The organism is Natribacillus halophilus (genome assembly GCF_900100185.1).
GTDB lineage: Bacteria > Bacillota > Bacilli > Bacillales > Marinococcaceae > Natribacillus > Natribacillus halophilus.
The window spans coordinates 1-44649 of record NZ_FNEN01000020.1 but is presented as its reverse complement, the minus strand read 5'-3'; the positions used below and the strand labels follow the sequence as shown (position 1 = coordinate 44649).

General features: G+C 43.9%; 72 protein-coding genes. 60 read left to right on the top strand and 12 right to left on the bottom strand.

Annotated features, from left to right (window positions below; genetic code table 11):
- Positions 1-143 precede the first annotated feature (143 nt).
- The 4 genes from BLS58_RS15260 to BLS58_RS15245 all read right to left on the bottom strand — a co-directional run bounded on the left by BLS58_RS15260 (position 144) and on the right by BLS58_RS15245 (position 3569).
- Positions 144-1325: a tyrosine-type recombinase/integrase gene (locus BLS58_RS15260; protein ID WP_090399739.1), complete on the bottom strand. Its 1182-nt coding sequence runs from the start codon at positions 1323-1325 to the stop codon at positions 144-146.
- Complete coding sequence (locus BLS58_RS15255) at positions 1318-1785, bottom strand: ImmA/IrrE family metallo-endopeptidase (protein ID WP_090399736.1); 468 nt, start codon at positions 1783-1785, stop codon at positions 1318-1320. Before BLS58_RS15255 ends, BLS58_RS15260 begins: the two co-directional genes overlap by 8 nt.
- A 77-nt stretch (positions 1786-1862) precedes the next feature.
- Complete coding sequence (locus BLS58_RS15250) at positions 1863-3113, bottom strand: hypothetical protein (RefSeq protein ID WP_090399735.1); 1251 nt, start codon at positions 3111-3113, stop codon at positions 1863-1865.
- Between the two features lie 54 nt (positions 3114-3167).
- Positions 3168-3569 carry a helix-turn-helix domain-containing protein gene (locus BLS58_RS15245; protein ID WP_245723204.1) on the bottom strand — a complete coding sequence of 134 codons (402 nt, stop codon included), beginning with the start codon at positions 3567-3569 and terminating at the stop codon, positions 3168-3170.
- A gap of 121 nt (positions 3570-3690) precedes the next feature.
- On the opposite strand from BLS58_RS15245, the gene BLS58_RS15240 reads away from it, so the two are divergent.
- Genes BLS58_RS15240 through BLS58_RS15225 form a run of 5 tightly spaced genes read left to right on the top strand, consistent with a single transcriptional unit; the run spans position 3691 to position 5137 of the window.
- The gene (locus BLS58_RS15240; RefSeq protein ID WP_090399733.1) at positions 3691-3921 is read left to right on the top strand and encodes a helix-turn-helix transcriptional regulator; all 231 of its coding nucleotides are present in this window, start codon (positions 3691-3693) and stop codon (positions 3919-3921) included.
- Positions 3922-3934: 13 nt separating this feature from the next.
- A complete protein-coding gene (locus tag BLS58_RS17690) occupies positions 3935-4102 on the top strand; it encodes a hypothetical protein (RefSeq protein ID WP_176764795.1) in 168 nt (55 codons plus the stop codon).
- Positions 4092-4328: a DUF7667 family protein gene (locus BLS58_RS15235; RefSeq protein WP_090399731.1), complete on the top strand. Its 237-nt coding sequence runs from the start codon at positions 4092-4094 to the stop codon at positions 4326-4328. Before BLS58_RS17690 ends, BLS58_RS15235 begins: the two co-directional genes overlap by 11 nt.
- Positions 4325-4504 (top strand): helix-turn-helix domain-containing protein, encoded by a 180-nt coding sequence (locus tag BLS58_RS15230; protein ID WP_090399729.1) that lies wholly within the window; start codon positions 4325-4327, stop codon positions 4502-4504. Before BLS58_RS15235 ends, BLS58_RS15230 begins: the two co-directional genes overlap by 4 nt.
- 45 nt (positions 4505-4549) lie before the next feature.
- Positions 4550-5137: a helix-turn-helix domain-containing protein gene (locus tag BLS58_RS15225; RefSeq protein WP_143018935.1), complete on the top strand. Its 588-nt coding sequence runs from the start codon at positions 4550-4552 to the stop codon at positions 5135-5137.
- Positions 5138-5270: 133 nt separating this feature from the next.
- On the opposite strand, the gene BLS58_RS15220 is transcribed toward BLS58_RS15225, so the two are convergent.
- Positions 5271-5741 carry a hypothetical protein gene (locus BLS58_RS15220; RefSeq protein ID WP_090399725.1) on the bottom strand — a complete coding sequence of 157 codons (471 nt, stop codon included), beginning with the start codon at positions 5739-5741 and terminating at the stop codon, positions 5271-5273.
- Positions 5742-5836: 95 nt separating this feature from the next.
- On the opposite strand from BLS58_RS15220, the gene BLS58_RS17685 reads away from it, so the two are divergent.
- From BLS58_RS17685 to BLS58_RS14960, 55 genes are all read left to right on the top strand, one after another.
- The gene (locus tag BLS58_RS17685; protein ID WP_176764794.1) at positions 5837-6013 is read left to right on the top strand and encodes a hypothetical protein; all 177 of its coding nucleotides are present in this window, start codon (positions 5837-5839) and stop codon (positions 6011-6013) included.
- Positions 6006-6167: a hypothetical protein gene (locus BLS58_RS17680; RefSeq protein WP_176764793.1), complete on the top strand. Its 162-nt coding sequence runs from the start codon at positions 6006-6008 to the stop codon at positions 6165-6167. The genes BLS58_RS17685 and BLS58_RS17680 overlap by 8 nt, the downstream gene beginning before the upstream one ends.
- Positions 6168-6273: 106 nt before the next feature.
- On the top strand, positions 6274-6498 hold the full coding sequence (locus BLS58_RS15215) for a hypothetical protein (protein ID WP_090399724.1): 225 nt from the start codon (positions 6274-6276) through the stop codon (positions 6496-6498).
- On the top strand, positions 6495-6980 hold the full coding sequence (locus tag BLS58_RS15210) for a siphovirus Gp157 family protein (RefSeq protein WP_090399722.1): 486 nt from the start codon (positions 6495-6497) through the stop codon (positions 6978-6980). The genes BLS58_RS15215 and BLS58_RS15210 overlap by 4 nt, the downstream gene beginning before the upstream one ends.
- An 11-nt stretch (positions 6981-6991) precedes the next feature.
- Positions 6992-7909 carry an AAA family ATPase gene (locus BLS58_RS15205; protein ID WP_090399720.1) on the top strand — a complete coding sequence of 306 codons (918 nt, stop codon included), beginning with the start codon at positions 6992-6994 and terminating at the stop codon, positions 7907-7909.
- Between the two features lie 11 nt (positions 7910-7920).
- Positions 7921-8388: a DUF669 domain-containing protein gene (locus BLS58_RS15200; RefSeq protein ID WP_090399719.1), complete on the top strand. Its 468-nt coding sequence runs from the start codon at positions 7921-7923 to the stop codon at positions 8386-8388.
- Positions 8389-8439: 51 nt separating this feature from the next.
- Positions 8440-9210 carry a hypothetical protein gene (locus BLS58_RS15195; protein ID WP_090399717.1) on the top strand — a complete coding sequence of 257 codons (771 nt, stop codon included), beginning with the start codon at positions 8440-8442 and terminating at the stop codon, positions 9208-9210.
- The gene (locus BLS58_RS15190; RefSeq protein WP_090399715.1) at positions 9203-10537 is read left to right on the top strand and encodes a DnaB-like helicase C-terminal domain-containing protein; all 1335 of its coding nucleotides are present in this window, start codon (positions 9203-9205) and stop codon (positions 10535-10537) included. Before BLS58_RS15195 ends, BLS58_RS15190 begins: the two co-directional genes overlap by 8 nt.
- A 10-nt stretch (positions 10538-10547) precedes the next feature.
- Positions 10548-11531 carry a primase C-terminal domain-containing protein gene (locus BLS58_RS15185; RefSeq protein ID WP_090399713.1) on the top strand — a complete coding sequence of 328 codons (984 nt, stop codon included), beginning with the start codon at positions 10548-10550 and terminating at the stop codon, positions 11529-11531.
- Positions 11531-11830: a hypothetical protein gene (locus BLS58_RS15180; protein WP_090399711.1), complete on the top strand. Its 300-nt coding sequence runs from the start codon at positions 11531-11533 to the stop codon at positions 11828-11830. The genes BLS58_RS15185 and BLS58_RS15180 overlap by 1 nt, the downstream gene beginning before the upstream one ends.
- A gap of 21 nt (positions 11831-11851) precedes the next feature.
- Positions 11852-12349 carry a nucleoside permease gene (locus BLS58_RS15175; RefSeq protein WP_143018934.1) on the top strand — a complete coding sequence of 166 codons (498 nt, stop codon included), beginning with the start codon at positions 11852-11854 and terminating at the stop codon, positions 12347-12349.
- Positions 12349-12537 (top strand): hypothetical protein, encoded by a 189-nt coding sequence (locus BLS58_RS15170; protein WP_090399708.1) that lies wholly within the window; start codon positions 12349-12351, stop codon positions 12535-12537. The genes BLS58_RS15175 and BLS58_RS15170 overlap by 1 nt, the downstream gene beginning before the upstream one ends.
- Positions 12534-12749, top strand: coding sequence for a hypothetical protein (locus BLS58_RS15165; RefSeq protein ID WP_090399706.1), 216 nt, complete (start codon positions 12534-12536; stop codon positions 12747-12749). The genes BLS58_RS15170 and BLS58_RS15165 overlap by 4 nt, the downstream gene beginning before the upstream one ends.
- Positions 12746-12982: a hypothetical protein gene (locus BLS58_RS15160; protein WP_090399704.1), complete on the top strand. Its 237-nt coding sequence runs from the start codon at positions 12746-12748 to the stop codon at positions 12980-12982. The genes BLS58_RS15165 and BLS58_RS15160 overlap by 4 nt, the downstream gene beginning before the upstream one ends.
- 1 nt (position 12983) lies before the next feature.
- The gene (locus BLS58_RS15155; RefSeq protein ID WP_090399702.1) at positions 12984-13571 is read left to right on the top strand and encodes an HNH endonuclease signature motif containing protein; all 588 of its coding nucleotides are present in this window, start codon (positions 12984-12986) and stop codon (positions 13569-13571) included.
- Between the two features lie 4 nt (positions 13572-13575).
- On the top strand, positions 13576-13947 hold the full coding sequence (locus tag BLS58_RS15150; protein WP_090399700.1) for a deoxycytidylate deaminase: 372 nt from the start codon (positions 13576-13578) through the stop codon (positions 13945-13947).
- Positions 13928-14173, top strand: coding sequence for a hypothetical protein (locus BLS58_RS15145; RefSeq protein ID WP_090399698.1), 246 nt, complete (start codon positions 13928-13930; stop codon positions 14171-14173). The genes BLS58_RS15150 and BLS58_RS15145 overlap by 20 nt, the downstream gene beginning before the upstream one ends.
- Positions 14170-14592, top strand: coding sequence for an HNH endonuclease (locus BLS58_RS18445; protein ID WP_090399696.1), 423 nt, complete (start codon positions 14170-14172; stop codon positions 14590-14592). The genes BLS58_RS15145 and BLS58_RS18445 overlap by 4 nt, the downstream gene beginning before the upstream one ends.
- Positions 14522-14917 (top strand): DUF1064 domain-containing protein, encoded by a 396-nt coding sequence (locus BLS58_RS15135; RefSeq protein WP_090399694.1) that lies wholly within the window; start codon positions 14522-14524, stop codon positions 14915-14917. Before BLS58_RS18445 ends, BLS58_RS15135 begins: the two co-directional genes overlap by 71 nt.
- On the top strand, positions 14917-15132 hold the full coding sequence (locus BLS58_RS15130) for a hypothetical protein (RefSeq protein WP_090399692.1): 216 nt from the start codon (positions 14917-14919) through the stop codon (positions 15130-15132). Before BLS58_RS15135 ends, BLS58_RS15130 begins: the two co-directional genes overlap by 1 nt.
- 3 nt (positions 15133-15135) lie before the next feature.
- Positions 15136-15393 carry a hypothetical protein gene (locus tag BLS58_RS15125; protein WP_090399690.1) on the top strand — a complete coding sequence of 86 codons (258 nt, stop codon included), beginning with the start codon at positions 15136-15138 and terminating at the stop codon, positions 15391-15393.
- The gene (locus tag BLS58_RS15120) at positions 15390-15686 is read left to right on the top strand and encodes a hypothetical protein (RefSeq protein WP_090399689.1); all 297 of its coding nucleotides are present in this window, start codon (positions 15390-15392) and stop codon (positions 15684-15686) included. Before BLS58_RS15125 ends, BLS58_RS15120 begins: the two co-directional genes overlap by 4 nt.
- A 6-nt stretch (positions 15687-15692) precedes the next feature.
- Positions 15693-16055 (top strand): YopX family protein, encoded by a 363-nt coding sequence (locus tag BLS58_RS15115; RefSeq protein ID WP_090399687.1) that lies wholly within the window; start codon positions 15693-15695, stop codon positions 16053-16055.
- A complete protein-coding gene (locus BLS58_RS18230; RefSeq protein WP_281241021.1) occupies positions 16052-16180 on the top strand; it encodes a hypothetical protein in 129 nt (42 codons plus the stop codon). The genes BLS58_RS15115 and BLS58_RS18230 overlap by 4 nt, the downstream gene beginning before the upstream one ends.
- A 3-nt stretch (positions 16181-16183) precedes the next feature.
- Complete coding sequence (locus tag BLS58_RS15110; protein ID WP_090399684.1) at positions 16184-16375, top strand: hypothetical protein; 192 nt, start codon at positions 16184-16186, stop codon at positions 16373-16375.
- Between the two features lie 4 nt (positions 16376-16379).
- Entirely contained in the window at positions 16380-16565 is a 186-nt protein-coding gene (locus BLS58_RS15105; RefSeq protein ID WP_090399682.1) for a hypothetical protein, read from the top strand.
- A 13-nt stretch (positions 16566-16578) separates the two neighbouring features.
- The gene (locus BLS58_RS15100; protein ID WP_090399680.1) at positions 16579-16755 is read left to right on the top strand and encodes a DUF3954 domain-containing protein; all 177 of its coding nucleotides are present in this window, start codon (positions 16579-16581) and stop codon (positions 16753-16755) included.
- 15 nt (positions 16756-16770) lie between these two features.
- The gene (locus BLS58_RS15095; protein ID WP_090399678.1) at positions 16771-17031 is read left to right on the top strand and encodes a hypothetical protein; all 261 of its coding nucleotides are present in this window, start codon (positions 16771-16773) and stop codon (positions 17029-17031) included.
- An 85-nt stretch (positions 17032-17116) separates the two neighbouring features.
- Positions 17117-17272, top strand: coding sequence for a hypothetical protein (locus BLS58_RS17675; protein ID WP_176764790.1), 156 nt, complete (start codon positions 17117-17119; stop codon positions 17270-17272).
- Positions 17269-17601, top strand: a complete 333-nt coding sequence (locus BLS58_RS15090) for a hypothetical protein (protein WP_245723202.1) — start codon at positions 17269-17271, stop codon at positions 17599-17601. The genes BLS58_RS17675 and BLS58_RS15090 overlap by 4 nt, the downstream gene beginning before the upstream one ends.
- Positions 17602-17612: 11 nt before the next feature.
- Positions 17613-18332, top strand: a complete 720-nt coding sequence (locus tag BLS58_RS15085) for an HNH endonuclease (protein ID WP_090399677.1) — start codon at positions 17613-17615, stop codon at positions 18330-18332.
- Between the two features lie 17 nt (positions 18333-18349).
- Positions 18350-18778 (top strand): transcriptional regulator, encoded by a 429-nt coding sequence (locus tag BLS58_RS15080; RefSeq protein ID WP_090399674.1) that lies wholly within the window; start codon positions 18350-18352, stop codon positions 18776-18778.
- Between the two features lie 228 nt (positions 18779-19006).
- On the top strand, positions 19007-19447 hold the full coding sequence (locus tag BLS58_RS15075; protein ID WP_090399673.1) for a terminase small subunit: 441 nt from the start codon (positions 19007-19009) through the stop codon (positions 19445-19447).
- On the top strand, positions 19434-20729 hold the full coding sequence (locus tag BLS58_RS15070) for a PBSX family phage terminase large subunit (protein ID WP_425433699.1): 1296 nt from the start codon (positions 19434-19436) through the stop codon (positions 20727-20729). The genes BLS58_RS15075 and BLS58_RS15070 overlap by 14 nt, the downstream gene beginning before the upstream one ends.
- An 11-nt stretch (positions 20730-20740) precedes the next feature.
- A complete protein-coding gene (locus BLS58_RS15065) occupies positions 20741-22195 on the top strand; it encodes a phage portal protein (protein ID WP_090399671.1) in 1455 nt (484 codons plus the stop codon).
- The gene (locus BLS58_RS15060) at positions 22179-23069 is read left to right on the top strand and encodes a minor capsid protein (RefSeq protein WP_090399669.1); all 891 of its coding nucleotides are present in this window, start codon (positions 22179-22181) and stop codon (positions 23067-23069) included. Before BLS58_RS15065 ends, BLS58_RS15060 begins: the two co-directional genes overlap by 17 nt.
- A gap of 289 nt (positions 23070-23358) precedes the next feature.
- Positions 23359-23547 (top strand): hypothetical protein, encoded by a 189-nt coding sequence (locus BLS58_RS15050; RefSeq protein ID WP_090399665.1) that lies wholly within the window; start codon positions 23359-23361, stop codon positions 23545-23547.
- Between the two features lie 144 nt (positions 23548-23691).
- Positions 23692-24381, top strand: a complete 690-nt coding sequence (locus tag BLS58_RS15045) for a DUF4355 domain-containing protein (RefSeq protein ID WP_143018933.1) — start codon at positions 23692-23694, stop codon at positions 24379-24381.
- Between the two features lie 17 nt (positions 24382-24398).
- On the top strand, positions 24399-25418 hold the full coding sequence (locus tag BLS58_RS15040) for a major capsid protein (protein ID WP_090399662.1): 1020 nt from the start codon (positions 24399-24401) through the stop codon (positions 25416-25418).
- A 24-nt stretch (positions 25419-25442) separates the two neighbouring features.
- Positions 25443-25775, top strand: a complete 333-nt coding sequence (locus tag BLS58_RS15035) for a phage head-tail connector protein (protein WP_342705803.1) — start codon at positions 25443-25445, stop codon at positions 25773-25775.
- A complete protein-coding gene (locus BLS58_RS15030) occupies positions 25772-26071 on the top strand; it encodes a hypothetical protein (protein WP_090399658.1) in 300 nt (99 codons plus the stop codon). The genes BLS58_RS15035 and BLS58_RS15030 overlap by 4 nt, the downstream gene beginning before the upstream one ends.
- 2 nt (positions 26072-26073) lie before the next feature.
- A complete protein-coding gene (locus BLS58_RS18440; protein ID WP_090399657.1) occupies positions 26074-26415 on the top strand; it encodes an HK97-gp10 family putative phage morphogenesis protein in 342 nt (113 codons plus the stop codon).
- 4 nt (positions 26416-26419) lie between these two features.
- The gene (locus BLS58_RS15020) at positions 26420-26836 is read left to right on the top strand and encodes a hypothetical protein (RefSeq protein ID WP_090399655.1); all 417 of its coding nucleotides are present in this window, start codon (positions 26420-26422) and stop codon (positions 26834-26836) included.
- 90 nt (positions 26837-26926) lie between these two features.
- The gene (locus BLS58_RS15015) at positions 26927-27451 is read left to right on the top strand and encodes a phage major tail protein, TP901-1 family (protein WP_090399653.1); all 525 of its coding nucleotides are present in this window, start codon (positions 26927-26929) and stop codon (positions 27449-27451) included.
- Positions 27363-27731, top strand: coding sequence for an Ig-like domain-containing protein (locus BLS58_RS15010; protein ID WP_090399652.1), 369 nt, complete (start codon positions 27363-27365; stop codon positions 27729-27731). The genes BLS58_RS15015 and BLS58_RS15010 overlap by 89 nt, the downstream gene beginning before the upstream one ends.
- Before the next feature lie 71 nt (positions 27732-27802).
- Complete coding sequence (locus BLS58_RS15005) at positions 27803-28180, top strand: tail assembly chaperone (protein ID WP_218126253.1); 378 nt, start codon at positions 27803-27805, stop codon at positions 28178-28180.
- Positions 28181-28206: 26 nt separating this feature from the next.
- The gene (locus BLS58_RS15000; protein WP_090399648.1) at positions 28207-28527 is read left to right on the top strand and encodes a hypothetical protein; all 321 of its coding nucleotides are present in this window, start codon (positions 28207-28209) and stop codon (positions 28525-28527) included.
- A gap of 30 nt (positions 28528-28557) precedes the next feature.
- The gene (locus BLS58_RS14995) at positions 28558-33333 is read left to right on the top strand and encodes a phage tail tape measure protein (RefSeq protein WP_090399647.1); all 4776 of its coding nucleotides are present in this window, start codon (positions 28558-28560) and stop codon (positions 33331-33333) included.
- 13 nt (positions 33334-33346) lie between these two features.
- On the top strand, positions 33347-34273 hold the full coding sequence (locus BLS58_RS14990) for a phage tail domain-containing protein (protein WP_176764787.1): 927 nt from the start codon (positions 33347-33349) through the stop codon (positions 34271-34273).
- A gap of 16 nt (positions 34274-34289) precedes the next feature.
- Positions 34290-36548, top strand: a complete 2259-nt coding sequence (locus BLS58_RS14985) for a phage tail spike protein (protein WP_090399643.1) — start codon at positions 34290-34292, stop codon at positions 36546-36548.
- 2 nt (positions 36549-36550) lie between these two features.
- Complete coding sequence (locus BLS58_RS14980) at positions 36551-38656, top strand: glycosyl hydrolase family 28-related protein (RefSeq protein WP_090399641.1); 2106 nt, start codon at positions 36551-36553, stop codon at positions 38654-38656.
- 64 nt (positions 38657-38720) lie between these two features.
- Positions 38721-39899: an O-antigen ligase family protein gene (locus BLS58_RS14975; protein ID WP_090399639.1), complete on the top strand. Its 1179-nt coding sequence runs from the start codon at positions 38721-38723 to the stop codon at positions 39897-39899.
- Between the two features lie 95 nt (positions 39900-39994).
- Positions 39995-40321 (top strand): hypothetical protein, encoded by a 327-nt coding sequence (locus tag BLS58_RS14970; protein WP_090399637.1) that lies wholly within the window; start codon positions 39995-39997, stop codon positions 40319-40321.
- A 13-nt stretch (positions 40322-40334) separates the two neighbouring features.
- Positions 40335-40574, top strand: a complete 240-nt coding sequence (locus BLS58_RS14965) for a phage holin (protein ID WP_090399635.1) — start codon at positions 40335-40337, stop codon at positions 40572-40574.
- Between the two features lie 54 nt (positions 40575-40628).
- Positions 40629-41618, top strand: coding sequence for a peptidoglycan recognition protein family protein (locus BLS58_RS14960; RefSeq protein WP_090399633.1), 990 nt, complete (start codon positions 40629-40631; stop codon positions 41616-41618).
- A 224-nt stretch (positions 41619-41842) separates the two neighbouring features.
- On the opposite strand, the gene BLS58_RS17670 is transcribed toward BLS58_RS14960, so the two are convergent.
- The 7 genes from BLS58_RS17670 to BLS58_RS14930 all read right to left on the bottom strand — a co-directional run bounded on the left by BLS58_RS17670 (position 41843) and on the right by BLS58_RS14930 (position 44384).
- A complete protein-coding gene (locus BLS58_RS17670) occupies positions 41843-41989 on the bottom strand; it encodes a hypothetical protein (RefSeq protein ID WP_176764785.1) in 147 nt (48 codons plus the stop codon).
- Positions 41986-42498, bottom strand: a complete 513-nt coding sequence (locus BLS58_RS14955) for a hypothetical protein (protein WP_143018931.1) — start codon at positions 42496-42498, stop codon at positions 41986-41988. The genes BLS58_RS17670 and BLS58_RS14955 overlap by 4 nt, the downstream gene beginning before the upstream one ends.
- Positions 42458-42781, bottom strand: coding sequence for a hypothetical protein (locus BLS58_RS14950; protein WP_090399630.1), 324 nt, complete (start codon positions 42779-42781; stop codon positions 42458-42460). The genes BLS58_RS14955 and BLS58_RS14950 overlap by 41 nt, the downstream gene beginning before the upstream one ends.
- Before the next feature lie 20 nt (positions 42782-42801).
- Positions 42802-43143 carry a hypothetical protein gene (locus BLS58_RS14945; RefSeq protein ID WP_090399628.1) on the bottom strand — a complete coding sequence of 114 codons (342 nt, stop codon included), beginning with the start codon at positions 43141-43143 and terminating at the stop codon, positions 42802-42804.
- Positions 43144-43244: 101 nt separating this feature from the next.
- Positions 43245-43658 carry a hypothetical protein gene (locus BLS58_RS14940; protein ID WP_090399626.1) on the bottom strand — a complete coding sequence of 138 codons (414 nt, stop codon included), beginning with the start codon at positions 43656-43658 and terminating at the stop codon, positions 43245-43247.
- A 139-nt stretch (positions 43659-43797) separates the two neighbouring features.
- Positions 43798-44145, bottom strand: a complete 348-nt coding sequence (locus tag BLS58_RS14935; RefSeq protein ID WP_090399624.1) for a YolD-like family protein — start codon at positions 44143-44145, stop codon at positions 43798-43800.
- Entirely contained in the window at positions 44142-44384 is a 243-nt protein-coding gene (locus tag BLS58_RS14930; protein WP_090399623.1) for a hypothetical protein, read from the bottom strand. The genes BLS58_RS14935 and BLS58_RS14930 overlap by 4 nt, the downstream gene beginning before the upstream one ends.
- Between the last annotated feature and the right edge of the window lie 265 nt (positions 44385-44649).

Genomic DNA, 44649 nt, shown 5'->3' with positions numbered 1-44649 from the left:
ACAGCCTCCTAAGCTGTAGGTCAGGGGTTCGATTCCCTTCTAGGGCGCCACTTATAGAGATTGATAACCCTATTTTGGGGCAGAATTGGGGCAGGATTTTAAAAATAGCATATGTGTTCGCTAAAAATAAGAAGGGCGAGGGATTATTCCCCTGCCCCTTTTTTATTGAAAAACTCGCTGAAATGAGATGCAGCCACCCGATCCACATCTACAATATTATGACCATAAAAGTCCATTGTTGTTCCGATTTTTGAATGGCGCGCGCGCTCGCTAATTGATTTCATTGGAACATTCTTTTCGATCAAAAATGTAATGGATAGATGTCGGAGATCGTGGAATCGTATCTTTTCGAGATAGTTATTATGAATGAATCGTATCCACCATTGGCTTATGGAGTCAGGTCGGATCGGCACGCCATACTCATTAGCGAACAAGAATAAGTTGTCTGGATGCTGCCACTTGTCACCCATCATCATTTTGTGCTTCTTTTTCTCATGCAACAATTGTTGTATCATCCCTGTCAGTTCCTCCGGTATCGCCGCCACGCCTTCCAGATTGTTCTTGATGGATTTGGTTTCTACACCACCCCCACGCTTTTCCAGCAGCGATTGCTCAAACCGTATAGCATTCTTATCAGCGAGTATGTGCTTGTCTTCGAGAGCGGCCACCTCTGCCTCGCGCGCGGACGTAACAAACGCGATCCAAAAGAGCACTTGTTTTTCAAACGATTCCGTTTTAATCGCTTCGATCATCTTCCATACATTATCAATGGAGTATTCGAGTTGCACCTTGCTTTGTTTGGGAACAGGAGCCTTTACACCATCGGCAGGATTGTCCTTGATCAACCCATATGTTTTAGCGGCAGCGAGAAGGCTATTCATGGCCTTGTAGCAGTTTCTTATGGTTGATGCGGACAACAACCCTTCCTTGCCATCCAAGCGTCGGCCGTGCTTCTTTAGATCGTCTACAAAGTTGACGACATGTATCGTTTTGATGTCGGATAGGCTCATGCTTCCGTAGGTCGGAAGGATGCGATTTTCAATGATGTTGATATTCTCATTTAATGTGTTTTCTGAACCATAATGCGTAGGCGCAAACTTCACTAACCACTCGCGCTCATAAAATTGGCGCAGGGTCATCTTTTCAGGGCGTATGTATTGGTCTGTTAGTATCTCGGATTCAAAGATGGATAGTTCTTTTTTTGCTTCAGTGTGATTCTTCGCTTGAACATTCCGGCGCTCGCGGATAGCTTTCCCTTTCTCAGTATATCCGATCACCACTGATAGCCTGTACTTGTTTTTTCCACGTTTTTCTACGCTACCCATAGATCATTCTCCTTTCGTGCATTTTTGATTCCAGTTGTAGCATTCTTCTTTCGGCTGCCCAGAGCGGTACGTTGAATATATGCGCCAGCGTGTACGGTGTGATATAGTCCATTTCGCGCACAAGATGGATCGGCATCGATGCATGGAGGGCAAAGCGATTAGCCTGTACCTCCATAAAATCAGAAACAGGCTTGACAGCAGATTTTTGGTCAGTATCATGCAAAATGGGATGTCCGACCTCATGGAAAAACGCCCATATTTGATGATACTTAGGCATGTACTTATATATAATCACGCATATATGGTTTGGTAAAAATATAGTGGTCGTCTTCTTATCCTTAAAATGTAAACTGATTTCCAGCCGGTGCGCGATTGTTTCAATGTCGAAATCATGAAATGAAAATATTCTTATCTTTCTGTACATGTCGATGGCCTTTTGTTCTATCATACTGTGTAGCACTTAACCACCCCCTTTCTAAAAACATATGTTCTTTTTTAGATTGTAAGAAAAGCCCCGGAGGGCTGCTTTATAATCTTTCATTCATATATATCTACAATATCAGCATTATCCTTGTAAACCTGATACTCTCCAAGCACCATGCCTGAGCCAATTTCGCTCGCATCTTTATTAATATCATCTTCATACTCATAAACAACGACATCATAATATTCGCCCATGTCGTTTGCGCTTGTTGTAGTTTCATGTGCAATATCAATAAACCAGTGTACGCCGTCATCTTCTTCCCAATGCTCATCAGCATACGAAAGGATATATTCGTGTAACAGCTCCCCGTTGTCGTGTTCAACTTTCACCCAACTGTCTGTATTGTCATTACGTACAGGTTGAGTGTTAATAAAGGATAGATCATTAATATCCCCATCAGCTTTACCGACAGTGTGGTCGCGTTCTTCTATTGATGTATCAATGTTTTCATATAGTGAATCCTCTTCCTCTTCCTCTTGTTCATGATAAGTAGAAGCGAACGTTTGAATATTTTCTATTCCTTCACCTATATCCATTTCTTCAACAGATTCATTTGAAAACTCATAACTATATACGGCTTCGCCTTCATCATCTAACAAGTAAAATTCAGAAGATGGTGTATCATCAAGGTGGTGATATTGTTCTAAAATGTCCTCAATGTCACTTTCAAAGCCCCTTTGAGCACTTCCACCAAAAAACGGATCGCCGTAATCAATGTCCGTAGACACTATTCCATCATCTTCTGAACCATCTATATAATCATCATCTAAAATTTCCTGAGCGATTTCAAGTGGGTCATCCGATATCAATTCGCCCTCCTCGTTTTCACCCTCTTCTTCCTCGCGCTCAAAATAGGTAGTTGCGAATGATTGAATATCATCAACGCCGTCATCTATGTTTAGGTCTTCAACAGATCCTGCGGAAAATTCATAACTAAACACAGTTTCATCTTCATCATCCAATAGATTGAATTCAGAAGAAGGGGTTTCATTTAAGTAGTGATATTGTTCTAAAATATCTTCAATATCGTTTTCAAATCCTCCTTGAGCACTAAAGAAAGGATCACCGTAATTGATATCCACACTTACTAACTCGTCTTCTAATCCCCCGTCTTTAAAATCATCGCCTAAAATTTCTTCGGAGATTTCAACGGGATCATCCGAAATTAAATATTCGTCTTTATTCTCATCTTCTTCGTCTGAATCTTCATCAGCATTGGTATCGTCAGATAATAATTCTCTTTCATCACATGCAGACAATACAAAAATAAAGATAAAGCCAACATAGATTAAGGATTTATTCACCAATTAACCCCCCCATATCCACACATGTTAATGGAAAATATAAGAACTGTCTAGTTATTTGTCCTCATCATCATCGAAAAGTTTTTTGATCATATCTCTTTTCTCTTTATCCATCTTTGCAAACTGTAGAGCATCTTCAATTTCTTCATCACTGTAGTCATCAAAACCTCCGAAAGCGAACATTCTTTCGTTATCTTTAAATTTATCTTCACGGCCAATAATATAGTCCACCGAGACTTGATAAATATCAGCTATTTTCCCGAGTGTTTCGCTATCAGGTGTTCTTGTTCCATACTCCCAATTAGCATAAGTAGACATTGTTTTTATCCCTAGTTTTTTTGCAACATGAGTTTTAGACCAACCATTATTTTTTCTCAAACTCTGCAATCTTTTCCCTATAATTTCGGACATGTTCATGCTCCCTGCGTTATTCATTGTGTCTAATAATTTTAGCATGTTTACACATCCTTTATAATAATTTACACGAAAAGAATAAAAAAATACTTGACTTACTCTTTTCGGGTAGTTATAATACAAAGTAAGAGTTACACAAAAAGAGTAAAAAGGAGGGTGAGAATTGAACAACAGCCTAAGAGCAATTAGAAAAAGCAAAGGTGTGACTCAAGCGTTCATATCCAGAGAATTGGGGTACTCGTACCCGAGCGGATATGCGAATATAGAAATGGGCAGGGTTAAACTTAGCCTTCATAACGCAATGAAGATTGCCGAGATTTTAAATGTAGACGTAGAAGATATTTTTTTTGACGATGAGTTACACACAAAGGGTAAAAAGAACAATTCAGCTTGAAAGGAGCGATCAAATGAACCTCGATGAACGACTCTGCTGGCAATACGAAAAAGATATCCAATACGTCAGAGAGCTTCGCCACGAACTTGAAATGACATTGATGGTACAAAAAGAAGTCATCGCCAACTCTAAGCGGATCAAGCGAATGAACAGAAAGGGGTTGGCTCCCGGTGAGTCCTAACGTCATCAAGGATCGTTTCATTGACTTGATACTAACAGCTGACTACAGAGTGCTCACTGACATGGAAAAAAGCGAGTTATCCGAAAGCAAAGTGTTCTTGAAAAACTTCATCCGCGAGCACGAGAAGTTAGTCCAAATGAGCTTCCTAGCATATATGACTGATGATACCGAATGGCATTTAAATGTCTGCTCGGAGATCGACCAACTGAAAGGAGAGGAAGCATGAATCAAACTATGGATGTCAAAGAGTGCGCCGAGTATTTGCACGTACACCCTGACACAATCTACACGATGGTTCGCCAGAAAGAACTTCCGCATTTCAGAGTCAGGAGCCGGATTTTCTTTACGAAATACAGGGTGGATCAATGGATCGCTGATCAGGACACGATGACGGCCATCTAAGTATAGTCTATCAATCAAATCTATCTAATAGGAGGAATGATGAAGGTGAACACGTACTACCGACGCGGAAACCTTGGTCTTTGGCTCAGACATTTCCGGCTAAACAGCCGCAATCCTAGCATTACATCACAAACGACATTGGCAAGGAAGCTGTTTTTGGAACAAAAGCAGATATCAAAAATCGAACTCGGGGAAGTCGAGCCGCGCATAGAAACGGCAGCGGAATGGTGCTCACTAACAGGCTGGCGCGAAGGGTGGGACATCATCGCGCACATGTATCAACTTCATCCCTTTGCCGTGCCACCCGTCCACCCAGAGTTGAGCGAGCGTCTATCAGATTCAATCATCAACATGCGCCAGCAGCTAATGACCGCACTTGAATCACTCGATGAAATCGAGAAGGCCAACAACAAGCGGCGGCCTACCAGAGAGTTGGACATCGACAATGTTTTTCAACAGCAAATCGGAGACTTGTTCGACTTGTTGCCAGCTGTCAAATCAATGATGTATGCGGCAGAGCGAGACATCGATCTCAACATCGAGGAGGTTACACAAAAATGGACGAAAGGCAGCGTAGCGGATCAGGTGGTCATGCCGACAATGAGCCAATTAGAGCAGAAGGCTATGGCGTGAAAGAACGGACGATGATTTATCTGTTTTGGGGGTCGATAATATCAAGCCTTGTGATCATAATTTTGTGGGGGTAGGAAAATGGACATAGCTATCTTAGTCATTCTTGTCATTCATTTGATTATGAATGCGACGATTATGTTTTTGTTACTGAGAGATGAGTTTTAAACGTTTTGTGTTTGAGCAACCAGTTAGCTCTTTCCTTAAATTCTAGCCTGATAAATAGAGTGGATGGTTGAACATCAACAAAATAACTGAATTCTTCATAGTGCTCAGAATAGATGAGTGTTTTTCTGTCAAAAGGATTGCTTGGTGCATACCAGTTGGGATTATCTAACGTAGAGAAATTGATATTCTCATGTGGTTCAAATCCATTGTCATTGATAACGTCACCATTGCTATCGGTAATAATGACATTTGTTAACGTGATAGCTCGTCGACCAAGGTTATTAACGACAAAATATATTTTCGGAGGGCAACGATCATCTAATTCTATGTCTGAATCAGTGATTTCAACTACTTTTCGATTTAAAGCAAAAGTATACAAAAGTGTTAACAAAGAAAATATAGCTGCCGCCGCGGACAGAAAATGATTTATAAAAGCCATCAATGAGCATTCACTCCTTCTGAAAAACAGTTTATCAGAAATCGGGAGAATTAGAGTGAATGACGAAAAATAAATGCAGTTGGGAGGAATTAATAATGAATCAAAAAAACCTTGACACACGCATCAGCTACTACACACGGAAGGTTGCAGAGCAAGCGAGTTATCCTAGATCAGAACCTTTGCCAAGCGCTTATATGTATCGTTATGAGCGGTTGAAAAAGTATCAAAGAATGCTGAAAGCAAAAATAAAAGAGGTGAAACGCCATGATTGAGTTAGAGGAATTTGTGGCCTGTGACTATTGCAGTGAGCCAATACCGGAAGGCGAAGGATATCAAACAAGAAGCATCATAAACGCGAAAGTGATATGTGGCCATCCTGAATGTCTAATCGATTATGCGGAGGAAAGTCTTGAGAAAATGCAATGAACCCCTTGTGCAGCAACACAAGAGGTTCTAGGGGGTCAAAACTATATACCCCTCTATTGTAACACCCCCGAGACGATACCGCAATAGAGGGAATCGGGAGGAAACGATGAACAAAATAAAAGATTTACTCACGGAGATAGAAGCAAAAAACATTTATGTGGGTGACGACGGCAAATACACCATTATGACCTCGCCGGAGCGTATGAAGGAGTTGCCGATCACATATCACGAGAAGCCATCGCACATTGTGCCCACTACAAAATATATGATCAGCGAACATGAGTCTTTTAGTATCGTTGCCGTATCCATCGACGAAGGAGTGATCGCATGACGACGCTATATGAATTGGAAGACAGCTACAAAAACCTTATGGCCAACATCGAATTGGGCGTAGACGAAAAAGCATTTGCAGATACGTTAGAAGCTATTGAGGATAGCTTAGAGGGCAAAGTAGAAGGTTACCATGCTGTCATTCGCCAAACAGAAGGCGATATTGAAACAATTAAAGGGGAAGAAAAACGCCTCGCTGAACGCCGCCGATCAATGGAAAACAAGGTCAAACGCATGAAGGAACACTTGCAAGAAAGCATGATTGCCATGGATAAGCGGAAGATCAAAACGCCTCTTTTTACGGCAAACATCCAGAAGAATGCGCCGAGTGTTCGGGTGATTGATGAAGGATTGATACCGAAAAGTTATTTTGTAGAGCAAAAGCCGCAACTAGATAAAAAGCAGTTGATCCAATCATTGAAAAACGGAGAAGATACCGCGGGGGCGGAACTTGTACAAACGGAATCTATTAGATTTAGATAGGGGGGTTGACAATGGAAGTAAAGAGAGCAAAACGCCAAAAAGTAAAAGCCGCAGTCGCTTATATTGGCGCTTCTGGGTCTGGAAAAACACTTGGAATGTTGCTCACTGCATACGGAATGATGCGAGAAAAATATCCAGATATGAACGACCAAGAGATATGGGAGAAGATAGGTGTCGTGGACACTGAGCATGAGCGCGCGACGCTTTACGCGGACATGACGATACAGGGTGAATCTATAGGCCAGTTCCTTCATGTGAACCTGACAGCGCCGTTCTCAGCCGACAGATACCAAGAAGCTATCAACGTACTCAAACAGGAAGATGCAGAGGTCGTTATTATCGACAGCCTTTCGCACGCTTGGGAGAACGAAGGAGGATTCCTTGATCTCCAACAAAAATTCGGCGGTAACTTTCAAGCATGGGCAAAGGTGAAGCCGGAAATTCAAAAGTTCGTTAAAAGCATTACAGCAAACGATGTACACATTCTGGCATCCATGCGAACCAAACAAGACTATCAAGTGGAGGAATCCGACACTGGCAAGCTGAGAATCCGAAAAATGGGGCTGAAACCTATTCAGAAAGACGATCTCGAATACGAGTTCATGACAGTTTTCCAAATCGACCAAGACCATTATGCAGCGGCTACAAAGGACAATTCTACGATGTTTGAAGGACAAATGGAAAAGATTACACCTGATCACGGATCAAAGCTGTATCAGTGGCTTGAAGAAGGCATTGACGTAAAGCAGATGGAAGAAGAATCAAGACAGAGCATGATTCACTCTTTACGAGAAAAAGCAACCGAAGATGAAGCAATCGAAAAGGATATTCAAGAACTTGAAGGAAAAGCTGAACAGTCCCTCGATGACATGGAAATGCGTTTGCTCAAAAGAGTAGAAAAAATAATCTCTGAAAAACAATCAGCATAGGAGGAATTTAAATGTTAAAAATCGACTACAGCAAAGCGGGTTCGGAACCAGTCAAACCGGGAGAATATGAGGTTCTCCCAACTGAATACGCGGTAGAAACAGCAAGGTCAGGTAATCAGATGGTTCAGTTCAATTACACCATTCGTGATGATGTTGATCAGCCGAGCCAAGGATCAAAAATCAACTATGACAACTTTGTATGGACACAAAATTCTTTGTGGAGATTCCAGGCGGCTGCTAAAGCATCTGCCATCCCTGAAGGAACCGAAATGAACACGCCTGAGGATTTTGGACAGGCTTTTAAAAATCGACCGTTACGGGTGGTTGTAGAACTGGAAGAACAAAGAAACGGGAGAGAATATCCAACAGTAAAAAGTTTCAAGGAAACACAAGTCGGCCCTCCAATGAACAACAGTAGTGCCCCATTAGGGCAGACAATAAACACCAATGATATCAGTGATTCTGAACTCCCATTTTGATATAGAGAGGGGTTATCCCCTCTCCGTTCATAGTAAAGAAGGTGATCGAGAATGGATTACATGAAGGAGCTTAACGCCTTCAGGAATTGGCTGCTAATGAACGATCTAACCACCAGTGGAATTGCGTTATGGCACACACTAATGTCCATAAACAATATGACTGGATGGAAGGAACATTTCAATGCGCCAAATTCCACAGTACAGCGATTAACCGGACTTTCCAAACAAGGGCTGGTTGATGCTCGAAAGGTACTGATTGATAACAACTTGATTGAGTACCAAAAAGGCAAGAAGAACAAAGCTCCTGTTTACAAAATAATATCATTAGTCAACTCAGTTGACCAATCGCTTGACCAAATAGTTGACCAATCAGTTGACCAACAGCTTGACCTACCAGCTTACCAACAGCTTGACCATACCTACACTAGACAAGACAAGACTAATAGTAATGGTCATGAAGGTTCAATTGACCCTGACCCATTCGATGAATTTTGGAGTCATTACCCTAACAAAAAGAAAAGGCAAGAAGCGGAGAAGAAATTCAATATGCGTTTGAAGCATAAAAATCCAGAGGAACGAGCAACGGCAGAAGAAATGATTCTAGGGGCAAAGAACTATAAAAAACAGTTGGAGAAAGACGGGACGGAGAAACGATTCATGCAGCATCCAACGACGTTTTTAAACCAACGTTCGTTTGACGACTATCAAACATTAAAAAGCGAGCAGAAAAGTGGTAATGGCTATCTCTACTGGAACGAGTATGAATCAGACTCGATAGATTCGCCGTTTATAGAGCAGGGGATGATCGTGAGGGATGAATAATAAAGAGCCAATTAACGAACGAGCAGAGATAGCAGTCCTTGGAGCGATGATGAATGATGAGCGATCCCGCTATGACATTATCTCTCGCATAAATACAGATCATTTCACCACGGATGAGCGTCGCGCTATTTTTGAACGCATTGGCTACATGACTGATGGTAGGCGGCTAACAGCAAAAATGGTGAAGGATCAAACGACAGAAACAAAAGAACGGAGGCTCGTTGAAACCGCAGATGGCGCGTATGTGGATTATGACCACTTCAAACGAGACATTGAAGAACTTGTAGAAAACTACAAGCTCAGGAAGATGTATCACATTATGTCGCATGGTTTGAAGCAGGTGGGGGCTAATACGAGCGTTGATGAAATATCGGACAAGGTGTCTGAGGGGTTGAGCGAGCTCATTGTGACGGACACTAACCGATACATCGTTTCTCCTGAGGAAAGATATTCAGAAACGAGGATGGAGTTAAGTGAGCGTATTAAGAATCCGGAAATCAGCTATGGATTAAAGTTTTCGCACGAAGAACCGGGAAGGACTATTGGGTTTCCGTCTGTGGACCAATCCATACTTGGCGCAAAACCCGGGGATTTGATTCTTGTTGGGGCTGAAACAGGCATAGGAAAGACGGCTCTTGGTGTAAATATCGCCCGATTATTTAGCGTATATCAAGATCACATTGGCTATTACGCAAACACGGAAATGGATATTCAAGAGTTGGAAGCTAGGCTTATCGCTCCGATTGCAGGTGTTACCGTTCGAGAGTTTATGTCAGGACAATTTGAAGGCACGGGCGAGGAAATCATGCGCAAGGAGCAGCGGGCATTTAATGCGATTAGCGATTACGGAGATAGCGGGTTAATGCTTTCGAGAATACCGAGCTTAAACGTGCCTAAAATCAAGGCTTTGCTCAATCAAGTGAGGATGAAAAAGAAGCAATTGGATTATGTGGTAATCGACTATATACAGCGCATGGATAGCACGGATCATTACGATGCTGAACATTTGAAGCTAAAAAAGATCGCAATGCGCTTAAAAGAAATGGCGGTCCAATATAACATCCCGGTCATAGCGCTGGCGCAGAGAAATTTTGAGGGGTATGTAGAAGGCGGGAAAGCCATTCGCAATGAGTGTGATGCCGTATTTTATATAGAGCCAGTCAAGGATGACGATATCGACTATATGCACAAAGCGATCCAAGAGCCAAGCAAACAAAAACTTGCAAACTATAAGATTGTGAAAAACAAGGTGCGCAGGGATGACAACCCCTATCCTATATACGTAAATTTCGACAAAAAAAGGCAGTTTATCAACGAAATAATGTGAGGTGAAACGGATGAAATACCCTGACTATCACAATGTAGAGGTCGCTTATAACGGCGCTCATAACCGAAACAATATCACTCACATCGGTGCGGTTAAGAACTTTTCAGGACATAGAGAAACATACATGACGTACTTCCGGTACAACGATGAAATGATCGACCATTTTCAAGATAAACAAACGGTCAGTGGTTACAAAGGAAGCGCATACGCTGACTGGCTACCCATTGACGTAGACAGCGACTCGCTGGACGAAGCGCAAGACAATATGCGAGCGCTTATGATTAACCTCGAAGATTACAACATTGATACGAGTTGTTGCCGTTTCTACTTTTCTGGATCGAAGGGATTCCACGTCATGATCCCCTCTGGTGTTTTCGGAGCAAAGCCCGATCCACAAAATGACAAGCGTTTTAAAAAAGTGGCTAGTCTACTGACCGAAGGCGTTCAAACAGACATGAGCATCTACCAAAAAACAAGGATTTTCAGGCTCCCAAATACGATCAATGGAAAGACGGGGCTATATAAAATTGAGCTGTATCCGTTCCAGATCACAAACGATAGTATATCTGGCATCTTAGACGCGGCTAGGCAGCCCGGAGAGCGATTAGAAATAGATACTGAATACGATGAATCGGAAGAACTCAAAGAAGCGTATGACGCTCCTATACAAGCCAATCAAACCAAGCCGAATACAGGGAAACCGGAAACATATATATGCATGTCAACGATGATGAAGGGTGTTCCTGATGGCGAACGAGACAATGTGGGCGTTAGGGTTTCATCCCATTTGAAAAAACACGGATTAAACGCGGAAATGTCTTGGGTAGCAATGGACGAATGGAACAAAAAGAATGACCCGCCAATGGAAACAGACAGGTTAGAAACCGTATATCAGCAAGGTATGAAATATGAGTTTGGCTGTCATGACTTTTTGTTGGCTAAGTATTGCGATCCTGACTGCAAATTCTATAAATCTCATTGGGGGCGATTTTAATGGATAGATGGTATGTGTACGGATTTTTAAAAGATGTTGACGGTAAAACGAGCATGGATGAGCTGATTGATGTTTTCCCAGAGTTATCGGATGACGAAATCCACAACGGAATATTTGAATATACCGGGATGCAACAAGAGAACAAAGATTATTTTGGGGCATTATCGCTAAATGAAAAACTGAATATTCACGGGCAATATCAACAAAAATGGCGGTCTAAGGCATCCAGAGGGCCAGATAAATCCATGGATTATTCAAAGATATATTCTGCCTCGGATTCTTGGCCTGGATCACGATGATGCCTACAGGGATGAGCAAGAATGGCACAAGCTCAACGGCCCGGTGATCACATACCGGGTCGAGAGAGGGGAGAGGAAATGAACGTTTATGACTACTACATTACGCCGGAGGAATACGAGGAAGCGGAAAGGAATGGCATCGGCAAGAAAACGCTAGATTCTCGTATACGTGTATATGGCTGGCGTAAAAAAAGAGCGATAACAGAGAAGACGCAAAGAAGGACAAAGCGCGGGAAATATCTAAAAATAGCGGAGAATAACGGTATCAATCCGCAAACATTTTACAACCGCGTGAACATTCACGGGTGGAGCGAAGATGACGCGGCGACGAGGCCGAAAGTAGACCCTGCTATAACGATAGAAAAAAACGGCAGGCAGCAGAGAAAAACGACGGATGACATCTTAAAGAAAGCAGCCGAAAACAACATACCGCGCTCGACGCTTTTTGCAAGGATCGAAAAAGGATATGACATGGAGACGGCGGCAACCGTACGTGATTTGAGAAAGGGGCGCGGATGATGGCAAAAACGAACGCATATGACAACTTGCAAATTTCTATGACGAGAGACAGCTTAAAAGAAGCTTACGCGGCGATATTTGAAAATGAGAAGCGGGGATTTGAGCAAGTGGGACATATCGGTTCGTTCGTAGATATGAACGGTCACGGGCGCTATGTTGTGAAGATGAGGAAGGCGGGGGAGGAATGAATTACGTATATGTGATAGGGCTGATGCTGATCATGGTATCTGGGATAGCTGCTCTGTTTATGACGAGCGTGTTGTATGACGAAGTGCAAGCTCTGGAAGATGATTTGGAGCACGCGGAGGAAAAGATCGAAGAATTGGAGCAGGAAAAATACGCGGAAATTGATGCTCACTGGAATGAAATGAACCGTATGCAGAAGGAGGAAGTACAATGAAAAATACTCTTGGAGATTTGAACAATCACCTGTTTGCGCAACTCGAAAGGTTGAACGATGAGGATTTAAGCGGTGAAGAACTCAAAGAAGAAATCGACAGAGCTAAATCAGTTAGTCAGGTATCACAGCAGATCATCAGTAATGGATCACTCGTACTGGAAGCTAACAAACTAGCAGACGATCGGATGAGCGCGGACACGAAACTCCCAAAAATGCTAGGAGGAGATAAGTAACATGCACCGATATACCAAAGAGCAGATAGATTTTCTCCGATCAATATCTGAAGGATTGACGAATACTGAAATACACAAGTTGTTTGTGGAAGCATTTAGTGCCGATGTTAGCGAAAAATCTATACAAAACATTAGATATCGAAAAGGGATTAAAAACAATATGCAAGGGCATGAGACGAGGTTCAAAAAAGGTCACAAAACCTGGAATAAAAACATGAAAGGGATCAACTTGGGAGGACAAGAAGGGTGGTTTAAGAAAGGACATATGCCACCCAGCCACCTTCCAGTTGGCAGCGAAAGTGTCCAAGAAGGCGAGGTTTTGATAAAAACCGATGAACCAAATGTTTGGGAAAAGAAACATCGTTGGCTGTGGGAAAAACACTATGGAGATATACCGGATGGGCATGCGATCTCTTTTAAAGATGGAAACAGTCTGAACGTGACGTTAGATAATCTCTTTGCAGTAAATCAAATAGCGTGTATGTATGTCGCAAAACGCGACTTTCCCCGGAATTACCCAAGCATAAACGTAGCATCACACAGATTAGCGGAGTTGAATATCGCGATTAGACAGAAAGAGAAGGTGTGACTGGATGGACAAATGCGCGAAGCTACAGGTGCGGGCGGTGATTGTGAAAGACGGAGATATTATTGCGGAGGGGAGAAACTCACCTCTCCGCGAATGCGATAACGTGACATGCCATGTGGATAACCATTGTGTCAATTCAATCCATGCCGAGCAATTGGCGCTTATTAAAGCGGGGAGAAGGTCAGAGGGAGCTACGATGTTTACCAATTTTGAGCCGTGTTCCAATTGCCGAAAAATGATCATTTCGGCTGGAATCAAAACTGTAATCTATCACAACGAAAAGTACGACGAGCTGAATCATCGTTTCAAAGGCGATGTGGAGTGGATCCACGATCCATTATTGGAGGGGAAAGATAATGAAATACTTCGAGTTTAAGGAACCCTACTATGCTCTCATACGCACAGAAGGGGCAAATAGAGCTGCAGAGATTTACTTCCGCGCTTTTCGATATGAAGGTCGCGAACAGAAAGAAAAGACGCGAAACGAAGCTCTGAACACCTTCTTGATCGAAGAAAGCGAGACGGGTGATCTCGGAGAACTCATCCGGCAATTTAACGAGAATCGGGAATCTATATTGCTATTGGATCGTGAGCTGATATGAAGAAACACAGGAAGATTGTTCGGGATAAATCAGGCGGTCGGTGTTGGTACTGTGGATCAGAGTTACCCGAAAAAGGTTGGCACATAGACCATGTAGATCCGGTGCAGAGAATGCCGCAAGGTCACCACTATAACCTTGATAGAGAAAATGATAGTAACAAAGTGGCTGCTTGTGCCAGTTGCAACATACAAAAAGCAGATTTGTCCATTGAAGGGTTCAGGAAGAAAATAGAGCAGTTTATATACAGCCTGAACTCCTACCACACGCAATATGTTGTAGCCAAAAGATACGGCCTTATAAAAGAAACCGACGTAAAAGTAGAATTTTGGTTTGAGCGGGAGGGGAAGCATGAACAAGACCGAACGCATGACCGCGAAACAGTACAGGAACATGCCCGGCAAACGGAAAAACAAATATAACGCGAAGAAGGTTTATGCAGATGGCCACACATTTGATAGCAAGCGCGAATTTGAATACTATCGCGAGCTTATGCAGCGGATGGGTAGGCAGGAGATAAAGACGTTTGAATTGCAACCGGAGTTTTTGCTGCAGGACACATTTCGTAAGAACGGTGAGACGTGGCGAAAAGTGAAATATGTGGCTGATTTTCGAGTGTATCACCATGATGGGAGCGTTGAAATCGTAGATGTTAAATCTAAACCGACGAAAACGCCGACATATAAGCTAAAGCGCAAATTGTTTGAGTATCATTATCCAGATCTAACAGTGACGGAGGTGTACTGATGCAACTCAAAAAAGGACAGTTTTATCACGAGGTGGGCAATTTGCAAAGCACAGTTTGTTATTTAGGTAAGGCCCAACATATGGATACAGGAAATGATATGGCGATTTTGAGAAGTTTTAAAGATCCCAAGACATTTGTGATGGACAAGACAGATTTTGAGTGCAGGATTGATAACGGCGATTTTGTGTATGTGCCGATGGAAAGGGATGGGTAGCGAATGAGTGAGTTGAAAAGAATTAAAGATAACGCTGTCGTTGAAAATGTATTTGAGACTGGAAACGACATGACTTACGAAAAGGTTAAGTATCTGCAAGAAGGTGACTTTGATCATATTTTAGAACAAACCGAAAAAGCGGAGCGGTATGAACGGGCGTTGGAGTATATCGCAGGTGTGAAAGATGCTCCTTATTATGCGCTGACAATTTACGACGCTGTTAGTGAAGCAGTTGAAGCATTGGAGGGTGATGACGAATGAGCGAGCGGTTGGAATCTGCTAGGTATAAAATTGAATTACTGAAAACGACTGTGCATGAAGGTGTGTTTGCATCTACTATCAATGAATTTATAGAACGTGATGCAGACTATATATTCAAACAGGCCGAAAAAGCGGAGCGTTACGAGGGAGCGTTTAAAGATTTATATAATATCAACACCGATATGCTAGTAGCCAAGTACGCAGATTGGCAAGATGTCCAAGAAGAAGCGTTTGAAGATGCACACCAAAAACTAGACTATTTAATCGACAAATTAAACAGCATTGGAGGGTGACAGCGAATGAGCAGAGAGATTAAGTTTCGGGCGTGGGATAGAACCGCGATGCAAATGTACAGTTGGAAGTCCATTCAATTCAATTTTTATGAACACACGGTCAATGACCATATTGTAGTTATGCAATATACCGGACTTAAAGATAAAAACGGAACGGAAATTTACGAAGGGGACATATTATTTAACCCAGTATTGGATTGCTCATATGTAGTTGAGCGCGACGCTGTATCTCCCCAAATTTTATTTAACGATCCGAACAAGGATTACGCGGAAGATTATTATGATTTGGATGAAGAGGCTGAATGGAGTTATATCGTCATACAAGGCAACATATACGAAAATCCTGGGATATTGGAGGACAACCAATGAGGACAAAACGCACATTCCCGAAAAAGCAAACCGACCAAATCAAATGGCAACGCGAAGTGATTATTTCGGAAATGCACGATACCAAAACGGACGAGCGCATGAAGCAGATTGTGGAGAGGGTGTAGGGGATGAGAAAGGAAAAGTATATGTGGAGAGTATTTGTGAGTAATTCCGTTGGCGAAATAAATGTGGTTACTGATAATAACGATATATCAGAAGTTGTGTCGTTTTTAATTGACAATGAATTAGAACAAACACGGTCAATTGTATATGAAGGTGTTGTTTACGAGCGCATGAAGCAGATTGTGGAGAGGGTGTGAAAATATGAAAGACATAAACAATATGACGCTGCGTGAGTTGGTCGCGTTTGTCACCTTTGCGACAGGAAAGACGGAAGATCAGGCTATGCAGATGACAATGAGAGAGTTGCAGGGGATAGGCGCGCAGATGCAACCGAAAGGGCAATACGGGAACATCAGAAGCATGCAGGGGCATAAGCGCAAGCACTAAGCGGGGTGATCGGGTGAGAGAAGAGAGGGAAACAACGGAAATTGATTGCTCCGAGGATGGCGTATTCGTGGTTAAAAATGGCGAAGTGACAAAGGTAGACAAGCCCGCGACTGGGTACGGGCAGCAAAATGTTGTTTGGCTCGGCGGGAAAGTTGATCGGGTGGAGAGTACGGAATCAAGGAAGATTTAAGGGGGGTTTAACAAAATGGAATTTAATACCGTTCAGGTCTATGTATGTGTTGACTGTAATGATGAAGTTGAGTTTTTAAGTCATCAGATACATGAGAGTTGTATAATGTGTGGATCTAGAGATATTTATGTCGAAAGTGAGTATCCTAAAATCCCTGAAAAAATGATTTCGGATGTTGAAGGTATATTCGACTATTTTTTAAATAAAGGGTTCTCAATAAGAGATATAGAAAGTGTGTTGAAAGAAGCAATAGAAGTGGAAGCTCAAATTAGATAAGAATAACGGAATGTCAACCGAAAACCGGAGGCATCGCACAACAAACGTTGGAGTGGTGTCTCTTTTATATTTCAGGAGGGATTAGATGGTTATAGCATTCCAGATTGTGTTGATCGTGATGATGTTTTGCGCTTTTGCATTAGCAGCAGACAGAAGGAAGTCCAAAGAGGAAAAAGCAACAATGGCAGGGTTGACGCTAGCCACGATGATTGCGTTCATCGTGTCGGTGGTGTGGTTGTGAGCGTGGAATTGCAATCTATCGCCAAGGAAATGCATGAGACAAGCAAGCGGATAGACAAGGCATCGAAAGAGGTGTTTCGGCTTGCTAAAGAAAGAGCGGAGACAGAGCGCGTATACAGAACAGCTCTGCATCAGGAGATCGTACAGCTACGGAATGAGGGAATGCCCGCCACGCTGATCGGGGATGTGTCGCGCGGTAGGTGCGCGGATTTAAAGTTTGAGCGGGATAGCGCGTTGGAGATGCACAGGTCGGCGTTGGCGGCGTTGGAGAGTATACAGGTGCAAGGATCACTTTTACAGACAATAGCGAGATACCAAGCGGATATATAGGGGTGGTCAGTATGGAGGTCTTTTATACGAATGGCGGAGCAAAAAGGTATAAAGATTATATCGATAAACCATTCCACGATCTTTCTGTGAAAGAATTCAGGGAGATGAGAAGGAACAATAAATCAGCAATTAGTGCGCAAGATATGATCGAACATTATGGAGTCACGCCTAATGATTATGTGGAGTTTGTGCAAAACACGGAAGGGATAGCGCTAGCGAGTGAAGAGAAAAAATATCATAAATCAAGAAACGCATTAGAAACTTCCATTCCTAAGAAGAAAGAAAAATTTAAAGGAATAGAGCTAAAAGCATTTAGGTTATTGAGAGGATATAGCCAAAAAGAAATGGCGAGAAAGTTAAATTTACCTGTAGATTCTATTAGAAATACTGAATCTGAAAAGCGTTATTCCAATTACGGAAAAGAGTATATGAAAACGTTGAAAATAAAAGATAGCGAAAAGGAGCGCGTTCGCTCTTACCTTAACGGTAAATCTAAAGGATTAGAATTGGATCGCGAAATACCTTCAATGATTAAAGCGGAAGTTAGAAAGCGCGACGGAAATAAATGCTCAAATTGCGGCAGGAAAGGAAAATTGCATTTTCACCACAGAACACATTTTTCTAAAGGGGGATTGCACACCGCCGAAAACCTTACATTACTTTGTGTTCCATGCCACGCAAAAGAACACGAGGACGAACTGGTTCATGGATTAATTTCCTCAATGAAGTAACGGAAGGAGTGGATCGCATGCAGGCGGTGAAATTACGGAAATCTACTTTTAAACATGTGGAAGCTGAAATTTGCGCTTACCCAGAATACCAGAAAGAAATAAAGAGCATACGAGAAGAAATTATAAATGGCCAAGGTGAGGTAGATGAAAACTTTGGTGCGGGCAAGAACTCTCCTAGAGAACCGGGAAGACCGACAGAGAAGATTGCGACTCGTTTAGTTACGAATCGTCGATTGCGCCATTTAGAAGAAGTCACGGAAGCCATTGAGGATGTTTACAATCGACTCGATGATACGCAAAAAAAGATGGTTAAGTTAAGATATTGGAACAGAGAAAGTTTAGGCTGGGAAGCCATCGCATATCATTGCAATATCGGGCGAGCTTCGGCTTTCCGTTATAGAGAAGCAATTGTTCAATCTATAGGTGAACGAATAGGTTGGAAATAATTGATACTTTATTGATACTTTTGGAAGGGGTAAAGGTGTTATTATGAGAGTGTGGAAGAATAACCGGATACTTTTACAGTCATAGGGCTTCTTTTTTGGCACTCGCTTTAGGCGGGTGTCTTTTTCGTTATCATACCTTATATCTGAGAAACCGCCCGTCTTTTCATCCCTCCTTTCAGCGGGCGGTTTATACATAAAAAATATCAAGGGGGCGGGGTGCTATGTGACATGGCAAAATTAACTGAAAAACAACGCAGATTCGCGGATGAGTACATTCGTCTGGGCGAGATAACACAAGCGGCTATCAATGCTGGATATAGCACGAAAACGGCGCATGCAACAGGTAACGAAAACCTAAAAAAACCAATAGTCAAAACCTATATTGATGAACGCTTGGAAAAATTAAGAAAAGAGTCCATCGCAGAACAGGACGAGATACTTCAGTACCTTACATCTGTTATGCGGGGGAACGTTAATGATGAACACCTCATGGTAACTGGTGATGATATGGGAACGATGGTTGAAAAGCACGAAAGGCGATCAGACACGATGGCGCGCACCAAAGCGGCTGAATTATTAGGCAAACGACACATGATGTGGACAGAGAAGCATCAAGTCGAGGATGTGACTCCTATTTTAGTTGAGGATGTGCCAGATGATGACAGTTAAAGAGCGCCCTCGCTGGTCGATACAAGATAAAATTGGGAAAGGGTACAATAGATTTTGGAATAATAAACAGTTTTTCCGCGTTGTAAAGGGTTCGAGAGGTAGCAAGAAATCTAAGAATGCAGCTATTAATTTTATCCATCGGATCATGAAATATCCGTGGGCGAACCTCCTGGTTATCCGCAGATATTCCAATACAAACAAACAATCCACATATACCGATTTAAAGTGGGCGGCTTCCCGGTTAGGGTATAGCCACCTTTTTAAATTTAACGAAAGTATGCCAGAGATAACCTATATTCCAACTGGCCAGAAGATATTGTTCCGCGGACTTGATGATGAGCTAAAGATCACATCAATCACCGTGGATGTCGGCATCCTCTCTTGGCTTTGGGTGGAGGAAGCGTACCAAATAGAAACGCCCGATAAATTCAGAACAGTTGTTGAGTCCATTCGCGGCAGTCACGAAAGTCCAGACTTTTTTAAACAGATCACACTAACATTCAATCCGTGGTCGGAGCGACACTGGCTCAAAGCAATGTTTTTCGACGAGGAAACGCGCGAAAAAGATACATTCGCCACCACCACAACTTACCATCTGAACGAATGGCTTGATGACGTGGACAGGGAGCGTTACGAGGATTTATACCGCACCAACCCTCGCCGCGCTAGAATCGTTTGTGATGGCGACTGGGGCGTTGCTGAAGGGCTTGTCTTTGAGAACTTCGAGGTGCGCGACTTTGACATCCAAGAGACGATCAAGCGGGTGCAAGAGACAACACACGGGCAAGACTACGGATTCACGAATGATCCCACAACGATTGTGAGTAGTGCGGTCGATCTTCCCAACAAAGAAATATGGATTTACGACGAGCATTACGAAACAGGCATGATCACTGATGATATATACAGTATGATCGAATCAAAAGGGCTTCTGAAAGCGAGCATTACGGCTGACAACTCAGACCCCCGAACGATTGAAGAACTCCGCAGAAAAGGCGTGAGGCGCATTCACAAGGCCATAAAGAAAGCAGACAGTATTCGGCACGGTATTCAGTGGCTGCAAGGATTTAAAATATATATTCATCCGTCTTGCGTGCATACAGCGGAGGAGTTTAATACGTATGTGTTTGATCAGGACAAGGAAGGCAACTGGCTGAATCAACCCGTTGATGAAAACAACCATATCATCGACGCATTACGTTACTCTCAGGAACGTTATCACTTGAACAGAAATAAAGATACCACAAAAACGCATGAAGCGTTCAAAAGCCTCGGCCTATAAGGAGGTGCGACATGGCAACGATCACGAAACACAAGGGGCGGCGGTTCCCGAAAAGCGCGAACGACCACTACCGCTATGAGAGCGCGGAATCCCTGCTCGAAAATATGAGAGATTTACAAGACATGATACAGCACCACATGGCTTATCAGCGCCCCAGGTTGGACGAGTTAGACGACTATTACCTCGGCGACAACACGATGATACTCAATGATCGTGAGCGCCACCAAGCGGAGGATCACAAGGCAGATTACCGCGCTACGCATAACTATGCAAAGTACGTGAGCCAATTTATTGTGGGCTATCTTGCTGGCAACCCCATTACGATCCAACATGAGGACGAGCGCACGCAGGAAGCGATCACGGAAGTCAACCATATCAATGATGTAGACGCGGTCAATAGCGAGCTGGTGCTCGACCTATCAATTTACGGACGGGCTTATGAGCTTCTTTACAGGAGTAGCAGAGACGAAAACAAATTCGCGTTGTCGTCACCTCTACAAACGTTTGTAATCTACGATGACACGGTGGAGCAGCTGCCCATCGCGGCGGTGCGGTATCACAAAAATGAGATGCTTCAAAACGATCCGATGAAGGTTGATGTGTATACTGACTCGGAAATCATACGCTATCAAAGTGAATCTAATGCGGTTATCGCTCTCTATGAAGTGGAGCGGGAGCCGCATTTTTTCGGCGGGATACCGATCAATGAGTACGAAAACAACAGGTTTCGGCAGGGCGACTATGAAAACGTGCTCAACCTCATTGACCTGTACGACGCGGCGCAATCCGACACGGCAAACTATATGAGCGATTTGAACGATGCCATGTTGCTTATTAAAGGTAATCTGGATATGAGCAACGAGGATACAGCGGAGATGAAAAAATCCAACATCCTGTTTCTGAGAACGGAGCCGGACGCTGATGGGCGCGAGAGCAGCGCGGATGCCAACTATATCTATAAAGAATACGATGTTCAGGGATCAGAAGCATATAAGACACGATTGCTCGAAGATATACACAAGTTTACCAACACACCCAATATGCAGGATGAAAGCTTCGGGGGGACTCAAAGTGGAGAATCAATGAAGTATAAGCTGTTCGGATTGGAACAAGTGAGAGCCATCAAGGAGCGTTTATTTAAGCGTTCGTTGACGAATAGATACAGACTGCTATCAAACATCATGAACGTGTCTAGCGAGCTGTCAGGCGGCAATATGGATGCGCTAACGATACAATTCACGCCTAACCTGCCACGATCCATGAAAGATGAGGTCGAAGTGTTTAGCAACCTCGGCGGTCAGCTTTCGGAGGAAACCATGTTATCCCTGCTCTCGTTTGTGGAAGAACCACAAGAGGAAATCGAGCGTCTAAACGCTGAACGAACAGGGCAGATGAACCCTAACCGCGATTACATTGGCAACCAGCAAGGCGGGGAAGAAGGCGAAGAAGATGGCAACCAGTCGTAATTACTGGGCTCGTCGTGAGCGTGATCAGTCAGAGATGGAGCGCGAGAGAGATGATGAGATCGTAGCGATCATTTCTGCTCATTACGGGGAAGCCGCAGACGAAGCCGACAAGGAAATCACGCGCATCTATCAGCGATACGCAGGGCAGGAAGGAATGAGCCTTGCTGACGCTCAGAAGCAGGTGCAGAGCACCGACATACGCGATCTCGAGGAAAAGGCAGAACGATATGTACAAAGCCGTGACTTCTCCCCTCAAGCCAACTCCGAAATGCGGAAGTACAATGCGAGGATGAGAGCGTCAAGGCTGGAACTCATGCAGATGTACGCTGACTTGGAAGTTTCTCGGGCGAATGGATTGAGCGAGATTGAGGTGGAAGAACGACTTGAAGAGATTGCGAGGTCGGAGGTTAGGCGGCAGTCGGGTATCTTAGGCGAGACAGTCAGGCTCACATCAGATCAGATGGAAGATATCGTGCGCTACCGTTTTCACGGGGAATACTTTTCGGATCGGATTTGGCAAAACAAAGACATTATGATTGACAACTTGAATAGGAATTTGCGGCGGGATATTACAAGAGGGATAGGGCCTGTCGAGATGGCGCGGAATATGCGTAATGAGATTGGCGGGTCGGTGTATAATACGGAGCGGATAATGAGAACCGAGAGCGGGAGAGTTCAAATAAATGCACAGCATCACTCCTACGGACAAGCAGGAATAACTCATTACGATATAGTAAGCGAACTGGATGCTTGTGATGAGTGCGCCGCCCATGATGGAGAAGTTTATGAGGTTAGAAACATGCAAATTGGGTACAATGCACCAGTTTTTCACCCGAATTGCCGTTGTAGCACTGCTCCAATAGTCCCGGATTAGAAAGGTGGTTTTCTGATGTGGTACGCAAAAGAGAAAGAAACATCACACAACGCTTCCATATAACTTTCTATTACGACAGAGGGGAAAAACGTGGCAGGAAATGGAATACGGTAACAACATACAATGCTTTGAAAAATGATCTTGAAGGGATATGCGATCAATACAAAAGGATAGATGGTTATATCGTAACGGATAACTTCGGCAATCCAGTTATGATGAAGAATCCAGTTAGATTTATAGATACATGTAAGGGTTTATGGATGATCATTACAGATAAGGTGGGGAGGAAATGGACAAGCAAGAAAAGCAGTTAAAGCGCATTGCTGACAGCCTTGAAGAATTGGTTAAACTGGAAAAAGATAAGCGTAGAGCCACTAAAAGCATTGCTAAAGAAGCCAGTGAAAGCATTGGGAAGCAAACAAAAGAAAGCGCAGGTCTAGCCGCAACGGAGCTGGAAACAATGGAGAATGTGAGGTGATCCATTATCTTGATGGTAATAAACTTTGCCCGCCCATAACCATGCTGGCGGCGTTAAACTGCATGCCAATAATCGTACAAGGACAACAAAGCGGGCTGAATGGCGTGCTTATTTTGTGTTTGTGGGATAAGGAGAGGTATAACGATGAAAAAACGAGTAAACGAATACAAAAAACCAATGAAAATGGACTTGCAATTCTTCGCGGAAAACGACCCGCCGCCGAGCGATCCGCCTAGTGATCCTCCGGCTGATCCACCCGCCGATCCTCCGGCAGACCCTCCGAAGAAGTTGGAGCTAACGGATGAAGAATTGCAAAAGAAGATTGAAAGTGAATCTGACCGCAAGCTACACAGCGCATTGGAAAAAGAACGCGATAAGATGCGCGAGGAAATGAAGAAAGAACTTGAAGAACAGAAGGCTGAAGCTGAACGTCTTGCTAAATTAAGCGCAAAAGAACGCGAGGAAGCCGAGTTTAAGAAGCGACAAGATGCTCTTGACAAACGAGAACAGGAACTTGCGCAGAAGGAACTTAAAGCGCAAGCGGTCACTGAATTGAACGAGAAGGAACTACCTTCTTCATTTGTTGACTTCCTTCTTGATGAAGATGGCGAAAAGACGTTTAAGAACATCGGCAATTTCAAGAATACGTTCGATGAAGCTGTCAATGAAGCTGTTAAAGAACGTTTGCGGCAGACTACGCCTAGTCACACGGGTGGCGCTCCCGGCGAAAAGAATCCATTTATGAAAGACACATGGAACCTCACTGAGCAGGGGCGTTTATACAACGAAAACCCCGAGAAATATCAGCAATTGAAAGCACAAGCAAGCAATTAGAAAGGGAATGATATGAAATGCCAGAAATTACCAGACTCGAAGACGTTATACAGCCGGAGCTGTTCACTCCATACACGATCCAACGGACGATGGAGTTATCGGAATTGGTGCAGAGCGGCATCGTCACCAACGACGCTCAATTTGACTCTCTCGTAAGCGGACCGAACACTTTAATCAACATGCCATTCTGGAATGATCTTGACGGCGGAGAATCGCAAGTCATGCAGGATGAAGGCGACATGAGCGTGAACAAGATCACATCCAGCGATGACGTAGCGCGGAAACAAGCGCGGGTGAATGCGTGGGGCGCAAACGGTCTGTCTGCATTACTAAGCGGTGACGATCCCATGAATGCAATCAGCCAGCTTGTAGCCAATTACTGGACACGAGATATGCAGAAAAACTTGCTCGCTGGACTTAGCGGCGTGTTCAAGAGCAACTCTATGTCAGCTAAGGTACACGACGTTACAGACCGCGATGCGGATGCAGGTACTATAAACATGAAAACGTTCTTGGATGCCACGCAGCTAATGGGCGACGCGAAAGAAGCGCTCACAGGTGTGATGATGCACTCTGCTGTGGAAACGGAGTTACGTAAACAAGACTTGATCGAATACCTTCCACAGTCGGAACAAGGCTTGCCAATCCCTTATTTCAATGGGAAGCGGGTGATCGTTGATGACGCTATGGAGTATGATACGGAGACAGGACAAGCCAGCATTTACATCTTCGGACAGGGCGCTATTGCATTGGGCAACGGATCTCACCCACGGATCGTTCCGACGGAGGTAGACAGAAACAAACGGTCGTATTCCGGTGAGGAAGTATTGATCAACCGTAGAATCTTCCTTCTACATCCGCGCGGCATTAAGTGGAATGAAGGAAATGTGTCTGCGGAGTTTCCAACAAACAACGAAATCGACTCCGGCTCTCGATGGACGCGAGTTTTTGAGCCTAAAGCGATCCGCGTTGTGAAGTTTCGTTTTAACACGGCTGAGCAGTCAGCAAACGGCGGAGATGACGGGGGAGAAGGTTAATAACCCTTCGCAAAGGGGTGAGTAATTATCGACGTTAAGGAAAAAGTAAAGACGCTCATTGGCGCAGAGGACGATCTGCAAGGTGGCCAATTAGAGGTGATTATCGAGAACATCGAGAGTCACCTTATTTATTTGCTCGAGAAAGACAACGTGCCGGAAAGATTGAAATATATCGTCGTGGAGATTGCTGTGCGCCGATATAATCGTCTTGGCAGTGAGGGCATGCAGTCAGATAGCGTAGAGGGTCACTCTATCACGTTCTATGACTTGGAAAAGGATTTCGAGCCGTATCAGGCGATCATCGACAAGGAAACAAAGCGAGAAGGCATAGGGCGCGGGAAGGTGATGTTCTTTTGAGGTTCGGATCGCGACTAACATTCGTAAAACTTGAAGGGGGCGGCTACGATCCCGGAAAAGGTGAATATGTTGATCCCGAGGAAGTCCGAGAAACCGTACCATGCCATCTTTCCCCCATGAGCACTGATCGAACGAATGAGGTTTTTGGCAGCATTGAGCAGAACATCACCATAGCGCGTATGCAAAACCGATACAGTGGCGATTACGACCGCGTAGAAATTGATGAGAAGCCGTTTTCGGTGCAAAGGCGCATTGATCATCGCGGGCGCTCTGTATTTTATCTGGAGGGGGCGTGAGCATGGCGCGTATGCGATTAAACGGTATGCAGGAACTTACACGCGGATTGGATCAGAGAGCGCGAGGAGCTAATCGCGATGTGCAGAACATCATAAGAAAACACGGGGCTTCAATGAATCGGCGAATGGCTAAGAACGCTCCGGTAGATACAGGGAACCTGCGACGATCTATCCAGCTTAATTTAACAAATAATGGTTTTACGGCAACAGTAAGACCAAATGCCAATTATGCCAGTTATGTAGAGTATGGGACTAGGTATATTTACCCATCCCCCTATGTGAGGCCCGCCTTCTACGCAGAGCAAGAGCTAGTCATACAAGCGTTCAGGAATATGATGAGGTGATGCCTTGACGACGGAATTACATTCACCAAAACAGCAAATCTATGATGCGGTGTTCGCTGCATCGTTATCGCTTGGTTACGATACCTACGATTACCTGCCCGCCGATGGCACATCATACCCGTTCGTGTTCGTCGGCGAGCAAATTAACCAGGATCGTCAGACCAAGCGTTTTTTATATGGCGAAGTCGAACAGACCGTGCACGTTTACGCCATACAGCGCAACGCCGAACAACCAAACGGCACAAATCGAAATGAGTTTACAGGTATGATTGACCGCCTGCAAACAGAGCTGAGAAAGATCAAGAAAACGGACAATTTTAACGTTAGAAAGCTTAGCATGAACGATATGACGATGATCGACACAAGCACGTCAACAACGCTTCTACACGGCGTTATTGAGGTGCGTTTTTTATTTCATTAACCGAGGTCAACTATGTACAACTTGACACCTGTCGGCGGGTCTTTTGTCGGCACGATAGAAAACAATCACGCAATAACAGGAGGTTCTAAAATGCCGGAGACATTAGAAATGGTAAACGGTAGAGATAAAATTTTGCTTTTTCGTCTGCAAGAAAATCAAGACGAGGAAGCGGCGAAACTTGTGTTTCAGACTGAACACACATTTTCATACGAACGAGACATTGAGCGCATCATCACGAAAGACGGAACGATCATCAGTGTCGGTGAGCTTGAGAGCAACGTCGAGATTACAGCAATCCAAGCCAAAGATGATCCAGTAGCTGAAATGCTACGAGATTCTGTTATCGGCGGTAAACGCCTTGAAGTGTGGGAACTAACTGTGGATGAGGACGCGCAGGACGACGACGGCAAGTACCCCGCCATTTACGCGCAGGGTTATCTTGAATCATGGGAAGATGTTGCGGGCGCGGAGGACGAGCCCGAGGTCACAGGCACATTAAACATCGAGCTTGAACCGCAATTTGACTATGCTGATCTCACGGAAGATCAAGAGCAAGCAGTCCAATACGCATTTAGGAATACCACGCCGAATGGCGGCGATGGGGGAGAGTCCTAGCCCCGAATCCATTGAGGTGCAACCTTCGTCTTTGGATATGGTAGTAGGGGCAACACAGGATTTATCAGTAACGCTGCATTATGATGATGACACCAGCGAGGATGTCACAGACAGTGCCACAATTGAATCTGAAAACAATTCCGTCGCTTCCGCAGATGGCAATACAGTTGAAGCTAACAACGAAGGGGAAACGGAAATCACTGTTTCCTATGAAGGGCAGTCAGAAACCGTATCAGCCAACGTCGAACCAGACAACGGAGACGGAGGCGGCGACAACTAATAGAGAGGGTAGCCCCCTCTCTTTATTATTTTAGCGCTAGAATAATAAATACATGATAAAGGATGATTAATTTGGATATTGAAATCAACGGCAAGGGGTACACACTCAATTTTGGCATGGCATTTATTCGCAAAATGGACGACCGCCACTTCGTAGACAAGAACGGCGTGCAGTTTGGAGTGGGTGTGACAATCGCGGCGGTACAATTGCAGGATATGAACCCCACCATCTTACAAGACATCGTTGAGTGCGGCTTGCATGACATTAAAAAGGATAAACCATCCAGCGCTGACATTGAGGCGGCAATCATCGGCATGGTAGAGGAAAAAGGGTTGGAGAAAACGTGTAACGATTTTTTGGGAACGTTAGAGAAGCAACCACTATTGGCCGACAAACTGAAGAACTTCAAGAAGGAAGCGAAGAAGGCACAGGCGCAGGAGAGCGCGTAACGTTCGAGGAAATATACATCAATTGCGTGCGCTATTTTGACATGAGCGACGCGGAGATCGACCACCTGACGCTAAAAAACTACGGCTGGCGTATGAAGGCCATACAGCTTAAACGCGCCGATATTGAGCGTGATTTGCACCTACAATCGTGGCTTAACCAGCAAGCGAAGGCCACGAAAGAAACGGGGCAAGGTAAAAACAAGAAAAGTAAGCCTGTATTTAAGAACTTCCAAGAATTTTATGATCATGAAAAGCGCGTCAAACAAATTGAAGGCAAAAAGACAGCGAAAGATGAGAAAAAAGCACGTATGGCAGAAGCCGCCAAGCGTGTAAACCAAGGAGCCTAACGGCTTCTTTTTTTAATAAGCAAGGGGGGGGTGAGAAAGATTGCACAAAGCTATTCTGTAGACGCTGTGCTGAATGCGGAAAATACGGGCATGGTTAGAGCTTTTGAAGGAGCGGCACAAGCCTCTCGCGACCTTGATCGGGCGTTGAATAGCGTGGACGGGTCAGGCATCAATGATGCAGCTAGACAAATGGAGATTGCAGGCCAGAACATTGAGCAGGTTGGCAGGCAAGGGCAGCGAGTGGGAAGTACGCTTACAAAGGCAGTCACCGCACCAATTTTAGGTGTGGGCGCGGCGGCGGTGAAGACTGGCGGAGACTTTGAACAAAGTATGAGCCAAGTCGAAGCTATATCCGGTGCGTCTGCGAGTGAAATGCAGACGTTAGAAGGCGCGGCTCGCGACATGGGTTCAACGACTATGTTTTCAGCCACGGAGGCATCAGAAGGTCTTTCCTATATGGCCCTTGCTGGCTGGGAAGTTGACGACATGGTTTCTGGCTTGCCGGGCGTTCTCGATCTTGCTGCAGCAGGTTCTCTCGGGTTAGGAGAGGCCAGCGATATCGTTACTGACAATATGTCGGCATTTTCGATTGAAGCAGAAAACGCGGGTGATGTGGCCGATGTATTAGCCTATGCCCAATCCAACGCAAACACAAGCGTTGACCAATTAGGCGAAGCATTCACACGCGCCGCGCCTGCCGCCGCATCCATGGGCATAGACCTCGAAGAAACAACCGCCGTATTAAGCATGTTTGCTGACCAAGGTTTAAAAGGCTCCCGTGCAGGCACAGTATTTGATGCTGTTCTCCGCGATATGACCGCCGCCGCCGAGGACGGAGCGATACAAATCGGCGAAACGTCAGTCGCCGTTTATGACGCAGAAGGAAACATGCGAAGCATGACAGACATCATGGCGGATGTGGAAGCAGCGACGGAAGGCATGAGCGAGGAACAACGGAACGCGGCGTTATCGTCTGTCTGGCAACAACAAGGTATACGCGGCGTGAACATGCTCTTGAATCAGGGCGTGGATGAACTCGCAGACTTTGATGAAGCGCTACGAAATGCCGATGGCGCAGCCGCCGCTACAGCGTCAACGATGCAGGACAATCTGTGGGGCGCGCTCACAATCCTTGGCTCTGCTTTACAGGAGTTGGCGATACAGATATATGAGATGATAGAACCAGCTTTGCGCGCTATTGTAGCAGGCGTAACGGCGGTTGTCGTGTGGATGCAGAACATTCCCGGGCCTGTTAAAGCGGTCATTGGCGTATTTGCTGCATTGTTAGCAGTTATTGGCCCGCTTATTTTTATGGTAAGCACCGTCGTTACGTATTATGGTCTGTTTCTGCAAGCGAAAGCGGCCCTTATAGCATCAGGGACAAAATTTTCAGCTGTCCTTTTAAAAGTTATGGCTGCATTTAAGTTGCTCATGGGACCTATTGGATGGATTATAGGCGGCCTAATCGCCGTCGGGACAGCGCTTGTTACTCTATATACGCAAAATGAGACATTTAGAAATTTTGTCCAAGGTGCATGGGAAGCTATAGCCGATTTTGTAACGACCGCCGTGTCGCAGATCATCGACTTTTTCGCCAATCTTGGCGAGCATCTATCAAACTTGTGGAATGCTTTCAGTGAGCTTATAGAACCAGCTGTAGAAGTCGCGGCGGCTTTTGGGAGCATGATCATTGAAGGTTTAGTCGAGTTTGTGAGTAATTTGGCAGATTGGTTTGGCAATCTAGTCGATGCTATTAGTTCTTTCGTCGAACCTGCCGCAGAAGCAGTTTCATCCTTTGGAAGTATGATCGTAGAAGGGCTTGTCGAGTTTGTGCAAGGTTTGGCCGAGTGGTTCGAGGATTTGGGCGGTAGCCTTAGTATGCTTATCGGCCCGCTTACAACGGCGGCCGCACTTTTATTGGGATTGACTGGCCCTGTCGGTATGGTTATAAGTGTTTTGGTTATGTTGGTCACTCAAACAGATATTGTCACCGACATGATAAAAGTATTCAAAGGCGAGATGGAGTTTAGCGAAGCCATCGACAATATGGTAGAGATGGTTGTCCAGTTTATTGACAATCTCGCTGAAATGGCAACGGAAGCGATTGAAGCCGGAACAGAAATCATACTCAATCTTATACAAGGTGTATCTGAAAACTTGCCTGGGTGGATAGAAACGGCGACGGAAGTTATCACGACGTTTATCGAACAATTGGCCGAAATCTTACCTCAAATCATGGAAACAGGCGTTGAAATGCTGACCAATCTTATCGACGGTGTTGTATCGGCATTACCCGGCTTAATCGAAGCGGCAACAGGCATCATAGATACGCTCGTTCAAGGCATATCAGAGCTATTGCCTCAGTTACTCGAAGCGGGCGTTGAAGCACTCACATCGCTTTTAGAAGGAATTGTGTCTGCTTTACCGCAATTGATCGAAGCGGGTACGCAAATCATAGATACGCTTGTCGAAGCGATCACTACGCTACTTCCGATGATCATCGAAGCTGGCCTTGGATTAGTCATGGCGCTTTTGGACGGCATCCTTCAAAATTTACCGCAATTATTACAGGCGGGTATGGAAGCTGTGACGACGCTCGTTGACGCGATCATCGAAAATATTCCTGTGCTTTTAGAGGCGGCACTAGAGATTGTGATGGCGCTTCTTGAAGGTATCATTGACGTATTGCCTGTATTACTTGATGCAGGCCTGCAAATTGTGACTGAGGTTGTAACTGCGATAGTCGAAGCGCTGCCGTTGTTGCTAGATGCGGCGCTAGAAGTTGTGATGGCGCTAGTCGATGGAATTATAGAAAATTTACCGATGTTGCTAGACGCTGGCCTTGAAATTATTACGTCTTTAGTCGAAGCATTGATTGAAAATATACCGCTTATTTTGGATGCGGCGATTGAGTTAGTCCTTGGTTTGGTAGACGGAATTATCGAGAATATCCCTATGATCATAGAGGCAGCCATAGAATTGGTACTTGGCCTTGTAGACGGGTTGGTTGGCGCAATCCCTAACCTTATAGAAGCGGCGCTTGAATTAGTGCTCGGATTGGTGGATGGACTTGTCAGCGCTATCCCAGAATTAATCACGGCGGCGCTTGATCTTGTTCTCGGGCTTGTTGAAGGTTTGATTGGCGCTATCCCGGAATTAATCACGGCGGCGCTTGAATTGGTACTTGGCCTTGTAGATGGACTCATAAGCGCCATACCGGAAATTATCACCGCGGCAGTCGAACTTGTGATCGGATTAGTCGAAGGGCTCATTTCTGCCATACCGCAAATCATCGAGGCGGCAATTGAGCTTGTGATGGAGCTTATTGATGCTCTGATAACGCATATACCTGAGATTATAGATGCAGGGATTGAGTTAATCGAAGGGTTGAGCGAGGGGTTAATGGACGCTGAACAAGAGATCATTGATGCCGGATGGGATCTCATTGAATCGCTAGGAGAAGCGATAGCCGAAAAAATAGAAGACATTATAGATAAAGGAAAAGAAATTGTTGACGGTCTGTGGGAAGGGATCAAAAGCATGGGCGGCGAGCTTCTGAGCAACGTCGAAGGTTTTGTTAGCGATAATATCCTTGACCCCATCACTGATTTTTTCAGCATCAGTTCACCCTCCCGCGTCATGATGGGCGTTGGCGAGGACACGATTGGCGGCTTTGTTTCCGGCATGGATAACACAGAAGGAGAAGCGACCGGAAGCGTCGAGGATATTTCTTCTTCTGTGATGGAGATAGCAGACGGTATGGTATCATCCTTTACTGACACATTCGGAGATGTTTCTTCAACCGTCTCAAACAACATGAGCGACGCTGTAAGCGCAGCATCAGATTCCGTCAGCGAAATATCATCATCCGTGGCGAGTGCTTTTTCGGACGTTATGGGCGATGTTTCCGGGGCGATGAGCGACGTTGCGTCAACTGTGTCTAGCGGTTTTTCTGACGCTGTTAGCTCGACAGCTGGCGCAACTTCGGACGTTGTTTCTTCTGTTAGTAGTAGCTTTTCGAGTGTCGTTAGCGATGTTTCTAGCAGCATGTCCGACGTGTTTAGTAGCGTCAGTAGTAGCTTTTCGGATGTCGTAAGTACAACGTCAAGCGCAATGTCTGATGCAGTCAGCACAGTATCCAGCAACTTTTCCAGCATCCTGTCTAATGCTGCTTCGTCGGGAAGTAGTCTTGTTTCATCAATCGGAAGCACCTTTTCAAGCTTTGTGTCCAGCGTGAGCAGCGGCATGAGCAATGCCGTATCAACCGTCAGCAGTATGATGAGCAACATGGTGAGCACGGTGAGTGGATTTGTAAGCAACATGGCGAGCGTCGGCAGGAACATTGCCAGCGCTGTAGGTCGAGGCATAAGAAATGGGGCGAGTAGCGCTATAAGTGCAGCAAGTAGCATGGCTAGAAGGGCTTTGGACAGCGCCAAGAGCGCGCTTGGCATAAGCTCCCCCTCACGCGAATTTATGGACATCGGTGATTTTGTTGCGATAGGTCTAGCGGATGGCGTTGATAATTCTGCTCAAAAAGCTGCTGTCGCTACGGCTAATATGGCAGAAGGTATGCAGCGATCTTTTGATCCGCAGTTGTCCGCCCCCGGCATAGATGTAGCAGGTCAGATTAACGACATTAACCGCCAAGCGCAGCGGCAAATGAACAATAACGTTAGAAGTGAATTGCAAGTCAATAGACAGCCGATTGAGTTACACATCCACAATGAAGGCGATGCCGAATGGATACGCTCTTACGTAAACAGTGAGAATGCGTTGTCCGACGCTACAAGAGTATTCAGCAGTTAGGAGGTGTAGCGTATTGGATGTTGAAATCGAAAAGAAGAACGGTGAAAAAATACTACTATCAGAAGCAGGGGCCATGGTTAAAGATTTTATAGTGTCATCGATCAGCCTAGACCCTAGCTATGAATCGCACCAAGGGAGGCACGGACGCTTAGACATGGGCGCTTATTATGAGGATCGGGATATCACAGTCCCGATCTTCTTTCATGCTTATGATCTTCTTCATTTTCCTTTGATGCGTGATAAGTTGTTTTCCATTTTAAATAGCAACGAGGCGTTTTATATCCGTGAATTACGCCGCCCGAAGAAAATGCAGTATGCGTTTATTGATGTAAATGAACGATCAAGGCAGAAGGAAGGAACAGATAACGTGTTTGTTGGCGGCAAACGTTACCTTGTACGTCCTGCTAGCAGTTTTGTATTTGAACAAGAAGAACTGCATGGATTTACGGAAGTGGAGTTTGAGACAACGGAACTGCCCTTCGCTGAATCGATTGGAACTTCTTTAGAATTAGAATCCGACGGATCGTTACAGCCCGAGATATGGGGCCACGGTATGGGGCTATCGTTTGAACATGATTCACAAAAATATACACATGAGGTTTCAGACGGTCAAACATTTCACATATACAACGCCAGCAATGTAGCGTTTCCTGTACCCTTCCACATTGACTTTAAAATAATCATTGAAAGCGTAAGCGGTGGCGTTGATGGGATCAGGGTTGTAAATGAAACGAACAACAGCCGGATCACTTTTAATGGCGAATTGAGCAGCAGCGACACGTTGACATACGACCGGGCGCAAGTCATGTTAAATAACTTAAATGCGCTTGGGGATGCGGATAAAGAATTTTTAACCCTTGCAACAGGATGGAATACTTTGCGAATGGAGCGCGCTTCATCGGCTCAAATAGCGGTTGATACGCGCTTTTATTATAAATAGATGGGAGGTGTTGGAAATGACTTCTTTACATTGCATAAGCCCCGATAATCAGCACTATATGATGGACGCCACAACAACGATCGAAGATGAAATTAATTCTGATGTTGTTCTTAGCGTTGATTTAACATCAAATGAAATCAACGAAAAATTTATCAACGAAATCAACGAAATGTGGCAGATAAGCGGTGTTGAAGGTCCCGGCGATAACACCATGTGGCGCATTAGTCACGTCACCTTTCAAGGGGTCGGCAATCGTAGCCGTATGAGCATAAACGCTCGGCATCAATTTTTGGACGACATGGACAATGATAGAATTTATGAACGCTACGATCAGCACATGACAGCAAACGCCTTTTTTGATCTTGTTTTTGAAGGTACAGGGTACACATTTAGCCTAATAGACAGCTTCACAGCACTTGAATGGGAAGGGTTAGGCGACGGTGAAACACGCCTTGAATCATTTCAGCGTGGCATTGACCGGTACGGTGCAGAATTTGAAATCATGGGCGAGCGTATTGATTTAAGGGAACGAATAGAGCGAAACCAACCCTACTTCTTGCACTGGCGACTAAACGCTTCAAACATCTCTAAAGAAACAGATGCAGGCGAATTTTGGACGTATGCGCGCGGTTATGGCGACTATGAGAATGAATCGGAAGATAGCATCGAGGATGTTGCTAACCTGCAACGTGAATACACCTCACCCCTTGCTGATGTTGTGGGAATTAGACACGCGCCGCCGATCAAAAACGGCAATATAACAACCGAAGAAACAATGGACGATGAGCTTGAAACCCTTGTAGAAGAAAGCGTGAAGGTTTCAGTGACCGCCGATTTTCAAAGGATTGAAGATTACCCCTACGCACAACCGCAAAACGGCGATATTGTGACGTTAGTGGATGATCGTATTAATTTTAGTTCTGAAATCCGCGTCGTGCAGGTGAATACGGAAAGAAACGCTAACGGCGAAGTGACAGGGCAAAATGTGACTTTTGGTGATCATGGATTATCTGAACGCCATAGAGCAAGTTTGTCCACGGCCGCGAATATGATTAGTGACTTGCAGGAAGGCAGAACAACATTGCCTTTTAGCTTTTTAGATGCGGCAACACGCCTAGCAACCAATTTGCTGTTATCCGCAAATACAGAACTAATATTCGATAACGGCATTATCGCTGTCAACCCTGACAACCCTAATGAGGTTGTTTTATTTAATTCGGCTGGTATTGGTATCAGTGATGATGGCGGTCAGACGTTTAGTAATGCGCTTACCGGGGCTGGTTTGGTCGCTGATGTGGTTACGGCGGGTACACTTCGAGGTATTAATATCACCGGGGTTACGATTACTGGTTCAGAGATATATCAAGAAAGCGGTAGCCGATCACTAGAGTTAGTGAATGGTTATTTATCAAGCTATGCCGATGGTGACTTAACAATGTCGTTCGGTCAGAGTGAGATAGATTTTTATAATAGCGTAAATGAGCATATAGGTTGGATGGGACCTGTGTTTGACCCATATCAAGAAGATAGCAGAGGTATAGGGTTGACAATTGAAGATGACTTTTTAAATATCGGTATGCGGGCGCAAGGGTTGATACGACCTGTATTACGGGCATCAAGGTTATCTAACGTCACATCCGTTGCTGGCCCGTTTAACGCTGCTTTGGAAGGATCAGAGTTACGTCTATATGGGAATAGACGTGTGGTGTCAGAGGATACCGATTTTGAGAACGATTTTTCAGGCAGAGATCAGCCCGTTATATTTTTACGACAAGGCGATACAACAAATGATATATTGCAGTATTTTGGTGGCGTGAACCGCAGAAATGATGCTACGTGGGAAGTCAGGTGGAATCATGATGATGAGGGTTCATGGACAACGCGCATAAGAGCGCATTCCGAAGGCGTTCATCTAGGTGGCACGACCACAGGTGCCAGTATGCAAGCGCAGGATTTTTTTACAGAATCATCGGAAACGATCAAGACAAACATTGACGAGTTTAGCGGAAGCGCGTTAGACGCGCTGAATGAACTGCATGTGAAACAATATAACCTCATTTCTGACGTTGAAGAAGGCAAAAACGTTAGGAAAACAGGGCTTATTGCAGAAGAGTCCGGGGCGTTTGCAACGGAAGATGATAAAGCAGTTAGAACAAACGAAATAACAATGTACAGCCTTAAGGCTATTCAAGAACTATCAGAAAAAGTTGATGACCTCGTAGAAGAAAATCGAACACTCAGAAACGAATTAGAACAGCTAAAAGGCGAGGTGTAAACATGAGCCGATTTGAAAAGATGCGGATCATGCCCGTAGACAGTCTATTTGACGAGAATTATTATGTGACGACGAACAGGAATTTTGAGCGATTTAATATGAATATTGATGCTATGCAGGTGGTTGAGGATATAGCCGATCAAGCAGGAGAAGATTCGGAGTATGCTAGAAACAAAGCCGATAATGTACAGTCACAGCTTGATCAGGCGGTAATTGATGGCGATTCTTCCGTTGAAGCGGCGCAGGCGAGGGTTGATTTGTACGGAAAGGATCATGATACGCTAAAAAGCAGATTGGACGTAGAACAGAAGCAGTTAGACGGAATATCAATAAATGCAAATTTTCACGGGGCAGTAAACGATGGTGAAACCGACAACACAGAAGTTGTAAATGAGTTATTAAACGACCTACACGATATAGGGGGAGGAACTTTATATTTCCCTACCGGTGAGTATTATTTTGAAAGCAATGTTATATTGGAAGAATATGAAAATGTTGTTATTAAAGGAGATGGTGAAAGCACGATCTTGAAAAACGGTCAAGGTATAGACCACCTTGAAACTGCTTTTTTTAATATAAGCGACTCCAAAAACATCACTATTGATAATTTGATGTTTGATTGCAACAACTTAACACCAACTCCCATAAGGTTTACAGATTCTAGCCACATTTATATAAGTCGTGTGAACCTTATCAATCCTAGTCGACACGAAGCATCTGTCGGGGAATTTAGAATTGCGCTGGTTTACGATTGTGAGTTTGTCAATATGGAAAATATAAAGTCAAATTACGGCATAGCTGGCGTTAATGGTGTCCACCATTTTTACGGTAACAGATTGTGGGCTGAAAGCACTCATGAGCTAGCGGATGAGATGATTGATTTTAATTCGGCTCAGTATGTCCATTTGAGTAATTCCTACGCTAAAGGTTTTGGCGAGATGTTTGACATGGGCGCGTCTTCATACGTTTCTGTTCGTGACTGTATAACCGAAAACTGTGATACGGCTATAAACGTCAAGGAAGAAACTGCCCGCGAAGGATTTTCACCAGCCGTTTTTGAAGTGAATATAACCAATATTAATATCATTGATTGCGTGCGAGGCATAAATTTCAATGGCGCGGCAGGCGAATATGGCGGTGATTTTTATAACTTTTATGTTGGAAATTGTTCGATACACCAACGAACGTCAGCAGATAATAACCCGATCAGGATGTTGACGTCAGGGATTGATGATCCTAGAAATATCACGATCGAAAATTGTATTTTGTATGGAAATGGGGAAGAGACAGGCATATATTACTCCGGTTCAGGTATCGCTGATCTAAATATCAGAAACAACAAAATAGAGAATTGCAGAATCGGTATATTTTTGGGGTATGATCAAGAACGACCGGGTGTTCAGATTGAAAACAACAAGATTGTCGACACATCGCAACAAGGTATCTACACCAACTTCAGAAGCGCGGGGTATATGGATTTGCATATTTTGAATAACCGACTGTTAAATTGCGGTAGTGAAGGTTATTCGGGATTGTATGTATATACCCCAACCGGAATTTCTAGGAATGCTATCGTGCAAAGAAATATTGTTGACTATGATGACGGAGAAGAAAAGCCTAACAACGCTATCGAATTTGTTCGTATAGATTATGTAATGGCGACAAATAACTATATACACGAAGATACAGGTATAAGTTATCGGAGTGCATCAACAAATTTAATACGGAATAACGCCAATAACACCATTGATGTAAATGATTTCGATGTAAACGCACCTAGATATGGAAGGATTTACAGATTCAATGAAATTGATTTCAATATTGGCGGCGGTGTTGTTACAGAAGGGATAATATCAGCGAATGTAGATACGTCATCAAATGAAATTGTTGTTTTATATGACGAGTTTCAAAACCATTCCTACGGTCAGTATCCTGTGATATTAACACAAGTGGAACAGCGATTCAATGACGCTCATGAATATACTGTTATTCCAGATACATTTTTAGAAAACGGAGAAATACGGTTGAAGGTTTATAAAAACGGCGAAGAAGCTGATTTATCCGACGCAACTAATAGACTTGGGTTGTATATTTATATTTCCATTTAGCTTGTGGAATTTAATCTCGTTACTATGGTATATTTAAAAGTATATTATAGTAACGGGGTGCAAAATGAAAGGTCTATTCATAATAATTTTGATGGGTTTAATGATTTTAGGAGCGTTGATCACAACAGAGTTCGGAGAGAATTTAACATTTTTAATCTATTTATTATATGTAAGTATGATACCTTTAATCATATTTATAATGAAAACAAAAAAGTTTCATATCAATAAAACTGTTCTACTGTTACTATACGGTTATATCATTTTAAGCGCCATAAGCGCTATGGTTAATGCAGATGTCACTCTAATCATCACATCGATGTTAATTATGTTGCTGTATTTATCTTTGGGTGTTGCGCTTCCATCGTGGATTAAAAATTATGATGGTTTAATATTAAAAATAACCGTTATCTCCCTGTCTGCTTTGGTATTCATCCCTTTATTGATTAATGGCATTGATGAGTCACCTTATCAGGGGATGTTTTATAATACCAATTCTTTTGGAGTAGTTGTTGCTACCTTATTCACCGCAATATTGGCGCTGTTCTTCAATGACTTGGAAAGACATTTTATGGGGGAGAAAATCAGCAGACTCCCAAAATCAAAATTCTTAATGTATACCGGATTGATTATAACATGCTTTATTTTTGTGACTTTGTCCGGAAGCAGAACCAGTTTCCTTACATGTGTCTTTTTATTGGTGTTAGGTAGCTCTTTGTTTGTTGTTTTTTTAATTAAAAGGAGAAAAATTGGATCGCTGATTATAAGAATACCCTTTTTATCATTTGTGGTATTTATATTAGGGTATCTCACTATAAATTTCACAAATTTTGGGTTGTACCTTGAAGAAAATATTTTAAGCAAATTTGCTAGTACATCTGGACGGGGGGATCTGTTCAACAACCGATCTGGAACTTGGGAAACAATTCTAACAGAATCTGGACTTTTCAACGAAAGCATTGATCAGTTATTTATCACTCCACATAATACGTTTCTTTCCATTTTAAGTACTAATGGATGGCTACCATTTATGTTTTTAGCGTTGTTTTTTGTGGTGTGCCTTTGCTACGCAATTTCTTACTTTTTCAAGTCTGGTCAATCGCATAGATACTTTCCGATTTTAGCAATAAGTAGCTTTATATTGCTGTCAATGGCAGAAATAATGCTCTACAAATCCAGTATGATAATGGCGTTTGCGGCGATAGGATTGGCGGTCAATAATCAAGTTGTTAAGCTCGAAAAGTAGGTAATTAGATCAAGGGGAGCCGTTAATAGGCTCTTTTTTATTTCGTAAAACGCCGAATAAGGCGTTATTTTTATACCATTGGTGGGATGGTGAGTATGAATGAAAAAGAACACCAAGAGGCTATTTCTGACATTAGACAGACTTTAGTCCGATTAGACACGAAACAGGAACACATCATCCAGCTACTTGAAGATAGCCGCGCACGCGCTGATGAAGCATACAGGAAAGCCAATAACGCGGAAAATACGTCTAAGGAAGCGCTAAGGATCAGCACCGAAGTGCAATCGAGGCAAGAAAATCAACAAGAAAGAGAAAACGAGAACAGGAAGTTTTACGTGAGAACAGGGGTGGCGGTTGTTGGTGTGGTGGTCACGATTGTGATTTTTCTCACGCCTATCATTGTTAGTTATTACACGCCATAAGGAGTGGGTGGAAATGGATAAAGGAACAATTGTAAGAACTATTGTTTTGGCTGTAGCATTGATTAATCAGATTTTAGTATCAACAGGATTAAACCCGATCCCCGGAACTGAGGAACAATGGGGCGAGATACTAACGGCTGCATTTACATTTGTTACTGGTGCGGTAGCGTGGTTTAAGAACAACTACATTACCGCGACTGGCAAAGAGCAAAAAGAAGTGCTGAAAGAACGCAATCTGACAAAAGCGAAGTGAGAGCAGGCGCAATAAGGCGTTTGTTTTTTTATTATTTAGAAGGAGTGATTATTGATGGTCAAAACAAGAAGCGACATCATCCCACGTTCAGCAAGCAACAGGCCTGGTACAAGTCAAACACCTACACGAGTGGTCGTACACGAGACAGCAAACACGGATTCCGGCGCAAATGCGGAGATGCACGCCCAATATATGAGAGGGTCACATGCACGCAATCGCTCTGTATCATGGCATTGGACGTGCGATGACAAAGAGTGCGTCCAGCATATACTCGAAGGTGAAAGGGCTTGGCACGCAGGAACAGAAGGCAACAGGAACAGCATAGGCGTTGAAATTTGCGTAAACAGCGACGGCAATTTTGCACAAGCGAAAGCCAATGCGCAAGCTTTGATTGCGGAAATACAGGGACGCAGAAGTAGCGTCACAAGCATTCTGTCTCACCACTATTTCACTGGAAAGAATTGCCCGGCAAATATCCGGCGAGAAGGGTTCCAGTCGTTCGTAAATGGTATCGGGTCGTCGGGCGGTTCATCCGGAGGGAGTAGCGGATCAGGCGCACCACTTTACGGAGATAACAATGAAACGTTTGCCAACTATCACAGCGAGTGGTGGGGTCGTGAGGACGAGACGGTCAAGACAATACAACGATTGTTGCAATTGGTCGATGAGCTTCCAAGCGGTTCGGCTGACAGCATATTTGGACAGCAAACACTGGACGCGGTACGGTCTTTTCAGGATAAACATGATATCAGCTATCACGGCGCTAATTTTTACGGTGTTCCGGGCCCTGCCACCCGCGATAAACTAGGTGCAGAAGCAGGAACAACTGCGGCAATACCGGGGGATATGGTGAGAATGAAAAGGAATTTTAACCTGAGAAGCCGCGCAAACTGGGCTGACGATGCTATCGCTGGAACTGTCAGCGAAGGAGAAGCGTTTACGGTTGTCCGGCGTGCGATCATGAGCCACACTGGCGATCTTTACGAGATTAAATCGGGCAATTATATCAGCGTCCTGCCTAGTCATGTTGAAGTCGTAGAATAGTGTGATATAATAAAAATGTAATACCCCATTAGCTTTTTTAAGGTAGTCGCGAATATCTTATCGTAAAAGCGAAAAACGACAGGGAGGCACGTTTCATGGGGTCTTGACAACTTGTGAGTAGGAATTGATCACTCTGAAACAGGTTGTTAAGAATGGCCTCCGGTACATATGATATAATATAACCGTTGTCTACTGATGGCAAGAGGGGAGCCTGTGGGGCTCCCTTACTTAAACAATTTCCTCAATCCTCGTCCTGTCGCCTTCCCCGCCACACGCCTGCCTATACGCTTGCCGACTTTGCCTTTATTTACTGCATTCACATCGCCGAGTATACGCGCTAACTGATACAGGAATCCGCGGGATTTGTTCATTTTTGGTTGCCTCCTTTTGGTAAATGCTTATTTTCCAGATATAATCTTCCGTTATAATAAGCGTCATCAGGTGTTTTAAATCCGTATTTAAAATACCTCTTACCTTTAACCGTTATCCACGCTTTGTACCGTAACTCATTTGACGACCGTGTATAGTATTTGGTCACGCCCCTAAATCCTGTTGTGCTGTCCTTGCGTGGTTCCTTGTCTTTAAATAACGGTTTAACAACACCGTCAACACGCTTATTATCGTACTGCTGTCTTAAATTTTCTTGCTCTTGATCGCCCTTTAAACAGCCACATGATTTTGTTTCGCCCGTGGTTAAATAAACGCCTTTTACTATCACTTGATTTCCGCAGTCGCAATCGCAGAGCCATGTTGTTCGGCCGTCAACTGCATCGGACTGTTTGACAACTTTTAATTTTCCGTAACGTTTGTTCGCCAAATCCAATCGCTTGCGGCTCATTTTAATAGACCAGCTTAAAATCATTGGGATCGATGTCGTCAAAACCGTTATCCTCGATAAACTTTTGCTCGTCAAATCCGATTACCTCAAGCGCTTCTTCAACTGTCAGGCTCCGGTTGGTCATAACCTCTCCTACAAAAATGTCTTCATAATAAACTTTTGCCATGTCATTTCCTCCCTTTCTTCTTTCGTAATCTTCCACATATTCACGGATTCCCTGTAAAACAACTTGGCTACGGGTTAGTCCATCGTCCTCAAGCGCCTTATCAAAACGGTCTAACAACCTGTGATCAATACGTGTCTGCATAGGGTGTGATGATGCCATGATTAAATTCCTCCTTTATATTAGATGCATACGGACTTCGGAGCCCAAAACTCAATGCTGGATTGTTCTTCCCCATTTACTACTGGTGTTGATTCGATGAGGTAAGCCTTTTTCGTTTCTTTCTTGATACGATTTTTGTTTTCGTGGATTTGAGTAAACATGCTTTTATGCCCAAACTTCTTGTCGATAAACCATTCAGCAAAGCCGATAACCTTGCAGCCTTTTTCGGCTTGCTTCGCTTTGTACATTGCCCATGATTTTTTCATGGCTCCGGCGATGTATTCGATTGCTTCTCCTCCAAATTTTGCAGCGGCGTTGCGGGCAAACTTCCAAGCGTTTCTCATGATTATTGTTTTTGTCATTTTAATGACCTCCCTGATCTGTTAATTTAATTATAAACCATAAGTAAACCAATGTCAATACAATTTGATAAAGTTTTTATAAAAAAAGGAGCCGAAGCCCCTTAGAAGATGTTCGCCAAGACTACTGCATCTTTTAATATGATTTCTCCCTCGTCACTGTCATCGTCTATTCCGCCTCCAACATCATCACTTGCTATGACGTAAGCGTGTGTTCCGATATAAGCATTTGTTGCTAGTTCGTTTTCTTCGCCTTTATTTGGTTTATAGTCTTTTTTAAAATGGTTTATTTCCCAAGCGCTGATGCCGTCCAACTTTTCCATTTCTTCGTATTCGTCGGTGCCGTACTCTGGAAAGTCTCTTTCGTCTTCGCGGTCTGGGTTGTGGCGGCTAACCTCTGTAATGATGTCGCCTTCGTTTCTGTCCATGTCCTCAAACCGGACACCCATGTGGTAGTAGTCATATTGGCTTTCTTTCTTTACTTTCATCACCATTTCGTACATTTCTTGTTTGGTCATTTTGTTTACCTCCCCTGATTTCTTACTTTAAGTATACACCGATCGGTTTACAATTGCAATACATAAATTGATCTTTTTTAAAGAAACCGCAAATCAGTAACAAAGTCCCAAACAAAAAAACACGAGCCGGAGCCCGTGTTCAAACGCCTTTGATATCCGCCACCACATCAAACTTCAAATAATGGATATCATCCTCGGTATCTATAATATGAAACTGCCTCTGATCCACATTCACAAATTCGCATGCGCCAACTATTTCATAAAAGTGTCCATCATCCCAATACGTGAATTCCAGCAACGAACCGTATTCCATCGCTTCATTAATTGTACGTTCGATTTCTTCCCATTTCTGCTCATCAAGAACGGGTTTCTCCACCTTTTTCATGTTATCCCGATGTTGTAACCACCGTTCCCTATGCTCGGGAAGTATCATTCGCATTGATTCCCAGCGCATATTGCTACCGGGTGTGAGCTTGTTTTCGTTCATGACCCATTCACCGCCGCGAAACGAATATCCGCATATTTTAGTATGTAAAACTCAGCGTCATTCTTGATCATGATTTCTTCATCTGCATCACTCAATTTGAACAGCGATCCTTTTATTTCCGTGATACTGCCATCTTCATAAAAACCAATGGTCAACGTAAGTTTTTCGTCCATCCCTTTCATTAATGTGTTCTTAGTCCATTTCCATGGAAGATGACCGTACGGCAGATGTTCATTCATAAAGATAACCCCCTAAAGAATATGTGTTCCTGTTCATTATATACGAACATATATTTCTATGCAAGGGGTTATAAAAATTGGGGCAGACATGGGGCAGAATATTTTCCTTACGGCCCCAAAAGTGATATAGTGTGTCTAGATGATCGCATAGAAGGTGCATATCATCAGGGTTTTACATAAATGCTCAGATGCCTTCACACCGCCTGATACAGCCTCCTAAGCTGTAGGTCAGGGGTTCGATTCCCTTCTAGGGCGCCACTTATAG

What these genes read in the sequence shown, in the direction of transcription:
- BLS58_RS15075 (WP_090399673.1), top strand. Translation starts at nt 19,007, where the DNA reads ATGGCAAAATTAACTGAAAAACAACGCAGATTCGCGGATGAGTACATT.
- BLS58_RS14950 (WP_090399630.1), bottom strand. Translation starts at nt 42,781, where the DNA reads ATGGCATCATCACACCCTATGCAGACACGTATTGATCACAGGTTGTTA.
- BLS58_RS14965 (WP_090399635.1), top strand. Translation starts at nt 40,335, where the DNA reads ATGGATAAAGGAACAATTGTAAGAACTATTGTTTTGGCTGTAGCATTG.
- BLS58_RS15040 (WP_090399662.1), top strand. Translation starts at nt 24,399, where the DNA reads ATGCCAGAAATTACCAGACTCGAAGACGTTATACAGCCGGAGCTGTTC.
- BLS58_RS15115 (WP_090399687.1), top strand. Translation starts at nt 15,693, where the DNA reads ATGAGCAGAGAGATTAAGTTTCGGGCGTGGGATAGAACCGCGATGCAA.
- BLS58_RS15220 (WP_090399725.1), bottom strand. Translation starts at nt 5,741, where the DNA reads ATGGCTTTTATAAATCATTTTCTGTCCGCGGCGGCAGCTATATTTTCT.
- BLS58_RS15130 (WP_090399692.1), top strand. Translation starts at nt 14,917, where the DNA reads ATGCAACTCAAAAAAGGACAGTTTTATCACGAGGTGGGCAATTTGCAA.
- BLS58_RS15045 (WP_143018933.1), top strand. Translation starts at nt 23,692, where the DNA reads ATGAAAAAACGAGTAAACGAATACAAAAAACCAATGAAAATGGACTTG.
- BLS58_RS15170 (WP_090399708.1), top strand. Translation starts at nt 12,349, where the DNA reads ATGGCAAAAACGAACGCATATGACAACTTGCAAATTTCTATGACGAGA.
- BLS58_RS15070 (WP_425433699.1), top strand. Translation starts at nt 19,434, where the DNA reads ATGATGACAGTTAAAGAGCGCCCTCGCTGGTCGATACAAGATAAAATT.
- BLS58_RS14935 (WP_090399624.1), bottom strand. Translation starts at nt 44,145, where the DNA reads ATGAACGAAAACAAGCTCACACCCGGTAGCAATATGCGCTGGGAATCA.
- BLS58_RS15085 (WP_090399677.1), top strand. Translation starts at nt 17,613, where the DNA reads ATGGAGGTCTTTTATACGAATGGCGGAGCAAAAAGGTATAAAGATTAT.
- BLS58_RS14980 (WP_090399641.1), top strand. Translation starts at nt 36,551, where the DNA reads ATGAGCCGATTTGAAAAGATGCGGATCATGCCCGTAGACAGTCTATTT.
- BLS58_RS15175 (WP_143018934.1), top strand. Translation starts at nt 11,852, where the DNA reads ATGGCACAAGCTCAACGGCCCGGTGATCACATACCGGGTCGAGAGAGG.
- BLS58_RS15065 (WP_090399671.1), top strand. Translation starts at nt 20,741, where the DNA reads ATGGCAACGATCACGAAACACAAGGGGCGGCGGTTCCCGAAAAGCGCG.
- BLS58_RS15105 (WP_090399682.1), top strand. Translation starts at nt 16,380, where the DNA reads ATGAAAGACATAAACAATATGACGCTGCGTGAGTTGGTCGCGTTTGTC.
- BLS58_RS18230 (WP_281241021.1), top strand. Translation starts at nt 16,052, where the DNA reads ATGAGGACAAAACGCACATTCCCGAAAAAGCAAACCGACCAAATCAAA.
- BLS58_RS15200 (WP_090399719.1), top strand. Translation starts at nt 7,921, where the DNA reads ATGTTAAAAATCGACTACAGCAAAGCGGGTTCGGAACCAGTCAAACCG.
- BLS58_RS14960 (WP_090399633.1), top strand. Translation starts at nt 40,629, where the DNA reads ATGGTCAAAACAAGAAGCGACATCATCCCACGTTCAGCAAGCAACAGG.
- BLS58_RS15060 (WP_090399669.1), top strand. Translation starts at nt 22,179, where the DNA reads ATGGCAACCAGTCGTAATTACTGGGCTCGTCGTGAGCGTGATCAGTCA.
- BLS58_RS15245 (WP_245723204.1), bottom strand. Translation starts at nt 3,569, where the DNA reads ATGCTAAAATTATTAGACACAATGAATAACGCAGGGAGCATGAACATG.
- BLS58_RS17690 (WP_176764795.1), top strand. Translation starts at nt 3,935, where the DNA reads ATGAACCTCGATGAACGACTCTGCTGGCAATACGAAAAAGATATCCAA.
- BLS58_RS15015 (WP_090399653.1), top strand. Translation starts at nt 26,927, where the DNA reads ATGCCGGAGACATTAGAAATGGTAAACGGTAGAGATAAAATTTTGCTT.
- BLS58_RS15050 (WP_090399665.1), top strand. Translation starts at nt 23,359, where the DNA reads ATGGACAAGCAAGAAAAGCAGTTAAAGCGCATTGCTGACAGCCTTGAA.
- BLS58_RS15165 (WP_090399706.1), top strand. Translation starts at nt 12,534, where the DNA reads ATGAATTACGTATATGTGATAGGGCTGATGCTGATCATGGTATCTGGG.
- BLS58_RS15190 (WP_090399715.1), top strand. Translation starts at nt 9,203, where the DNA reads ATGAATAATAAAGAGCCAATTAACGAACGAGCAGAGATAGCAGTCCTT.
- BLS58_RS17680 (WP_176764793.1), top strand. Translation starts at nt 6,006, where the DNA reads ATGATTGAGTTAGAGGAATTTGTGGCCTGTGACTATTGCAGTGAGCCA.
- BLS58_RS15135 (WP_090399694.1), top strand. Translation starts at nt 14,522, where the DNA reads ATGAACAAGACCGAACGCATGACCGCGAAACAGTACAGGAACATGCCC.
- BLS58_RS15185 (WP_090399713.1), top strand. Translation starts at nt 10,548, where the DNA reads ATGAAATACCCTGACTATCACAATGTAGAGGTCGCTTATAACGGCGCT.
- BLS58_RS14945 (WP_090399628.1), bottom strand. Translation starts at nt 43,143, where the DNA reads ATGACAAAAACAATAATCATGAGAAACGCTTGGAAGTTTGCCCGCAAC.
- BLS58_RS14975 (WP_090399639.1), top strand. Translation starts at nt 38,721, where the DNA reads ATGAAAGGTCTATTCATAATAATTTTGATGGGTTTAATGATTTTAGGA.
- BLS58_RS17675 (WP_176764790.1), top strand. Translation starts at nt 17,117, where the DNA reads ATGGTTATAGCATTCCAGATTGTGTTGATCGTGATGATGTTTTGCGCT.
- BLS58_RS14940 (WP_090399626.1), bottom strand. Translation starts at nt 43,658, where the DNA reads ATGACCAAACAAGAAATGTACGAAATGGTGATGAAAGTAAAGAAAGAA.
- BLS58_RS15205 (WP_090399720.1), top strand. Translation starts at nt 6,992, where the DNA reads ATGGAAGTAAAGAGAGCAAAACGCCAAAAAGTAAAAGCCGCAGTCGCT.
- BLS58_RS15110 (WP_090399684.1), top strand. Translation starts at nt 16,184, where the DNA reads ATGAGAAAGGAAAAGTATATGTGGAGAGTATTTGTGAGTAATTCCGTT.
- BLS58_RS15080 (WP_090399674.1), top strand. Translation starts at nt 18,350, where the DNA reads ATGCAGGCGGTGAAATTACGGAAATCTACTTTTAAACATGTGGAAGCT.
- BLS58_RS15150 (WP_090399700.1), top strand. Translation starts at nt 13,576, where the DNA reads ATGGACAAATGCGCGAAGCTACAGGTGCGGGCGGTGATTGTGAAAGAC.
- BLS58_RS15120 (WP_090399689.1), top strand. Translation starts at nt 15,390, where the DNA reads ATGAGCGAGCGGTTGGAATCTGCTAGGTATAAAATTGAATTACTGAAA.
- BLS58_RS15215 (WP_090399724.1), top strand. Translation starts at nt 6,274, where the DNA reads ATGAACAAAATAAAAGATTTACTCACGGAGATAGAAGCAAAAAACATT.
- BLS58_RS15155 (WP_090399702.1), top strand. Translation starts at nt 12,984, where the DNA reads ATGCACCGATATACCAAAGAGCAGATAGATTTTCTCCGATCAATATCT.
- BLS58_RS18440 (WP_090399657.1), top strand. Translation starts at nt 26,074, where the DNA reads ATGGCGCGTATGCGATTAAACGGTATGCAGGAACTTACACGCGGATTG.
- BLS58_RS15010 (WP_090399652.1), top strand. Translation starts at nt 27,363, where the DNA reads ATGCTGATCTCACGGAAGATCAAGAGCAAGCAGTCCAATACGCATTTA.
- BLS58_RS15095 (WP_090399678.1), top strand. Translation starts at nt 16,771, where the DNA reads ATGGAATTTAATACCGTTCAGGTCTATGTATGTGTTGACTGTAATGAT.
- BLS58_RS15145 (WP_090399698.1), top strand. Translation starts at nt 13,928, where the DNA reads ATGAAATACTTCGAGTTTAAGGAACCCTACTATGCTCTCATACGCACA.
- BLS58_RS15230 (WP_090399729.1), top strand. Translation starts at nt 4,325, where the DNA reads ATGAATCAAACTATGGATGTCAAAGAGTGCGCCGAGTATTTGCACGTA.
- BLS58_RS17685 (WP_176764794.1), top strand. Translation starts at nt 5,837, where the DNA reads ATGAATCAAAAAAACCTTGACACACGCATCAGCTACTACACACGGAAG.
- BLS58_RS15160 (WP_090399704.1), top strand. Translation starts at nt 12,746, where the DNA reads ATGAAAAATACTCTTGGAGATTTGAACAATCACCTGTTTGCGCAACTC.
- BLS58_RS17670 (WP_176764785.1), bottom strand. Translation starts at nt 41,989, where the DNA reads ATGAACAAATCCCGCGGATTCCTGTATCAGTTAGCGCGTATACTCGGC.
- BLS58_RS15195 (WP_090399717.1), top strand. Translation starts at nt 8,440, where the DNA reads ATGGATTACATGAAGGAGCTTAACGCCTTCAGGAATTGGCTGCTAATG.
- BLS58_RS15180 (WP_090399711.1), top strand. Translation starts at nt 11,531, where the DNA reads ATGGATAGATGGTATGTGTACGGATTTTTAAAAGATGTTGACGGTAAA.
- BLS58_RS15210 (WP_090399722.1), top strand. Translation starts at nt 6,495, where the DNA reads ATGACGACGCTATATGAATTGGAAGACAGCTACAAAAACCTTATGGCC.
- BLS58_RS18445 (WP_090399696.1), top strand. Translation starts at nt 14,170, where the DNA reads ATGAAGAAACACAGGAAGATTGTTCGGGATAAATCAGGCGGTCGGTGT.
- BLS58_RS15260 (WP_090399739.1), bottom strand. Translation starts at nt 1,325, where the DNA reads ATGGGTAGCGTAGAAAAACGTGGAAAAAACAAGTACAGGCTATCAGTG.
- BLS58_RS14930 (WP_090399623.1), bottom strand. Translation starts at nt 44,384, where the DNA reads ATGAATGAACATCTGCCGTACGGTCATCTTCCATGGAAATGGACTAAG.
- BLS58_RS14985 (WP_090399643.1), top strand. Translation starts at nt 34,290, where the DNA reads ATGACTTCTTTACATTGCATAAGCCCCGATAATCAGCACTATATGATG.
- BLS58_RS14970 (WP_090399637.1), top strand. Translation starts at nt 39,995, where the DNA reads ATGAATGAAAAAGAACACCAAGAGGCTATTTCTGACATTAGACAGACT.
- BLS58_RS15125 (WP_090399690.1), top strand. Translation starts at nt 15,136, where the DNA reads ATGAGTGAGTTGAAAAGAATTAAAGATAACGCTGTCGTTGAAAATGTA.